Here is a 54,772-nt window from a genome sequence, read left to right on the forward strand (position 1 = left end):
CTTCTTGTCGCGGCCGTGGTCCGCGTCCTGGCCGTGCTCGTCGCCCTTCCAGTCCTTGCGGTCCTCGTCCTTGCGGTCCTCGTCCTTGCGGTCCTCGTCCTTGCGGTTCTCGTCCTTGCCGTTGTGGTCCTTGCCCTTGTCGTCCTTGCGGTCCTCGTCCTTGCGGTTCTCGTCGCTGTACCCGTCAGCAGCGCCGCCGCCCTGGCCGCCGTTCTCGTCCTTGCCGTTGTGGTCCTTGCCGTTCTCGTCCTTGCCGTTGTGGTCCTTGCCGTTGTGGTCCTTGCCGTTGTGGTCCTTGCCGTTGTGGTCCTTGCCGTTGTGGTCCTTGCCGTTCTCGTCCTTGCCGTGCTCGTCCTTGCCGTTGTGGTCCTTGCCGTTCTCGTCCTTGCCGTGCTCGTCCTTGCCGTTGTGGTCCTTGCCGTTCTCGTCCTTGCCCTTGTCGTCCTTGCCGTGCTCGTCGCCGCGGTCGTCGCTCCGGTCGTCGTGCACCGGCTTGAGCTTGACCTTGCCGGTGACCTTGGACCACACGAACGCGTGCTCCTGGCGATCCGGGCAGACCTCGAGGAGCTTGACCTCTTCGCCGGCCTTGACGACGTGCGGCTTGGCGAAAACCTTGCCGTCACGGTCCTTGCCACCGTCGTGGTGCCCATCGGCGAACGCGATCCCCGGCGTGAACACCAGGAGCGACGCGCCGCCCAGCGCGGCGCCCGCAACGACCTTCCCGAGCATCTTCTTAGCCATGACCTGCGTCACTCCATCCCTGTTGTCCTGAGCCCGGCGACAACCGAGCTAAGACCGACGTTAGACCGTTTCATGAACTATCAAGGGAAAGATTCGTGTTTTGACCTTTACTGTTGCTAAGCGGCAAAGGGGTGCTACGCGGCTTTTTTTACGCCGAACGCCGTCTGGGAGCGCGACTCCGGGTTCCGCGTGCACCAGGGTGTTCCGCGCTCGCTGTGTCGGCCTGGTCGGGCCATCCGGTAGCGGCGGCCCTGGAGCCGCTCGTGCCGGTCGCGCACAGTCGGAGGTATCGTCCGCCTCGGGTCACGGACGTCGCCGCTCGAACACATTGAGCCATTGCCATGGAAGCGCTCCCATGCAAGAATCGGCGCACGCGGTTCGGGGAGCCACACCGCGCAGGCAGGGGAGTTGAGGGCATCCGGTCCGCCGGACGACATCCCGCCGCCGACCGGCCGCTTGCCGGTCGTTCACCACACCACCCACCGCCCGTCCGGGTCGGGCACCCCCGATGAATCCCGTTGGCGCCGGCGGCCGTCCGTCCAGGACGCCCACCGGGCCGTCCCGCCGGGCCGTACGCGAGCCCGGTCTCGCCCAAGGAGATCAGTGGCATGAATGTGTGGAGAAGGCTGTCCGGCCCACGCCGGGCCCTCGCGCTCGCCGGCGCGGGCGTCCTGGTCGCCGGTGGGTTGGTGACGATCCCCGTCACCGCGGCGCACGCCGCGACCCAGTGCGACATCGCCTACTCGGCGAACGAGTGGCCCGGTGGCTTCAGCGCGAACATCACCATCAAGAACATCGGTGACCCGGTCAACGGCTGGACGCTCGGGTGGACCTTCCCGAACTCCGGTCAGCGGGTGCAGCAGGGCTGGTCGGCCGAGTTCACCCAGTCCGGCAGCCAGGTCACCGCCCGCAGCCTGTCCTACAACGGCAGCTTCGCCACCGGCGCGTCTACCAGCATCGGGTTCAACGGCGCGTGGAGCGGCAGCAACCCCAAGCCGACCTCGTTCACCCTCAACGGGGTGACCTGCAACGGTGGCACCACGCCGCCGACCACGCCACCGCCGACGACCCCACCGCCGACCACGCCCCCACCGACCACGCCGCCGCCCACCGGCAGCAAGGTGGACAACCCGTACGCCGGGGCCCGGGGATACGTGAACCCCGAGTGGAAGGCCAAGGCGGACGCCGAGCCGGGCGGCAGCAGGATTTCCAACAACCCGACCGCGGTGTGGTTGGACCGGATCGCCGCCATCAACGGCACCCCGGACAGCAGCTCCAACGGCGCCTTCGGAGTGCGTGACCACCTGGAGGAGGCGCTGCGCCAGGGCGCCGGCTACATCCAGTTCGTGATCTACAACCTGCCCGGCCGGGACTGCGCCGCGCTCGCCTCGAACGGTGAACTGGGCCCGGACGACCTGCCCAGGTACAAGGCCGAGTACATCGACCCGATCGCCGCGATCCAGGCCGACCCGAAGTACCGGAACATCCGCATCATCAACATCATCGAGATCGACTCGCTGCCCAACCTGGTGACGAACACCTCCGGGCAGGCCGGCGGCACGGCGATGTGCGACACGGTCAAGGCCAACGGCGCGTACGTCAACGGCGTCGGCTACGCCCTGGCCAAGCTGGGCACGCTCGGCAACGTCTACAACTACATCGACGCCGCGCACCACGGCTGGATCGGCTGGGACACCAACTTCGGCCCGACCGCCGATCTCCTGAAGACCGCCGCGGTCGCCTCCGGCAGCACGGTGGCCAACGTGCACGGGTTCATCGTCAACACGGCGAACTACTCTGCCCTGCGCGAGCCGTACATCAAGATCACTGACAACGTGAACGGCCAGTCGGTGCGGCAGTCGAAGTGGATCGACTGGAACTTCTACGTAGACGAGCTGTCGTTCGCCCAGGCGTTCCGCGACAAGCTGGTCCAGGTCGGCTTCAACTCCGGCATCGGCATGCTGATCGACACCTCCCGCAACGGCTGGGGCGGCACCGCCCGGCCCACCGGACCGGGCGCGACGACCAGTGTGGACACCTACGTCAACGGTGGTCGGATCGACCGCCGGATCCACGCCGGCAACTGGTGCAACCAGGCCGGCGCGGGCCTCGGCGAGCGGCCCCGGCCGGCTCCCGAGCCGGGCATCGACGCGTACGTCTGGGTGAAGCCTCCGGGCGAGTCGGACGGTTCCAGCGAGCTGATCCCGAACGACGAGGGCAAGGGCTTCGACCGGATGTGCGACCCGACCTACACCGGCAACCCCCGCAACGGCAACAGTGCGACGGGTGCCCTGCCGAACGCGCCGATCTCCGGCGCGTGGTTCTCCGCGCAGTTCCAGGAGCTGATGCGCAACGCGTACCCGGCGCTCTGACCGGATCGCTCCCGCACCCACCCGCCGCCGGTGGTAGGTGAGGCACTGCCGGCGGCAGGTTCCCCGGGTCCCCGGTCCGACCGTGACGGTCGGGCCGGGGACCCCCTCGTGCGCCCTGCTCAGGGCACGGTGCGCTCGATCGCCGCCCGACCCTGCTCGGCCAGGTCACGGCGGGCCCTGTCCAGGTTCTCCGGGGTGAGGTCCTGCCCGCGGGCCATCACCAGGTCCTCCGGCTCCCAGGGCTGTTCCGCGCCGGTACGGATGTTGTCCCCGCCGGCGCCGGTGCCCGTTCCGGTCGCCCCGGTGCCGGCGGCGTACGGGTCGCCGAGCAGATCGTCGGTGTCCGGCGCGAGGTCGTCCGGCCGGGTGCGGGGTTCACCGAAGGCCGGGGTGTCCCGGTCCGGGCCGCCCCCGGTCCGCAGCTGCGGGACGGTGCTGTCATCGTCCGCCGCCGCGGCCATCTCCGGGCTCTCCTCCAGCGGGGGTCGGCGGTCGCGATCGGTCATGGTGCTGCCTCCTGTGTCCGACACGTTGCCTGATCCCCCTCGCGTACCCCCTCGGGCGGCGCCCATGCCCCGCGCCCCCGGGTGGGCCGATGTGCGCCGACCACCCGGTGGGCGCGCCGTCGGTCAGCTACCGGGATCCTTCTCGTTCGGCGCGGGTGGCTCGGCCGGGCGCAGCCACTGCCAGAGCAGCATGAGCAGGCCGAAGGCGAGCATCACCAGACCGGCCCACAGGTTGATCCGGACGCCCTCGGCCTTGTCGATCTCGGCCCGGCTGTCGAAGACGCCGATCAAGGTCACGATGACCCCGTACGCCACGAAGAGACCACCGATCACCCGGCGGATGTCGAACAGCCGCGCCGCGGCGGAGCGGCGCTGCTCCTTCTGCGTCTCGTCGATCAGCGGGTCCTGTGCCGGCTGGCCGTCGTTGCTCATCTGCCGACCCCTTTCCTAGAAGACCGGGATGTAGAAGAGGGCGGCCAGCGCGACCGCGATCACGCCGAGCAGCACGGGGGAGCGGTACCAGGCGGCGTCGCCCGCGAGCACATCGCCCTTCAGGTCGACGCCGCCCATGCCGTAGACCAGCCCGCGCAGTTCCTCGTCGCGTTTCGGCGCGGTGAGCGGCGTGATGATCGCGGCGACCACCACCGCCGTGGCGAACGCGAGGCCGGCACCCCAGAAACTCTCCTCCAGGTCGGAGTTGAAGTGGACCACTCCGCCCTTGTAGAGCAGGTAGAGGCTCAGCGACACCAGGGTGCCCAGCAGCAGCGACCAGAAGCCGGCCAGCGCGCTCATCCGCTTCCAGAACATGCCGATGATGAAGGTGGCGAAGAGTGGCGCGTTGAAGACGGAGAAGAGCGCCTGGATGTAGTTCATGATGTTGCTGAACCCGGCCGCGATGAACGCGGTGCCGATGCCGATCACCACGGCCGCGACCGTCGCCCACCGGCCGATCCGCAGGTAGTACTCGTCCGACCGGTCGCGGCGGATGTACGACTGCCAGATGTCGTAGGTGAAGACGGTGTTGAAGCCGCTCACGTTGGCCGCCATGCCCGCCATGAACGAGGCGAGCAGGCCGGTGACCGCCACCCCGAGCACGCCGTTGGGGAGCAGGTCGCGCATCAGCAGCGGGATGGCGTTGTTGTACTGCAGGTCGCCGCTCTCCGCGCCGAGGCCCTTCACCGTCACCAGGGCCACCAGGCCGGGGATGACCGTGACCAGGGGGATTAACAGTTTCGGGTACGCGGCGATGATCGGCGTACGCCGGGCGGCGCTCATGTTCTTCGCCGACAGCGCCCGCTGAACCTCGGCGAAGTTGGTTGTCCAGTAGCCGAACGAGAGCACGAAGCCGAGGCCGAAGACGATGCCGATCCAGTGCGCGCCGAGCGGGTTGGCGGTGGTGCCGGTGTCCTGCCAGGCGTGCAGGCCCGCCTCCCCGAGCTTGGAGTCGCGGACCGCGTCCATCAGCCCGGACACCCCGCCCACCTTGACCAGGCCGATCACGGTGACCGGGATGAGGCCGGCCAGGATGACGAAGAACTGGAGCACCTCGTTGTAGATCGCCCCGGACAGACCGCCGATGGTGATGTACGCCAGCACGATCGCCGCGCCGACCACGATCGCGGTCCAGAGCGGCCAGCCGAGCAGGGCCTGCATCACCAGGGCCAGCGCGTACAGGTTCACTCCGGCGATCAGCACCTGGGCGACGGCGAAGCTGAGCGCGTTCAGCAGGTGGGTGGGGCGGTTGAACCGCAGCCGCAGGTACTCCGGCACGCTGCGGACCTTGGAACCGTAGTAGAAGGGCATCATCACGATGCCCAGGAAAACCATCGCCGGCACCGCGCCGATCCAGTAGTAGTGGACCGTCATCACGCCGTACTGGGCGCCGTTCGCGGCCATCCCGATGATCTCCAGCGCGCCCAGGTTCGCGGAGACGAAGGCGAGACCGGTCACCCAGGCCGGCAGGGACCGGCCGGAGAGGAAGAAGTCCACGCTGGTGCGGATCGCCCGGCGGGCGGCGAAGCCGACCCCGAGGACGGTGACGAAATAGAGGGCCAGGATGAGGTAGTCCAGGACATTCATGTCGAGCCGAAGACCGCCGCCGCCGTCGTCCATCGCCGTCACCCCTCGTCCGCCGCCCGTTCGATCGCGCGCGCCCTATTACCCCGAACGGGCGTTTTCACGCCTGCATGTCGGGTCCGCCGTGTTCGGGCCCGATCGGGCGGTCTCCACCAGGTCGATCCGGCGGGAGAACGGGCGGGACGGCTCCCCGGGCGTGCCAGGGCGCCCCGGCCGGCTGGCCGGGGCGCCCGTGGTCTGTCGCTCAGCGACCCAGCACGCGGTCCAGGAAGTCCCGGTAGCGGCGTACCGCCATGCGCAGTTGCTCGGTGTCCGCCGACCCGGCGTCCTGCCACCCGCCCAGCGCGTTCTTCTGCGCGGCCAGCGCCGACGCGAGCGCCTGGATGGCCTCTTCCACCAGCGACTGCGCCTCGCCGGCCGCGGCCTGCGGATCGTCCACGAAACGCAGCTGCACGTCCCGCCAGCGGTCCTGGAAACGCTGCGCGGTCTCCGCGTCGAGAAGCGTGGCCGGCTCGGCCGCCACGGTCGACCCGGCGGGTCGCGACGTACCGGCCGACTCCAGCGAGGCGCCGGCGCCACTGGGGGCCAGCACCGGGTCGGCATCCGGCGAGACCGCGTCCGGGTCGACCATTCCCGGCGTGGCGCTGCCGTAGGCGGCCGCGTCCGGGTCGCCGCCGGCTGCGGTCAGATCACTGCGCCGCTCGGGTCCACCGTCCGTGCTCCCCGGCGGAGCGACGGTCCGCATGGACGTGTCCGCGTCGGCGCGGGCGTCGTCGGTCTCCGGATCGGTGCCCCGGCGGTGCAGCTCGGCGGTGGGGTCGGCACGCAGACCCTCACGCTCGCCGTCCTCGGCGCCGTCCCCGGGCTGGGCGGTCCGCTCGGCCCGGGGGTCCGGCTGGTCCTCCGGGCGCGGGCTGGCCAGCGCGGACGCCGCCACCGCATCGGCCACCGTGGTGGCGCCGAAGGTGGTCGGCAGCGGCCCCGGCTCATGGAACTCGCGCTCGTCGGTCTTGTCGTCCGAGGCCGACGGGTCGTCGAAGGTGCCCCGGTCGTCCAGGGCGTCCTCGGGCACGTCCGCGCGACCGGCCCGGTCGCCGGCCGGCGGCACCGGCACCGGCGCGGACCGGCCGGCCTCCGGATGGTCGTTGCTCACCTGCGGCTCTTCCTGGCGCATCGGTGGCCTCCTCAGCGGCTCGTGGCGTCGTGCGGGGTGTCCGGGTGACGTTGTTCGGGCGGACGGTGGCCGACCGGCTCCTCACCGAGCAGGTCGGCGAAGAGTGCCCGGTAGTGCACGACCGCCTGGCGCAGCTCCTCGGTGCTGGCTTCGCCCCGGGAGTTGCGCAGGTGGATCTCGTGCGCGTCCCGGTAGTTGGTCAGCGTGCGGGCGTGGTCGACGGAGAGATGGGCGATCTGGTCCGAGAAGTCCCCGGTCGGATAGCCCTGTTCCTCGATGAGCCGGGTGACCAGCTCATCCGCGTCGCCCACGGTCTCGCCGGGCGAGTCGACGAAGCGGACCTGAAGCTCCTCCCAGGCGGCGGCGTACCGCGCCCGGGACTCCGGACTGAGCGGGGTGAGCGTGAGCTCGGCGTGCCGGCGTTCCCGGTCGCGCAGCTCGCGCTCCGCGGCGGACCGGCTGTCCTGCTCCGCCACCACCCGGTCGTACTCCGGCCCGAACCGGCTGCGCAGCCCGCGGCGGCGGCCGAGTGTCCGGACGGCCGCGGCCAGTGCCGCGACGAGCACCAGCACGACGAGCACGACGACGATTATCTGCGTGGGCGACATGGCTCCTCCTTCGTCACCTCGTATTCCCTCGCGGCACTGATCGCCAATCCCGATCCGGGGCACTTTCCTCAACGGTCCGTGTCCGGTGTCGCGGAACGTGTTGCCGTTCGTGCGATGACGAGGCCACAGCACGGGATCCAGCCAAAATTTGACTCATTCCAGAAAGCGCGCTTGGGTGGGGTGATGCCGGTCAGGTCCGACTCTGGAGGAGAGCGATGAGCGACCCACAGGACAGCAAGCCGATCCTCACCACCCGGCAGGGCCACCCCGTGCACAACAACCAGCAGCAGCGGACGGTCGGTTCGCGTGGCCCCGCCACGCTGGAGAACTACCACTTCCTGGAGAAGATCAGCCACTTCGACCGGGAGCGGATCCCGGAGCGGGTCGTGCACGCGCGCGGTTTCGTCGCGCACGGCGAGTTCGCGGCGTACGGGACGATCGGTGACGAACCGGCGGCGAAGTACACCCGCGCCAAGCTGTTCCAGACGAGGGGCAAGAAGACCCCGGTCACCATCCGGTTCTCCACCGTCATCGGGGGCCGGGACTCCTCCGAGGCCGCCCGCGACCCGCGCGGTTTCGCGGTCAAGTTCCGCACCGAGGACGGCAACTGGGACGTGGTGGGCAACAACCTCCAGGTCTTCTTCATCCGCGACGCGATCAAGTTCCCCGACGTGATCCACGCGCTGAAGCCGGACCCGGTGACCTTCCGTCAGGAGCCGAACAGGATCTTCGACTTCATGTCGAACACGCCGGAGTCGATGCACATGCTGACCTGGCTCTTCTCCCCGTACGGCATCCCGAAGAACTACCGCACCATGCGTGGCTCCGGGGTCAACACCTACCGTCTCGTCAACGTGCACGGCGAGGGTGTGCTGGTCAAGTTCCACTGGATGACCCAGCAGGGCGAGCACAACCTGACCCAGGCGGAGGCGGACGCGATCCAGGCCACCGAGCTGGGCCACGCCTCCAAGGACCTCTACGAGGCGATCGAGCGCGGCGAGTACCCGCAGTGGGAGCTCAACGTGCAGATCATGAGCGACGACGAGCACCCGGAGCTGGACTTCGACCCGCTCGACGACACCAAGATCTGGCCGGAGGAGCGGTTCCCCTACCTGTCGGTGGGCATGATGACGCTCAACCGCAACATCACCGACCACCACAACGAGAACGAGCAGATCGCCTTCGGCACCGGTGTGCTGGTCGACGGCATCGACTTCTCCGACGACAAGATGCTCATCGGGCGCACCTTCTCCTACTCGGACACCCAGCGCTACCGGGTCGGCCCGAACTACCTCCAGCTGCCGGTCAACCGGCCGCGCGAGGACGTCCAGGTCAGCACCAACCAGGGCGGCGGCCAGATGTCGTACGGCGTGGACAACCGGGGCGGGAACCCGCACATCAACTTCGAGCCGTCCTCGGTCGCCGGTCTCCAGGAGGCCGACGAGTCCTACCGGGAGTACCGCCCGTTCGTCTCGGGGCAGGTCATGAAGGCCCCGATCGAGCGGCAGAACAACTACTCCCAGGCCGGCCGGCGCTTCCGCGAGATGGCGGACTGGGAGCGCGACGACCTGATCCTCAACCTGACCACGCTGCTGGCCCGGTGCGACAAGCACATCCAGGAGAAGATGGTCTGGCACTTCAGCCAGTGCGACGAGAACTACGGCCGGCGGGTCGCCGAGGGGCTCGGCATCGCCGCCAACGCCTGACCCGTACCCGTACCGCACGACCACGAGCGCCCCGCCGGTACACCGGCGGGGCGCTCGCCGTGCCGGCCCAGCGGATTCCGGAGCGTCCATGTTGGCGCGACAGGCGGTAGTGCAACGCCGCGCGATTACGTATCCTGCCCAAGGCGCCCGCGCCGGTGCCCGGCCTCCTGGTCGGGCGCAGCCGGCCGGCGCGTTGCCCGGCGGTGCCGGCGCCCCTCCTGCCACCCCTGCACGGGCGAGGTCTGATGAGAACCCGCGACTGGCCGATCCGCTCGAAGCTGACCGCGTTGGTCGTCGCGCCGGTGACCGCGCTACTGGCGTTGTGGATCTTCGCCACCACGCTGACCTTCGGTCCCGCGCTGGACCTGCTCTCCGCCCGCACCCTGCTGTACGACCTGGGCCGCCCCGGCGAGACCGTGGTCACCGAGCTGCAACGCGAACGCCGGCTCTCGGTGGTGCAGCTCGCCGGCACCACGGAGCTGCCAGCCCTGGCCGAGCAGCGGCAGCGTACCGATCGGGCGGTCGCCGAGCTGCGCCGCCGGGTCGACGGGGAGGAGCTGCGCGACGCCGCCGACGACCTGCTCGACGCTCGGGTCGACCGGCTGGTCACCGCCCTCGCGGCCCTGCCGGCCGGCCGGGACTTCATCGACGACCGCAAGGTGGACCGGGCCGGCGCCATCGGCCTCTACAGCGGCATGATCTCCTCGGCCTTCCAGGCGTTCGCCGGCATGGCGAACCTGGCCGAGCCCGACCTCAACCGGCAGGTGCTGGCTCTCACCGCGCTGGGTCGCTCGCGGGAGCTGCTCGGCCAGGCCGACGCCCTGCTGGCCGGAGCGCTGGCGGCGGGCCGGTTCGCCGAGGGGGAGCACACCCAGCTCGTGCAGGCCATCGGCAACCAGCGGTGGCTCACCGAGAGCGCGGTGGCCGACCTGCCCGAGGCGGCTCGGGCCGGGTACCAGCGGTTGACCGAGGGCACCGCGTTCACCCGCCTCCGCGCCATGCAGGACACGCTGGTCGTGGCCAACCGGTCCGGCCGGCCACCGGTGGACGCCGCGGCCTGGCAGGCCAGCCACGACGCGGTGCAGCAGCAGCTCCGCGACTTCGAGCTGACCGAGGCCGACGGGCTCACCGACCGCTCGGTGCCGATGGCGGTCCGGATCCTGGTCCGGTTGGCCGCGGCCGGGGTGCTCGGGCTCGTCGCCGTGGTGATCTCGGTGCTCGTGGCGCTGCGGGTCGGCCGCACGCTGGTCCGACGGCTCAGCGGCGTCCGCACCGCCGCGCTGGAGCTGGCCGAACACCGGCTGCCGGACGTGGTTACCCGGCTACGCCGGGGTGAGCAGGTCGACGTCGCCCGGGAGGCGCCCCCACTGAAATACGGCCACGACGAGATCGGCGAGGTCGGGCGAGCCTTCACCGAGGTGCAGCGCACCGCGGTCCAGGCCGCGGTGGACGAGGTCACCCTGCGCCGGGGGCTCAACGAGGTCTTCCTCAACATCGCCCGCCGCAGCCAGAGCCTGGTGCACCGGCAGCTGCACCTGCTGGACCGCATGGAGCGGCGCGCCGAGGACCCGGACGAGCTGGCCGAGCTGTTCCAGGTGGACCACCTGGCCACCCGGCTCCGCCGGCACGCCGAGGACCTGGTCATCCTCGCCGGCTCCGCGCCGGGCCGCGGCTGGCGCAACCCGGTCGCGATGGTCGACCTGATCCGGGGCGCGAGCTCGGAGGTCGAGGCGTACGACCGGGTGGACATCACCGCCGTTCAGCCGGCCGGCGTGCTGGGCCGGGCCGTCGGTGACGTCATCCACCTGCTCGCCGAGCTGATCGAGAACGCCACGGCCTTCTCACCGCCGGACACCCGGGTCACCGTCAGCGGGGAGCAGGTGGCCAACGGGTACGCGCTGGAGATCACCGACCAGGGGCTGGGGATGTCCGCCGCGGCGCTGGAGAGCGCCAACGTCCGGCTCGCCAGCTCGCCCGAGTTCGACCCGGCGCAGAGCGCTCGCCTCGGTCTCTTCGTGGTGGCCCGGCTGGCGGCACGGCACGGGGTGCGGGTGCGGCTGCGCCCGTCCGGGGAGGGCGGGGTGACCGCCGTGGTGCTGGTCCCCACCGACCTGATCACCACCGAGCCGCCGGCCGGCCCCGACCCGGCCGGGCTGGGCGCCGCGTCACCCGGCCCGGACCGGCGGCTGGCCCGGACCGGCCGGCGCGCTGCCGTACCCCGGACCCGGGCCGGCCGCAGCCGGGCACTCACGGCCCCGCTCACCGCCGGCGCCCCGTCCGCCCGACCCACCGGCACACCGGACCCGGCGCCCACGAACGGTTCAGGTGCCAACGGGTCAGGCGACGGCGGGCCACCACCGATCGGGTCGGCCACGGGTCGCGGGTCAGGTGACGGTGCGGGCGACCGGCTGCCGGCCGACGGCGAGGCGGTGGACGAGCTGGACGGGCTGCCCCGCCGGGTGCGGCGGCGTACCCCGGCATCCCGGCCCCGGTCGACCGTCACCGACACCCCGACGCCCCGATCGCCTGAGGAGGTGCGTCGGGTGATGTCGGCTCTCCAGGCCGGGACCGCCCGGGGCCGCGCCACCGTCATCAACCCGGGCGGCCCGGCCGGCCCGGCCACCGCCCCGGCAGGACCCGCCGCCGCCTCGGCCTCTCCAGACCCGACGGCGCCAGGAGACCCCGCAGGCCAGGCCGGCGCGGACCCGGCTGTCAGGCCGGCCGCCGATCCGGTGCCGGCGCGAGTCGCCGACCCGGGGCCTGCCCCGGCCGCCGCGCCCGCCGCGGCCTCCGAACCCCCGACCGCGACTGAGAGGGACGCCTAGTGCCGCATTCGACGAAGCAGAGCACCGGCCTCGACTGGCTGCTCGACGAGTTGGTGGAACGGGTACCGGCGGCCCGGGAGGCGGTGGTGCTCTCCGCCGACGGGCTGCTGCTCGGCTCCTCGGCCGAGCTGGAGCGCTCCGACGCCGAGCACCTCTGCGCCCTCGCCGCCGGCTTCTCCAGCCTGGCCCGGGGCGCGAGCAGGCACGTGGACGGTGGCCCGGTCCGGCAGACCGTGGTGGAGATGGAGTCGGCGTACCTCTTCGTCACCGCCGCCGGGCAGGGCACCTGCCTGGCCGTGGTGAGCGACGCCGACGCGGACATCGGCCTGGTCGCGTACGAGATGGCGATGTTGGTGATCCGGGTCGGGGAGAACCTCACCGCACCGGCCCGATCGTCGGCGGGTGCCGGTGATGCGAGCTGAGCCGCCCGGGCCGCAGCACGAGTGGCTGGACGGCGACGCCGGCCCGGTAGTGCGCCCGTACACCCTCACCGGCGGCCGGGTACGCTCCGCCGTCGATGGGTTCGACCTCGTCGCGTTCGTACTGGCCGGGTCGGATCTCGACCCGGCGGCCGACCCACGGCTGCTCCCGGAGCACCGGCGGCTGGTCGCGCTGGCCCGCCGGCCGGTGTCGGTGGCCGAGCTGGCGGCCGAGCTGGACCTCGCGGTCGGGGTGGTCCGGGTGCTGCTCGGTGACCTCCTCGCCCAGGGACTGGTCGCGGTGCACGAGCCGCCGGCCGCCGGGCACCTTCCCGACAACGACATCCTCAAGGCGGTGGTCAGTGGACTTCGTGCGCTATGACCATGCGGGCTCCGGCACCACCATCCCGCTCGCACTGAAGATCCTCATCGCCGGTGGATTCGGGGCCGGCAAGACGACGCTGGTCAGCGCGCTGAGCGAGGTCCGGCCGTTGCAGACCGAGGAGGTGCTGACCGGGGCCGGAATCGGCACCGACGACATCTCCGGGGTGGAGGGGAAGTCGACCACCACGGTGGCGATGGACTTCGGCCGGATCACCATCAACGACGACCTCCAGGTCTACCTGTTCGGCACCCCGGGGCAGGACCGGTTCTGGTTCCTCTGGGACGAGCTGGCCTTCGGCGCACTCGGCGCGGTGGTGCTCGCCGACACCCGGCGGCTGGCCGACTGCTTCCCCTCCATCGACTACTTCGAGCAGCGCGGCATCCCGTTCGTGGTGGGCGTGAACTGCTTCGACGACTCCCGCCGGTTCAACCTGGAGACCGTACGCCGGGCGCTCGACCTTGACCCGGACGTGCCGATGGTGCTCTGCGACGCGCGGGACCGGCAGTCCGGCAAGCTGGTGTTGATCTCCCTGGTCGAGCACGTGGCCCGGCAGCGCGGAGAGCCGGTGCCGGCCGCCTGAGTCGCCGCCGCCCACGGCCGGCCGGCAGCGGCTGGGGTCCTGGCGGCGCCGATCCGGAGCCGGAAAGCCGGTTAACGAGCCGGCATCGCGGGCAGCCTCTGGTTGGATCAACGCAGGATGCCGGCGGAGGAGTTGGACGTGAGTGGTCAGGTCGAGGTCGTCCACATCGGGTGTTACACCGCGCAGAGCGGCGGGCGGGGCAGCGGCATCGTCGCGGCTCGCCGTGACCCGGCCACCGGGGCGTTGACCCCGCTCGGCACGGTGGCGATCACCCCGTCTCCCTCCTTCCTGGCCCGGCACCCCACCCACCCGGTGCTCTACGCGGTCAACGAGCTGGCAGATGGGGAGGTCAGCGCCTGGCAGGTCGGCCCCGACGGGGCGCTGGATCCGCTCGGCAGCTGGTCGACCGGCGGCGCCGAGCCCTGCCACCTGGCGGTGCTGCCCGACGGCGGCCACCTCGTGGCGGCCAACTACGGCGGAGGCAGCGTCGCGGTCTTCCCGCTCGACGCGCGGGGCGTGCCCGGCGAGCGCACCGACCTGGTGGTGCACGAGGGCCACGGCGCCGACCCGGAGCGCCAGGAGCGGGCGCACTGCCACATGGTCTCGCCGGGCCCGGGCCGAGGGCCGCTGCTCGCGGTCGACCTCGGCACCGACTCGGTCTACCGGTACGACCTGGACGGCGCGAGCGGGCGGCTGGTGCCCCGCGGACCCCGGATCCGTACGGCTCCCGGCACGGGCCCCCGGCACCTGGCCCGCCACCCCGACGGGCGGCGTTGCTGGCTCGTCGGCGAGCTGGACGCCTCGGTCATCGCGTACGAGCTGACCGACGATGGCGCGCTGCACCAACGCGGTCGGGTCGAGGCGAGCGAGCGGGCCGGCCACGTCCAGCCGTCGGAGGTCGCCGTCGCACCGGACGGCCGGTTCCTCTACGTCGCCAACCGCGGGGTGGGCACCATCGCCGTCTTCGACCTGGCCGGCGAGCTGCCCGAGCTGGTGGCCGAAGTGGACACCGGTGGCGAGTGGCCCCGGCACTTCGCGTTGCTCGGCGACCACCTCTATGTCGCCGACGAGCGGGCGGGCATGGTGCGGGTCTTCCGCCGGGACGCCACCACCGGCGTCCCGACGCCGATCGGCGAGCCCGTGCCGGTGCCGAGCCCGACCTGTGTGCTGTCGTGAGACGCGAGAGCGACACCGATTTGACCACACCATGGGGCCGCCTCATCACTCTGCGTCGTTAAACAGCGATCAACTGTTTCTCCTCCGTAACTTTCGTCCGAACGGATGTGGCAGAGAGGGCACCTTGTACGCAAGATGGTCACCGTGTCAGCAGGCCGCCATCGCATGCGTACGAAACTCCATCTAGCAGCCGCCGCCGCTACGGCGACGGTGCTCGTCGTCACGACCGGCGTCTGGTTCGGCTATCGAGAGCTGATCCAGCCCAGCTGTTCGGGGGAGATTCGGCTCGCCGTGGCAGTCGCCTCCGAGCTTGCGCCCGCGGTGGACGCCGCCGCGTCCCAATGGGTCAAGGAGGGCGCCGCGGTAGGCCCCACCTGCATCCGGGTGGACGTCTCAGCGTCCGACCCGGTCGACGTGGCCGCCGTGGTGGCGGCCAAGCACGGTGCCGTTCTGGCCGGCGTCGGGCAGGCCAGCGGCACCGCCGTCACCCCGGACGTCTGGGTGCCGGACTCCTCGACCTGGCTGCTGCGGTTGAAGAAGGACGCCACGGCGTTCGCTCCGACCAACGGCGCCTCCATCGCGCGCAGTCCCGTCGTCGTGGCGATGCCCGAGCCGGTGGCCGGCCGGCTGGGCTGGCCCAAGAAGAAGTTCACCTGGACGGACCTGCTCAAGCAGGTCAACAACCCAGGCACCCCGCTGCGCACCGGGATCGTCGAGCCGACCCGGGACGCGGCCGGCCTGTCCGGCCTGCTGTCGCTGACCGCGGCGGCCAGCGCCGCCGGTGGCGACGCCCAGCGCAACACCGTCGGTGCCCTGCGGGCGCTGGCCACCGGGCGCTCCTCGCTCCGCAACGATCTGCTGGCCCGTTTCCCGACCGCCACGGACCCGACGTCCATCGCCAGCGGTCTCGGCGCGGCGGCGCTGTCCGAAGAGGACGTGATCGCCTACAACAGCAAGGAGCCGCCGGTAAAGCTCGCCGCGCTCTACATGGAGCCGGCGCCGATGCCGCTGGACTACCCGTACGCGGTGCTGCCCGGCATCGAGCCGACCAAGGCCTCGGCGGCCCGGGTGCTGTACGAGCTGCTCACCACCCCCAAGTTCCGCGACCGGCTGGCGGCGCAGTCGCTGCGCGCGCCGGACGGCAACTGGGGCGCCGGCTTCAAGGCGCCGCAGGGCGCGCCGAGCCCGGCCGGCGGCGCGTCGACCGCGCCGCCCACCGGCGGCACCGCCGCGGGTGGCCTGGACCCGGCTGCGATACAGCGGGTCGTCTCCAGCTGGTCGATCGCCACCCAGTCCGGCCGGATGCTGGCCGTCATCGACGTCTCCGGCTCGATGAAGGAAAAGGTGCCCAGCGCCAACAACCGCAGCCGGGAGGAGGTCACCGTGGATGCGGCACGCCGCGGCCTCGGCCTCTTCGACGACTCCTGGTCGATCGGCCTGTGGACCTTCTCCACCAAGCTGGTCGGCAACCGGGACTACCGCCAGCTGATCCCCATCGGCCCGCTCTCCGCCCAGCGGGCCCAGTTGGAAGGCGCGCTCGGCGGCATCAAGCCGTCCGACGGCGGCACCGGCCTCTACGACACCACGCTGGCCGCGTACCAGGCGGTGCAGGAGAACTGGCAACCCGGCCGGGTCAACTCCATCGTGCTGTTCACCGACGGCAAGAACGAGGACAGCAGCGGCATCAGCCAGGCCCAGCTGCTCGCCAAGCTGAAGCAGATCGCTGACCCGGAGCGGCCGGTCCAGGTGGTCATGATCGGTATCGGCGAGAGCGTCAGCAAGGCCGAGCTGGAGTCGATCACGAAGGTGACCGGTGGCGGCAGCTTCGTCACCAAGGACCCGAGCGAGATCGGCAACATCTTCCTCAACGCCATCGCGCTCCGCCCGCCGGCGCCGCGCTGATTCGAGACGCAGACAGGAAGGGGCCCGTCGTACACCGATCCGGTACGGCGGGCTCTTTCTCGGTAGCCCTCGACGGTTGAAGAAAAGTGACGGCAATACGTCGGAAGTAATCGGCGGTCATAGTTGTCAGGGCAGGATGGCGACGTGTTCCGGCATTGCCGGTCCGCCTCCGGTCCGATCCGTCGGCCGGGGCCGTCCTGATCAGAGTGGGAGGGCCGGTGACCGCGGCGACACTGTCGACCCCCGCGAGCAGGTCGGGGAAACCTGCCGGCCGTCCAGCCGGGCTGGTGACGCGCGCCGACGAACGGTCGTACATCCGGATCCTGGTGGTGCTGGACACCACCGTCCTCATCATCGCGCTGCTCGTCGGCTACGTCGCCCGGTTCGGTGACGACGAGCCGAGCGGCTCGGAGATCCCGTACGTGCTGGTGGCGCCGGGGCTGGTGCTGGCCTGGCTGGTCTCGCTCAAGGCGCTCGGCTGCTACGACGACCGGGTGATCGGTTACGGGGCGGACGAGTACCGGCGGGTCAGCTCGGCCAGCCTGCGGCTGGCCGGCGCGATCGCCATCGCCGGGTACATCGCCGACGTCGGCGTCTCCCGAGGCTTCCTCGGCATCTCCTTCGCGGTGGGCACCTTGGGGTTGGAAGTCGCCCGCTTCGCCGCCCGCAAGCGTCTGCACCGGGCCCGCTCACGTGGCGCGGGCTGGTCCCGCAAGGTGCTGGTGGTCGGCGACACCGCGCACGTGCTGGAGCTGGTGCACACGTTGCGCCGGGAGCCGTACGCCGGCTACCACGTGGTCGGCGCGTGCATCCCGGACGCGCTGCTGGCGCCGGTGGCGCAGCGGTTGGGCGACGTGCCGGTGGTGGGATCGTTCCGCGGCATCCCGGAGGCCGCCACCGCGATCGGCGCGGACACGGTCGCGGTCACCGCCTCCGGCGAGCTGACCGCCGCCCGGTTGCGCCGGCTCGGTTGGCAGCTGGAGGGGACCGGCGTCGACCTGGTCGTGGCGCCCGCGCTGACGGACGTGGCCGGCCCACGGATCCACACCCGCCCGGTCGCCGGGCTGCCGCTGATCCACGTCGAGGCGCCCGAGTTCCGCGGCGCACGGAAGCTGGTCAAGGGCTTCGTCGACCGGTCCGCCTCGTCGCTGGCGCTCGCGTTGCTGCTGCCGCTGATCGCGTTCATCGCGTTGGCCATCAAGCTGGACAGCCGGGGCCCGGTGCTGTTCCGGCAGGTCCGGGTCGGTCGGGGCGGGCAGGAGTTCGGGGTGTTCAAGTTCCGGACCATGGTGGTGAACGCCGACGTGCTGCTCGCCGAGCTGGCCGCCCGCAACGAGACCGACGGCCTGATGTTCAAGATGCGCGACGACCCCCGGGTCACCCGGGTCGGCCGGCTGCTGCGCAAGTGGTCGCTCGACGAATTACCGCAGCTGGTCAACGTGCTGCTGGGCCAGATGAGCCTGGTTGGGCCACGCCCACCACTGCCCTCGGAGGTGGCCCGCTACGACGGCGACGTGGCCCGGCGGCTGCTGGTCAAGCCCGGCATGACCGGTCTGTGGCAGGTCAGCGGCCGGTCCGACCTGAGCTGGGAGGACGGCATCCGGCTCGACCTCTACTACGTGGAGAACTGGTCCCTCGCCGCCGACCTCACCATCCTCTGGAAGACCTTCGGTGCGGTGGTGAACAGCCGCGGTGCGTACTGACGGTCACGGCTGCGGCCCGGTCCAGTCCAGGCAGACCACCACCGCGTCATCGACCAGGTCACCGGAGACGAACGCGCGCAGGTCACCGATCAGCGACCGGACGGCGTCCAACGGCTCCATCGGGCCGGTCCGCCGCAGGAACCGGTCCAGCGCCGTCTCGCCGTAGCGCGTGTGCTGCCCGGTGGCCTCCACCACCCCGTCGCTGACCACGAAGATCCGGTCGCCGCGCTCCAGCGGGAACCGCTGCTCCTGGTAGTCGGTCGCCTCGAACATGCCGAGCGGGAACTGCGCCTCCAGCGGCTGCTCGGTGACCTTTCCCTCGCGCAGCAGGACCAGGCGGGGCGAGCCGGCGTCGACCACCGTCAGCACCCCGGAGCGCAGGTCCAGCTCCATCAGCAGCGAGGAGAGGTGCCGTTCACCCCGGTACTCGTCGTAGAGCGCCTGGTCGGCGAGGGCGGCCTGATCGGCCAGGCCGAGCCCGGCCCGGCGGGCGTTGCGGAGCGCGTGGGTGGCCAGCGAGGTGAGCAGGGAGGCAGCGACACCCTCACCGGTGCCGTTGATGGTGGACAACCAGAGACTCTCCCCGTCGTCGGACCAGTCGAAGCTGTCGCCGCGCACCGTGTACGCCGGCTCCAGCTGCCCGGCCAGACTGAATGAGGGCCGGATCCGGCTGCGACCCGGCAGCAGGTCCCACTGCATCTCAGCGGCCAGGGTGAGCCGCTGGCTGCGCCGCGCCGCCCGGTAGACGTCGGTGCCGGCGGACACGGCGGCCAGCTCGTGGGCGAGCGCGGTGGCGATGTCGGCCAGCTCGCCGACAAGGGTCGGGTCGTCCGGGACCGGCGCCAGTCGCAGCACCCCCCGGCGCTCGCCGCGCATGCTGACCGGGAGCCAGGCCGTGCCGTCGGCGAGCACCGGCGACTGGTGGTCGAAGGCGCGCCAGGCGGGGTGCCCGGGACCCGTCACGGGGTCACCCTCGGTGAGAGGCAACAGCTCCGAGAGCCGGTAGTCGACCTGGAACAGCTCCGTCTCGGTGATCCCGTACGACCCGGCAAGAACGTCGCCGACGCCGCCGACGAGACGATCGACGGGTGTCTCGTTCAGGGTACGTCGTGCCCGATTGACCGGTTCGCTCATCACCACTCCCTTGATCAAAGCTCGACCACCAGTGGGTTCGGAGTAGTCTCGGGCCACCATGGCCGAACTGCACGGTCCGCCGGACCCCGAGACGAGTATGGCTGCCGCGTTGGACTCGGCGGCGGCTGCCCTGTTGACCGTGTGGGAGTCGGCTCGGGAGGGGACCGCCAACCGGGTGTCCGGAGCGCAGCTACGGGCTGTGATGGTCGTGGAGCAGTACGACGGGATCAACCTGCGTCGGCTCGCCTCCCGGCTCGGCATGCTGCTCAGCTCCGCCAGTCGGCTCTGTGACCGGCTGGTCGCCGCCGGAATGCTGGAGCGTGAGCCGGGCCGTTTCGACCGGCGGGAGATCTCCCTGCACCTCACCCCGGAGGCCCGCCGGCTCCTCGCCGAGCTGCGAGCCGACCGCCAGGCGCAACTCGCCGTCGTGCTGGCCGGGATGAGCCCCGCGGGTCGCACCGCACTGCTGGAGGGGATGCGGGAATTCGACGAGACGGCCCGCCGGCAGCAGGCGCAGACGTCGGGGCCGAGCGGGCCGGACGACCTGGACCCGCCGACCGGGCGGGCAGGCGACTGGTCGGAGGACGCGGACCCGCCGGGCCGGGCGGTGTGGACGGGCGCGTCGGCTGGACCCGAACGGACGGTGTGCCCGCCCCGGGAGTCGCCGACCGGGGAACCTCCGGTGGCGCGGACCGCCTGATCCGGCCGGTCGGGCCGAGCGCCCCGCCCACGTCGAGCCGCTGGGCGCCGGGGCTGCTGTCGGTCACGCCGACGCGCACACGGCCAGCACCGCTACGTCGTCGTGGGCCTGCCCGCCCGGGGACCCTTGCCTGAGGGCAAGAACCACCGAGCCTCCGCGACGGACGCCCGTCAGCCGGAGCGGGCCAGCCAACCGGCGGGACGAGCGACGATCTGGCGTACCACCGAGCCGGCCGCGCCCACCGCGGCGGCCTCCGCGCCGAGTGTCGCCGGTCGGACCGTGACCGGTGACCAGGCGGCGGTGAGCACCCGGCCGGCGATCTCGGCGAGCACCGGGGGGCACAGCCAGGGCGCCAGTGGGGCGTACCCGCCGCCGAGCACGACGGTGTCCAGGTCCAGCAGGTTGACCACGCCGGCCACCGCGACACCGAGCGCCGTCCCGGCGTCACGCAGCGCCCGCAGCGCGTCGGCGTCGCCGGCCTCGGCCAACTCGGCCAGTCGAGCCGTCGCGGTGTCCGCCGGAAGTTCCGCCCGGGCCAGCCCGGCAGCGGCCACGATCGCCTCCTGGCCGGCGTACTGCTCCAGGCAGCCCTGCCCGCCGCAGCGGCACGGACGGCCCTGCGGGTGGACCGGGAGGTGCCCGATCTCACCGCTCCAACCGCGCACGCCGCGGAACAGCGCTCCGTTCAACACGATTCCGGCGCCGATGCCGACCTCGCCGGAGATGTGCAGGAAGCTGGCCGGGCCGGGCGGCCGGGAGTGCAGTTCGCCGAGCGCGGCGAGGTTGGCCTCGTTGTCCACCACCAGCGCCGGCACGCCGGGCACCTGCTCGGTCAACGGCGGGTGCTCGGCGAGCAGCGCCGGCACCGGCACGTCATGCCAACCGAGGTTCGGCGCGAGCCGGACCAGCCCGGCGCCGTCCACCAGGCCCGGCACGGCGAGCGCGGCCCCGGCCAGGCTGAGACCCTGCCGGGCGGCGTCGGTGCGGGCCTGCCCGGCCATCGCGACCAGTCGGGCGAGTGCCTCGGCGGGGGCGACCGGGCGCAGGTCGGCCCGGTGCACGGTGCGGTGCCGGACCTGGCCGGACAGATCCACCACGCAGACCGCGAGGTAGTCGACGTTGATCTCCAGGCCGAGCCCGGCCGGCCCCTGGTCGGCCAGCACCAGACCCCGGGCCGGGCGGCCGGCGCCGGCCCGGGGCGCCGGGTCGGCCTCGTCGACCAGCCGGCCGGCGAGCAGGTCCTCGACCACCGCGGAAACGGTGGCCCGGGTCAGGCCGGTCGCCGTGGCGAGGTCGGCCCGGGATGGTGGACGGTCGGCGGCGGCGATCCGGCCGAGCACCAGGGCGAGGTTGAGCTCGCGCAGGCTGCCCTGACGGACCGCGCCGGCCGGAGCGTTGGTGGGGCTCACCCCTTGACAGTGCCACAGGCCGCGCAAATAATTCAATCGTTGAACAAATAGTGGACGACACACCCCGGAGGCCCCTCATGGCACCCCGTCCCACCCCCGCCGACAAGTTCTCCTTCGGGCTCTGGACCGTGGGCTGGCAGGCCCGCGACCCGTTCGGTGACGCGACCCGCCCGGAGCTGGACCCGGTCGAGGCCGTCAACCGGCTCGCCGAGCTGGGCGCGTACGGGATCACCTTCCACGACGACGACCTGGTCCCGTTCGGGGTCGACGCCGCCACCCGCGACCAGCACATCGCCCGGTTCCGCAAGGCCCTCGACGAGACCGGCCTGGTGGTGCCGATGGTCACCACCAACCTCTTCAACCACCCCGTGTTCAAGGACGGCGGCTTCACCAGCAACGACCGCGACGTCCGGCGTTACGCGCTGCGCAAGGTGCTGCGCAACGTCGACCTGGCCGCCGAGCTGGGTGCGAGCACCTTCGTGATGTGGGGCGGCCGGGAGGGCTCGGAGTACGACGTCGCCAAGGACGTCCGCGCCGCGCTGGACCGCTACCGCGAAGCGGTCGACCTGCTCACCCAGTACGTCATCGACCGGGGCTACAACCTGCGCTTCGCGCTGGAGCCCAAGCCCAACGAGCCGCGCGGCGACATCCTGCTACCTACCGTCGGGCACGCGCTCGCCTTCATCTCCCAGCTGGCCCACCCGGAGCTGGTCGGCCTCAACCCCGAGGTCGGGCACGAGCAGATGGCCGGGCTCAACTACGCCCACGGCATCGCCCAGGCGCTCTGGCAGGGCAAGCTGTTCCACCTGGACCTCAACGGCCAGCGCGGCGTCAAGTACGACCAGGACCTGGTCTTCGGCCATGGTGACCTGATGAACGCGTTCGCCCTGGTGGACCTTCTGGAGAACGGCGGCCCGAACGGCGGGCCGACCTACGACGGCCCCCGGCACTTCGACTACAAGCCCTCCCGCACCGAGGACATGGCCGGGGTGTGGGCGTCGGCGGCCGCCAACATGAGCACCTACCTGCTGCTCAAGGAGCGGGCCGCTGCGTTCCGCGCCGACCCGGAGGTGGCCGAGGCGCTGGCCGCCAGCAAGGTCGCCGAGCTGAGCACGCCGACGCTGAGGCCGGGCGAGGGGTACGACGACCTGCTCGCCGACCGGTCCGCCTTCGAGGAGTTCGACGTCGACGCGGTGGCCGCCCGGGGCTTCGGCTTCGTCCGGCTCAACCAGCTCGCCGTCGAGCACCTGCTCGGCGCCCGCTGAGGCCCGCCATGCTGCTGGTCGCGGGCGTCGACTCGTCCACCCAGTCCTGCAAGGTGGTGATCCGGGACGCGGAGACCGGTGCCCTGCTCCGGCAGGGCCGGGCGCCGCACCCGGACGGCACCGAGGTCGACCCGGAAGCCTGGTGGCAGGCGCTACGCAGCGCCGCCGACCAGGCCGGCGGGTTCGCCGACGTGGCGGCGGTCTCCGTCGCCGGCCAGCAGCACGGCATGGTCTGCCTCGACGAGGACGGCCGGGTGGTCCGGCCGGCGCTGCTGTGGAACGACACCCGCTCCGCCGACGCCGCCGCCGATCTGGTCGAGGAGGCGGGCGGCGGCGCGGCGGGGCGCCGGTTCTGGGCCGAGGCCACCGGCAGTGTTCCGGTGGCCAGTTTCACCATCACCAAGCTGCGCTGGCTGGCCCGGCACGAGCCGGAGCTGGCGGCCCGGGTGGCCGCCGTCTGCCTGCCGCACGACTGGCTGACCTGGCAGCTGGCCGGCGCGCCGGGGCTGGCCGCGCTGCGGACCGACCGGGGTGACGCCAGCGGCACCGGCTACTGGTCGCCGGCGACCGGCGACTACCGGCTGGACCTGCTGGAGCGGGCCTTCGGTCGGCGGCTGACGGTGCCCGAGGTGCTCGGTCCGGCCGAGTCGGCCGGCAGGCTACCGGCCGGGGAGCTGGGTGGGCCGGGCGGCGCGCTGCTCGGCGCGGGCACCGGGGACAACGCCGCCGCCGCGCTCGGTGTCGGTGCCGGTCCGGGTGACGTGGTCGTCTCGATCGGCACCTCCGGCACGGTGTTCAGCGTCGCCGACGTGGCGGCGGCCGACGACGGCGGCGCGGTGGCCGGCTTCGCCGACGCGGCCGGCCGGTTCCTGCCGCTGGTCTGCACGCTCAACGCAGCCCGGGTGCTGGACGCCGCCGCCGCGATGCTGGGTGTCGGCCTGGACGAGCTGGCCGAGCTGGCGCTCTCCGCGCCGGCCGGGGCGGACGGGCTGGTGATGGTGCCGTACCTGGAGGGGGAGCGGACGCCGAACCGCCCGTTGGCCACCGGCGCGGTGCACGGGCTGACCCTGCGCACCTCGACCCCCGCGCACCTGGCGCGCGCCGCCGTGGAGGGCATGCTCTGCGCGCTCGCCGACGGCCTGGACGCGTTGACCGCGCAGGGCGCCACCGTCCGCCGGGTCATCCTGGTCGGTGGTGGGGCCCGGTCGGCCGCGGTACGTCGGATCGCGCCGCAGGTCTTCGGCTGCCCGGTGGTCGTCCCGCCGGCCGGGGAGTACGTCGCCGACGGCGCCGCCCGGCAGGCCGCCTGGGTCGCTCTCGGCGGTGACGCGCCACCGCGGTGGACGGTCGAGGGCACCGAGGAGTACGCCGCCGAGCCCGTCCCCGCCGTCCGTGACCAGTACGCCGCCGCCCGGGGGTTGGTCCTGGACCGGCGCTGACCGATCGGATCGACGCGGGTGGTGCCGGTGGGAAGCTGACCGGCACCACCCGCGTGACGACCTCCTCAGCGGAGTCTGGTTGGCTGCCGGTCATGACCGTGACCAGTGCCGGGTCCCGCCGGGCCCGTGGTGGCGGCCCGGCGCACCGGTTGTACAGCGTCGTGGTGTTCGTGCTGCTCGCCTCGCTGGACAACGTGGCCATCGGGCTGGTCCCGCCGCTGTACGGGCCGATCGCCGAGGCGTTCGCCGTGTCGGGGCGGCTGCTCGGCCTGGTCACCGCGGTCAGCTTCCTGGTCAGCGCGGTGGCCGCGGTCGGCTGGGCGTACGTCGGCGACCGGACCAACCGCAAGCCGCTGCTCATGGTGGGCACGCTGCTCTGGGCGGCGGGCACCGGCGGGAGTGCGCTCGCCGGCGGGTACCTGACGTTCCTGGCCGCGCAGCTGGTCGCGGCGGTCGGTCTCGGCGCGGTCGGCTCGGTCGGCTTCTCGGTGGTCACCGACCTCATCTCGCCGACGCGGCGAGGGCTGGTGATGAGCTTCTGGGGCCTCTCCCAGGGGGTCGGCACGCTGGCCGGCACGCTGGTCGGCGGGCTGCTCGGGGCGACCGACTGGCGGCGGCCGTTCCTGGTGCTGACCGGGGTGGGCCTGGCCGCCACGCTGGCCTACCTGTTCACCTACGACATCCGGCGCGGCCAGAGCGAGCCGGAGCTGGCTCCCGCGCTGCACGAGGGGGCCGAGTACGACTATCGGATCAGCCGCGCCGACCTGCCGCGGATCCTGGCCCGGCGGACCAACCGGTGGCTGATCCTGCAGGGCCTGACCGCGCAGGCGGCCTTCGGTTCGCTGGTCTGGCTCCCGGTGCTCTTCGCGGAGCGCGCCGAGGCGCAGGGCTACTCGGAGTCGACCGCGGTGGTGGTGGGCAGTGTCTTCGCCACGCTGTTTCAGCTCGGCGGGGTGCTCTCCATCGTCGGCGGGCTGATCGGCGACGCGGTGCAGCGGCGTAACCCGGGGGGCCGGGCATTCGTCGCCGCGGTCGGCATCCTCGCCGCGCTGCCGTTCTACCTGGTGCTGTTCTTCGTGCCGGTGAGCATCGACGTGCCGGACGACGGCAGCACCGGCGCGGTGATCGGCGCGATCCTGTCCAGCGTGTTCACCGAGCCGTCGGTCGGGCTGAGCCTGCTGACCGCGGTGGTGGCGCTCGCGTTGACCTCGGCCAACTCGCCGAACTGGTTCGCGCTGATCGCCGACGTGAACCCGCCGGAGCACCGGGGCACCGTGTACAGCCTGGGCAACCTGGTCAACGGGGTCGGCCGGGCGGCCGGCAACGGGCTGGTCGGCGTGGCCTTTCAGGGCCTGCGCGCGGCGTTCCCGCCACCGCTGAACTTCGCCGTCGGGCTGGCCGCGTTCCAACTCTTCTTCATCCCCACCGGCGTCATGTACTGGCTCGCCTCGCGGACCTCACCGGCCGACATCGAGAACGTGCACGACCTGCTGCACACCCGCGCCGACCGACTCTGACCGCGCCGCCCTCCGCCGGTGGACCGCCCTGTATCCGGGTTGTGGTGGCCTCCCGCCGGATCGAGGCCACCACATCCCGGAAGCAGCCCGATTCTCGATGTGCCGGTGCGCGGAGTGAATCGTCTGCGACATCAGCTCCAAAGCACCCCGGCCCGTCCCGCCGACCCGTTCAGGAGCAGGGGCGGCGGGACGGGCCGGACAGGCTGGGATCAGCCGCGTACCCAGACCGTCACGTCGGTCGGCACGGCGCCGTCGTCGTGCAGCGGTGCGCTGGAAGCGAGCAGTTCCGCGCCGGCCGGAACCGGCACCGGAGTGGCGCCGAAGTTGGTCAGCACGGTCAGCTCGCCGTTGCGGAAGGTCAGCACCTCGTCGCCGGAGGACAGCCACTCCAGCGTGCCGTGGCCCAGCCCGTGGACGCGGCGCAGCCGCAACGCCGTGCGGTACAGCTCGTACGTCGAGCCGGGCACGTCGCGCTGCCGGTCCAGCGCGTACTCCGCCCACAGCGGCGGCTGCGGCAGCCAACTGGCGTCGGACGGCCCGAAACCGTACGACGGCGCGTCAGCCTCCCACGGGATCGGCACCCGGCAGCCGTCCCGGCCGCGCTGGGTGTGCCCGCTGCGCGCCCAGGTCGGATCCTGACGGGCCTCGTCCGGCAGTGTGGTGTGCTCGGGCAGGCCCAGCTCCTCACCCTGATAGAGGTAGGCCGAGCCGGGCAGGGCGAGCATCAGCAGGGTGGCCGCCCGGGCCCGGCGCAGGCCGAGCGCGGCGTCCGGCTGCGGGTCGCCGATGCCGATGCCGTTGGGCCGGACGGTGCCGATCGGCAGGCCCAGTCGGGATGCGTGCCGCACCACGTCGTGGTTGGACAGCACCCAGGTGGTCGGCGCGCCGACCGAGTCGGTCGCCTCCAACGAGCGGGTGATCACCGCGTACTGGGCCGGCGCGGTCCAGGCGGCGAGCAGGTACTCGAAGTTGAACGCCTGATGCATCTCGTCCGGACGGACGTAGCGGGCCAGCCGCTCGGCCGGCTCCACCCACGCCTCGGCGACCAGCACCCGCTCGCCGGGGTAGCTGTCCAGGAGCTGCCGCCACTGACGGTAGATCTCGTGGACGCCCTCCTGGTCCCACATCGGCGGGCGCGGCTTGTCCACCTCGTTGCCGGACAGGATCTCCTGCGGCTCCTGCCAGTCGGCCAGGTCGGCCTGCTTGACCAGGCCGTGTGCCACGTCGACCCGGAAGCCGTCCACCCCGCGGTCCAGCCAGAACCGCAGCACGTCCAGGAACTCCGTGTGCACCTCCGGGTTGTCCCAGTTGAGGTCCGGCTGTCCCGTGTCGAACAGGTGCAGGTACCACTGGCCGGGCTGGCCGTCCGGGTCGACCGTCCGGGTCCAGGCCGGGCCGCCGAAGACGCTCTGCCAGTCGTTCGGCGGCTGGTCACCGGTCGGGTCCAGGCCTTCGCGGAAGATGTACCGGGACCGCTCCGGGCTGCCGGGCGCGGAGGAGAGCGCGGCCTGGAACCAACGGTGCGCCGAGGAGGTGTGGTTCGGGACCAGGTCGACGATCACCCGCAGGCCGCGGGAACGGGCCTCGGTGATCAGCTTGTCCGCGTCGGCGAGGGTGCCGAACAGCGGGTCGACGTCCCGGTAGTCGGCCACGTCGTAGCCGGCGTCGGCCTGCGGCGACGGGTAGAACGGGGAGAGCCACACCGCGTCCACGCCCAGCTCGACCAGATGGTCGAGGCGGGCGGTGATGCCGGGCAGGTCGCCGACGCCGTCCCCGTCTGAGTCGGCGAACGAGCGGGGGTAGATCTGGTAGATGGCGGCTTCGGTCCACCAGCCGGTGACCGGGTGACCGGAGGGGGTCTGCTGCGTCGGATCGGTGTTCAGGGTCGTCTCCCGTGTCGAACTGTGGGTGGACTGCCGGGTGCTGCTGCCGGCCGCGTCGCCGCCAGCCGCCGGGCCGGCGGCGGATGGTTGGAGTTCAGTGTGCCCGGGGCGGTGCGGTCGAGTCCCGGACGACCAGCCGAGTGGGCAGGATCACCGGGCTGTCGCGACCGGGGGTCCGTTGACCGACGATCGGGCCCAGGCTCCGGGCCCCGAGCGGGTCGAGCAGCATCCGGGCGGCCAGCCGGCCCTGCTCGGCGGCGGGCTGGGCGATGGTGCTGAGCCCGAGCACACCGGCCAGGTCGTGGTCGTCGATGCCGATCACGCTGACGTCCTGCGGTACGCGCAGACCAGCGTCGCGCAGCGCGGTCATCGCGCCCATCGCCATCTCGTCGCAGGCGGCGACGATCGCCGTCGGCGGCTCGCCCCGGGCCAGCAGCTCGGCGGTGGCCTGGGTGCCGCCGTCGATGGTGAACGTCGACTCGACGTCCAGGCTCGGGTCGGGTTGCATTCCGGCGGCCCGCAGCTCCTGCTGATAGCCCCGGCGCCGGTCCAGGTGGGTGGTGAAGGCCAGCTCGTCGTCGGGGTCGCCGGAGATGTGCGCGATCCGGCGGTGGCCGAGGTCGAGGAGGTGCCGGGTGGCGGTACGGGCGGCAGCCACGTCGTCGATCCGCACGCACGGCCAGTTGGGCACCCTGGTCCCCGAGCTGATGGTCACGCCGGGCAGGTCCAGGGAGGCCAGCGCGGTCAGGTCGGCCGGGCGCAGCGGCGTGGCGACCAGCATGATGGCGTCCACCCGCTTGTGCAGGTTGGCGGTGCGCAGCACCCGCTGGCGGACCTGCTCCCGGCCACCCAGGTTGTAGAGCAGCAGGTCGTAGCCGGACTCGTGGAGGTACTCCTCGACCGCCTCCACGACCGTGCTGAAGAACCATCGGGTGATCCGGGGGACCACCACCGCGACCGTGCCGGTGCGGCCACCGGCGAGCCGGGACGCGCTCGGCGAGACCTCGTAGTCGAGCTGCTCGGCGGCGGCGAGGACGCGGCGCCGGGTGGCGGCGGAGACCGTCGGCAGCCCGCGCAGTGCCCGCGAGACGGTGGCCGTGGACACTCCGGCCAGCCGGGCGACATCATCAATCTTCGTCACGGTTCCCCCGCGCTCGGTACCCGGCGCCCGCCGCCGCCCGAGGGGCCAGGCGGCGGCGGGCAAGCGGGTCAACCCTTGACGCTGCCGGCGAGCAGGCCTCGCACGAAGTAGCGCTGCAGGGACAGGAACACGATGAGCGGTACGACGATCGACACGAACGCCCCGGCGGTCAGCCGCTGCCACTCATTGCCCCGGGTGCCGGCCATCTCCGCCAGCCGGACGGTGAGCGGGGCGGTCTCGTCGCCGCCGCCAGCGAAGATCAGCGCGACCAGCAGGTCGTTCCAGACCCAGAGGAACTGGAAGATGCCGATCGCGGCCAGCGCCGGGGTGATCAGCGGCAGCACGATGGTGCGGAAGATCTTCGGGTGGCCGGCGCCGTCGACCCGGGCCGCCTCCATCAGGTCTCCGGGTAGCTGCGAGATGAAGTTGTGCAGCAGGTAGACGGCGAACGGGAGCGCGAAGCAGGTGTGCGCGAACCACACCTGGGCGAACTTCTGTTCGTCGACCAGGTCCCAGGCCGGCATCAGGGTGATGCCGGCGACGGTGACACCGGTGGAGAAGAACTTCAGCAGCGGCACCAGCGCCATCTGCAGGGGCACGATCTGCAACGCGAAGATCGCGATGTAGGCCCAGTCCCGACCGCGGAAGTTGATCCAGGCCAACGCGTACGCCGCCAGGGAGGCGAAGGCGAGCGGGAAGAGTACCGACGGGATGGTGATCGCCAGCGAGTTGATGAAGTAGCTGGCCAGCTGCCCGGACGACGATGACCGGCCGAACAGGACCTGCTGGTAGTTCTCCAGGGTGAACTGCGGGTTGGTGAAGGCGGTCCACCAGCCGGTGGTCTTGATCTCGTCCTCGGGCCGGAGCGAGGAGATGAACAGGCCGAAGGTCGGGATGGTCCAGACCACCGCGATGACGATCGAGATGAGGGTCGCGGTGCGGCTGTTCAGCCGCTTGCGGACCCGCCCGGCGGTGGTCTTCGGTCCGTCGGTCTGCTGGGTGCCGACGGCGATTGTGGGCGTGGCAGTGGTCATCTCAGCCCTCCCGCTGCTGACGGAGGTTGCGGATCTGGTAGATCACGATCGGGATGACCAGGATGAAGAGGAAGACCGCGAGCGCGGAGCCCTGCCCGTTCTCGCCGTACCGGAACGCCTGGTTGTACATCTCGTTGGCGATCACGCTGGTGTCGTAGTTGCCGTTGGTTGCGGTTCGGACGATGTCGAAGACCTTGAGCGTGGCGATCGAGAGGGTCACCACCACCACGATCAGCGCCGGTCGGATGGTCGGCATGGTGATCTGCCAGAACATCTGCCACGGGCTGACTCCGTCGAGCCGGGCGGCCTCCACGATGTCGCCGGGGATGGCCTTGATCGCGGCGGAGAGCACCACCATGGCGAAGCCGGCCTGGATCCAGATCATGATGACGATCAGCAGCAGCGTGTTCAGCGGCGACTCGAGCAGCCACTGCTTGGGTTCGCCGCCGAGGCTGACCACGATGTGGTTGAGCAGGCCGATCTGGTCGCCGTCGCCGCGGTAGGCGTAGACGAACTTCCAGATGATGCTCGCGCCGACGAACGAGATCGCCATCGGCAGGAAGATCAGCGACTTGGCGACGGCCTCGAACCGGGCCTTGTCCACCAGCACGGCGTAGATCAGGCCGAAGCCGGTCGCCACCAGCGGGACCAGGATCACCCAGATCAGGCTGTTGGTCAGCACCCGGATGATCGAGCTGTCGGAGAACATCCAGCTGTAGTTGGCCAGGCCCACCCACTCGTTGCTGTCCTTGTCCATCAGGGAGAGCAACGTGGTGCGGATGGCTGGCACGACCAGCCCGATGGTGAGCAGCAGCACCGTCGGCAGCATGAAGAAGAGCGCGAAGAGCCCTTCCCGTTGCTTCGGGCGCCGGGGGAGCGGGGCGCCGCTGGCGGACGCGGCGACGAGCTGCGTCTCCCGACGGCGGGCGAACCAGGCCGGCACCACGTCGAGGAGCAGGAGCAGACCGCCCACCACCGCGACGAAAGCGATCAGCCCGTACATCAGCATGAGGAACTTCGGCTGTTCCTCTGCGAAGTCGAACTCCATCGACCCTCCCAGGTCCAGATCCGCCGGTGGGCGGGCCCGGGGGTGCGGACCGGCCCACCGCTCAGATCACTTCCAGCTGCTCTCGATGCCCTGGAGCACCGACGCGGTGTCCTTGCCGTTGATCCACTCGACCATGCCCTTCCAGAACGTCCCCGCGCCGACCGCGGCCGGCATCAGGTCGGATCCGTCGAAGCGGAACGTGCCGGTCTTGTCCTGCAGGATCTGGACGGAGAGCTTGTCGATCGGGCTGGCGACGTTGGCGATGTCCAGCTTGTTGTTCGCCGTGACCCAGTTGCCGAGCTTCGCGCGGCTGTTGACGTACTCGCTGGAGGCGAGGTAGGTCTGCACCGCCTGCACCTCGGGACGGTCGGCGTACGCGACGACGAACTCGCCCGCGCCCAGCACCGGCTTGCCCTTGGCCGCGTCGATGGCCGGGAAGTAGAAGGCGAACGCGTCGCCGTCCTCGGCCACCTTCGTGCCCTCGGGGAACTGGTTGGCGTAGAACGACGCCTGCCGGTGCATGGCGCACCTGCCGGTGGTGACGGGCAGGCCGGCCTCACCGAAGGCGGTGGTGCCGATGCTCTTCACACCGCCGAAGCCGCCGTTCATGTACTTCTCGTTCTTGAGGATGGTGCCGGCGCGGTTGACCGCGTCGACGATCCTCGGGTCGTTGAACGGGATGGCGTGGGTGGTCCACTGGTCGTAGACCTCGGGGCCCTGGGTGCGCAGGACCACGTCCTCGATCCAGTCGGTGGCCGGCCAGCCGGTGGCGTCACCGGACTCGATGCCGGCGCACCACGGCTTGACGCCGGTCGCAGCGATCGTGTCGCTGAGCTTGATCATGTCGTCCCAGCTGGTCGGAACCGTCCAGCCCTTCTCCTTGAAGAGCTTCGGCGAGTACCAGACGAAGGACTTCACGTTCGCGCCGAGCGGCACGCCGTAGAGGGTGCCGTTGACGGTGCCGTACTTCAGCCAGTCGGCTGGCAGGTTCTGCTCGGCCATCGTCTTGGTGTCGGCCCCGAGGGACTTCAGCTTGCCGGCGTCGGCGAACCGCTTGACCAGGCCCGGCTGAGGCACGAACGCCAGGTCGGGCGCGTTGCCGCCGTCGACCCGGACCGGGAGCTGCGCCTCGAACTCGGCGTTGCCCTCATAGTCGATCTCGATGCCGGTGCAGTCGGTGAACTGCGACCACGACCGCTCCAGCAGGTCGGCCTCGGCGTCACGGATGGACGCGTAGATGGAGACCTTCTTGCCGTCGTGTCCGTCGTACTTCTCGTATGCGGCACACTCCGCGGAGCCCGCGTTGTCGCTCTTCTTGTCGTCGCCGGTACCGCAGGCGGTGGCGCTGAGCGCCAGCCCCAGTACGCCGGCGATCGCGAAGGCCTGGCGTGGTCTGGTAAAGACCGCCATGCCGTCCTCCTTTCTAGCCGGCGCGGTCGTGCTCAATGGCCCGGCGCCGGTCCCGATGGGCGTGCACACATGTAAGCGCTTGCATCGGGTCCGGTCCAGCCCCTGGCAGACACGAGCGAGTAACAATCCGGAAACCTCCAGGCCGCCCCGTGGGCGCGCTCCCGGGCCGGGTCTCCGACTCTTTCGAAGAATGACGATATCTGTCAGGCTGAACCCTCCACATCGAAGGTTTTCGACATAGGAGGAGCTGTATGCGTAAGCGGTGGATCAGCCTGCTCGTGGCGGGCCTGCTCGTCGGGGGAGTCCTGGCTCCGGCGAGCCCGGCGCTGGCCGCGCCGACCTTCAAGGTGCCGTTCCCCTGCGGCCAGTCCTGGTCCGGGCAGACCCGGTCGAACCACAGCCCGGCGTACGCCGTCGACTTCAACCGCACCGACGACCTCGGCGACCCGGTGGTGGCCAGCGCCCCGGGCACCGTCGACCGGGTGACCGACCTCGGCGGCACCAGCTACGGCAGGTACGTCCGGATCAACCACGGTGGCGGTTACAGCACGTACTACGCCCACCTCAACGGCTTCAACGTGTCGGTCGGCCAGACGGTCGGCTACGGCAAGGTGCTCGGCTGGGTCGGCAGCACCGGCGGCTCCACCGGGCCGCACCTGCACTACGAGCAGCGCCTCAACGGTGGCGACGTCCAGGTCCGGTTCAACGGCGCCCTCGCCCTGTACTGGGGCACCAAGAGCTACACCAGCGACAACGGGTGCAGTTCGGGCACCGGCAACGGCACGGTCGACACCAGCGGCACCCCGCTGACCGTCCGCTCCGGCCCCGGCACCGGCTACGCCTCCGTCGGCACGGTCGCCGACGGCACCAGGGTGACCATCACCTGCCAGACCAGCGGCACGACGGTCACCGGCACCTACGGCACCAGCTCGATCTGGGACCGGATCGGCGCCGGCCGCTTCATTGCCGACGCGTACGTGTACACCGGTCACGACGGCTACATCCCGGGCGTGCCCCGCTGCTGAACGGTTCGACGACCAGGGTTCCCGGCGGGCGGCGCCGTCGGGGACCCGTCGGTCAGGAGTTCAGCCGCCAGATCGACAGGTTCAGTGCGGCGGCGAAGGTGACCCAGGCCCAGTAGGGCAGCAGCAGCGCCGCCGCGACCCGGGAGACCCGGGCGAACAACGCCACGGTGAGCCCGATCGCCAGCCACATCGCCACGATCTCGGCGAACGCCAGCCCGTACTGCCCCGCGCCGAAGAACAGCGGGGTCCAGATCGCGTTGAGCACCAGTTGGGCGGTCCACGCCCAGAGCGCCGGCCCGAAGCCGACCTGACGCCAGGCCAGCCAGCCGGCCACCGCGATCAGCGCGTAGAGCACCGTCCAGACCGGGCCGAACAGCCACGAGGGCGGTGCCCAGCCGGGCTGCCGCAGGCTGGCGTACTCGTCGGTGGTGCCCTGCACCCCCAACCCGCCGATCGCAGCCGCGACGAAGACCGCGACCGCGAAACAGGCGAGCGCCCAGCGGGATCGTCGGCCGGAGGTCGGTGGCACGTCCTGAGATACCTCCACGGTCGAGATATTTCCGCCTGGTCGGCGGTCAAACCGCTGGCGCGGAACCCACGCCGAGACCGGTCACCGCCCGACCTGGACCCGCGCCCGCGCTCCTGTGGACAGCACGGCGCCGGGGTCGCCACGTCCGGTGCTCCCGTCGGGAGGACGGAACTCCGGTCGCGGCGACCCCGGCGGGTCCCGGTATTGCGCCTACGGACGTCAATTATTGAAGATGCTGACACCACCCGGGCCGACCAGCAGCCCGACGACGATGAGGACGATGCCCCACAGGATCTGCCGGCGGAACAGCGCGAGAATGCCGGCGACGACGAGTACGACTGCGAGAATCCAGAGAATCAGCTCCATGACCTCTGACTACCCGAGCGTCCGATCGGGGAAACCTGGTCGCTGTCGGGTTGATCGCCGACATGGAAGACGCTGTAGGCCTGCTTGATCACCGGGTGCGCGACGTTACGTACCCGCACCCCACCGGGCGTGGTGCCGCGCTCGGTGCCAGCGTGCGCGTGCCCGTGCAGGGCCAGCGCGGTGGGCGCCGAGTCGATCGCCTGCCCGAGCTGGTACGAGCCGAGGAACGGGTAGATCTCCAGCGGCTCGCCGGCCAGCGTGTCCGGCACCGGTGAGTAGTGGGTGAGCGCGACCAGCATGTCGCAGTCGAGCGAGCGCAGCGCCGTACCGAGGCGCTCCGCGCTGTCGGTGGTGGTGTGGACGAACGCCTTCATCTCCGGTTCGCCGAAGTCGCTCGCGCACCGGCCGGCGAACCCGCCGCCGAAGCCCTTGACGCCGGCGATGCCGAGCCGGCCGCCCGCGCAGTCCAGCACCACGCCGTCGCCCTCCAGCACGGTGATGCCCGCGTCCTCGAGCACCTTGACCACCTGCGGCACCTGGTCACACTGGTGGTCGTGGTTGCCCAGCACGGTCACCACCGGCACGGCCAGCCCGCCGAACTCCTGCGCCACGCAGCGCGCCTCCGCCTCGGTGCCGTGGCGGGTCAGGTCGCCGGCCAGCAGGAGCACGTCAGCGCAGTCCGGCAGTTCCTCCAACGCCGGGCGGAACCGGCCGACCACGTCCTCGTCCAGATGCACGTCACCCACGGCGGCGATCCGGATCACCATGAAGCCTCCCTCAGGGCAGTTGCTCGATCTGCGTGGGCGCCTGGGCGCGGATCACCCCGATGTCGCTGGTGATCGGCACGTCCGGGAAACGCTCGGCCACCCGGCGCAGGATCTCCTCGCGCCGGTGCGGGCTCTCCACCTCGCCGTAGAGCATGAGGGCGCGTTCCCGTCGCACCACGGTGATTCCCTGTTCGGCGACGGCGGGGTCCTCGGCGAGCAGCCGGTGGATCTCGGCCTCGACGTACTCGTCGGGTGGTCCGGCGCCGCTGTCGCGATGGTGGGTCACGGTGTCCCCTCTCCTGCCTGGGTGCCGGTTTCCGGCACCACCTCCAGCCGGTCCAGCAGCACCAGGAACGCCTCGGCGTACGGCGAGTGCTGCGTCTCCTTGCGTACCCGTTCCCAGTCGATCTGCTCCCGCAACGACCGGGCCAGCGGCAGGCCGCGGGCGAAGTCGCAGTAGTGCTGGGAGAAGCTGAGCAGCTTGTGCACCATCAGCTGGGTGGCGGACAGGACCGGCATGTGAATCGCGTCCACCGGCCGGACGACCGTGTCGGCGAATGTCTCCTCGGTCACCGGCGTCTCGATCGGTCGGTGGATCAGATCGACCATCCGCCCGTCGTCGAAGACCTTCACCAGCCAGTCCTCCGGCGGACGCTCGGCGACGAAGCCGGCGGCCACCAGGGCCTCCAGGGCCTGCTCGACGTCGACCTCCCGGATCAGGAAGTCGACGTCGTGATCACTGGAGTGGCCGCCGTGGGCGTAGACGGCGAAGCTGCCGCCCAGCGCGAACGGGATCTCGGACTGCTTGAGCACGGCGGCGACCTTCTTCAGGGTGTGCACCAGACTCTCGTCCCCGCGCTCAGCCATCTGGTTCTCCCGTCGGTCGTGTTGGTGGACAGGCGGTTGGATTCGAACTCCCGTACCCGGCATTCCGGTCGCCCACACCTGGTCGGGTCGCGGGTGGGTGCGAACAGGGATCAAGCACCACAAACTGCGCGGGTCGGAGCACGGGTCGGATAGCCTGTCGAGGGTGGCCACATCATCGGGGATGCGACGCGGCAGGACCCGGTTGCGCACCGTGGCCCTGATCGGCATCGACGGCTCGGGCAAGACCACCCAGGCGCACCGGCTGGCCGACGCGTTGACCGCCGCCGGCCGCCCGGCCACATACCGCCGCAACGCCAGCGGGCGTCGCTGGCTCGGCCGGCTCGCCCACCGGCTCGGCCGTCCCGACGCCCAGCGACTCGTCGGGCGCGACGGCGTGCTGGCGGTGGAATCCGTGCTGCGCTGGCTCGCCATCGCCGCCGCCCTGCTCAGCTGCCTGCTCACCGGCCGGACGGCGGTGATGGACCGCTACTCGGCCTGCCAGTACGCCAGCATCCGCGCGCATGGCGGGCACCGCTGGGAGCGGTTGGCCCGGGCCGGCTACCGGCTCTTCCCGACGCCGCAGGTCACCTTCCTGCTCGCCGTCGACCCGGCTGAGGCGTACCGGCGAATCGAGCAGCGGGGCACCGACCACGAGACGATGGGCTGGCTGACCGCGGCCGACACCGCCTACCGCGCCCTGCCCGAGTACCCGACCTTCGTCCTCGTGGACGCGGGCCGCTCGGCCGAGGAGGTGAGCGAGCAGATTCAGGCGCACCTGGCGACCTGGCTGCCGCCGTCCGTCCGTCCCGACCCGGGTCGTCCGCCCGCCGGACCGCCGCCGTCCGAAGTGCCGGAGCCAGCGGCGCCGCAGCCGTCCGTGATGCCGCCGCCGGTGTCGACGCCGTCCGTCGGCGCGACGGCCGCCGTGCCGGCGGTGGGGGAGCGGACCAGCCGTGGGGCTGACGGGCCGCTGGTGGCTCAGGCCCGCCCGTAGACCGGGACCGCGGCGCCGCTGGTCGGCGCGGACTCCGCCGACGCGAGGAAGTGGACCACCGGGGCGATCTCGGCCGGGGCCACCCAGCGGGAGTGGTCGGCGTCGGGCTGAGCGGCACGGTTCGCCGGGGTGTCGATGACGCTGGGCAGCACGGTGTTGCAGCGCACGTTGCGGGACCGGTACTCGACCGCGACCGCGTTGGCGAAGGCGAGCACCGCGGCCTTGGCGGTGACATAGCCGGCCGCGCCGGGGAACGGGGCGACCGCCGCGCGGGCCGAGACGCAGACCACGGCACCGCCACCGGCCGCCACCAGGTGCGGCAGCGCGGCCTGGGTGACCAGGTAGGTCGGCCGCAGGTTGGCGGTGAGCATCCGCTCGAACTCCTCGACCGGCGTCTCGTGCACCAGCCCGCCGCTGGCGTAACCGCCGACCAGGTTGACCACCGCCCGCAGCGGCGCCGCCGGTTCGCCGGCGGCGGCCTCGACCGCCCGCGCCGCGCCGGCCGGATCGGTGAGGTCCGCGACAAGCCGGACCAGCCCGTCCGCCGCCGGCTCCGACCGGGGCCGGGCTCCCCGCTCCGGTACGACCACCCGCCAGCCGGCCGTCAGGAACGCGGCGGTGACCGCCCCGCCCAGCCCGCCCGTGCCCCCGGTGACCAGCACACTGCGCTCCGCCATGCGCCACACGCTAGCGCCGCCCCCGCCTCTCCATCGCCCCGACCCGCTCCGCCGGGTCCACGCCGTCCGGTCGGGTCGCGTCGAGGCGTCGGCGGGGGAGCCCTGCCCGGTGTGGCTGGTCGGGGACGCCGTACGGTCTGGCCAGACCCGGATGTCGCACGCCCGGAGCCGTCCGACAGGTTGCCCCGGCCCGGCGGGGGAGGTGGCACCGTCTCGGCGGTGGCACGCTTGGCCTGACGGGCTCGCCCGATCGGCGGTACTTTGCCCATCACGTGGAGTCATGGTTGACGCTCACGCCTCGTGAAAGTAAGTTTCATCCGTGGCGAAGAGTCCGAAGATTTCTGCGAGTCACGAGCCCGGTGGGCTGATCGTCCACATCAGCGGGCTGCTGCCGTCGCTGTCGCCCGCTGAGCAGCGGGTCGCCCGGCTGGTCGTCGCCGACCCGGCTGCCGCCGCCCGCCGGACGATCACCGATCTCGCCACCGCAGCCGAGACATCCGAGGCGACGGTCATCCGGTTCTGCCGGTCGGTGGGCATGGACGGTTATCCGCAGCTGCGCATCCGGCTCGCCGCCGAGGCCGCCCGGCGGGTCGAACCGCCGGACGCCCGGGTGGTCGGCGGTGACATCCCGCCCGGCGCCGACCTCGCCCAGATCATCGCCACCATCGCGTTCAACGACGCCCGCGCGGTGGAGGAGACTGCCGAGCAGCTCGACCCGGCCACCTGTGAGCAGGTGGTCGAGGCGATCGCCAACGCCGGCCGGATCGACATCTACGGCGCCGGCGCCAGCGGGTTCGTCGCCTCGGACTTTCAGCAGAAGCTGCACCGCATCGGGCGGATCGCCTTCTATTTCCCGGACGTGCACACCGCGCTGACCTCGGCCGCGCTGCTCGGCCGGGGCGACGTGGCGGTCGGCATCTCGCACACCGGCACCACGTCCGACGTGATCGAGGTGCTGGAGCAGGCCAGGACCCGGGGCGCCGTCACCGTGGCGCTGACCAACTTCCCCCGCTCACCGATCACCGACGTGGCCGACTTCGTGCTGACCACCGCGGCCCGGGAGACCACCTACCGCTCCGGCGCGACGGCCAGCCGGCTGGCCCAGCTCACCGTGGTCGACTGCCTCTTCGTCGGGGTGGCCGCCCGCAACCGGTCCCGGGCGCGCAAGGCCCTCGAGGCGACCGCCGAGGCCGTCCTGTCGCACCGGGTTGGTGCGAACCGGAGGCGAGGATGACGGCCGGTGCGGTGGAGCCGGACGAGGACATGCCAGCACCGCCCGCCCGCCCGACTGTCCGGGTGGGCGCCCCCACCGAGCGGCGTAACCCGCTCAGCGTCGACCTCGACCTGATGTCGACCCGGGACGTGCTCACCGTGATCAACGAGGCTGACCGGCGGGTGCCGGCGGCGGTCGCCGCGGTGCTCGACGAGATCGCCGCCACGGTCGACCTGGCGGTCCAGGCGCTGCGCGGCGGCCACCGGGTGCACTACTTCGGGGCCGGCACGTCGGGCCGGTTGGGCGTGCTCGACGCGGCCGAGCTGGCTCCCACCTTCAACTCGCCCCGGCACTGGTTCTGCGCCCACCTCGCCGGCGGGCCGGACGCCATGTGGCGGGCCGTGGAGGACGCCGAGGACGACGACCGGGGCGGCGCGGTCGAAGCGGCCGGATGTGTCCGCGCCGGTGACCTGGTGGTCGGTCTCGCCGCCAGCGGACGCACGCCGTACGTCCTCGGGGCGCTCGCCGCGTCCCGCGCCAAGGGTGCCTCGACGGTGCTGCTCTGCGCCAATCCGGAGGCGGAGGCGGCCCGCTCGGTCGACGTGTTCATCGGGGTGGACACCGGACCGGAGGTCGTCACCGGGTCGACCCGGATGAAGGCGGGCACCGCGCAGAAGTTGGTGCTCAACACGTTCTCGACCGCCGTCATGGTGCGACTGGGTCGGGTCTACTCGAACCTCATGATCGACATGGTGGCCACCAACGCGAAACTCCGCGGGCGGATGATCTCGATTCTGGTCGAGGCCACCGGCTGCTCGGAGGAGGTCTCCCGGCGAGCCCTCAACGAGGCCGACGGTGATCTGAAGACCGCCCTGGTCTCGCTCGTCTCCGGTGCCGAGGTCACGGCCGCGCGCGCCGCGCTGGCCCGCTCCGCCGACCAGGTCCGCGGCGCCCTCGCACTGCTCGCCACCTGACTCCGCCCGCCCGTGTCGCCGCCGGGAAGCGAACGGGGCTCCGGATTGTTCATCGGGGCGGGGGGTAATAACACCCCCGTGGATGAACCGACCGGTCCACCGGTGCGTATCTGGCAGTGACCAGGATCGCAGCGCGGTGGTGACCCGGGTCGCTGTGCCCCCGCGGCGGGCGGTGTTGCCATGGTGCGGGCGTTCGGCGATTCGCCGACCCGCCAACCCGTACGTGGTGCCCAGCGGCGAGCCACCCGGCGGGTGCTGACAGCAAACATGGACCGTGCTCTCAGCTACTACTCAGGCATTCGTGACACTTTCGACTCACGACATGGAATCCCCGACACGTCTCATCTGTTGTGTAGGTGTCAGCACCGGTGGGCACAGCGGAAGTTACCGGGGGGCTGACAGACGTGGGGATGGCAAGGAACCGGGCAACCGGCGCGAGCGAGGGGACCGTGGGCAACGTGGACAAGAACATCGGCATGCGAACCGATCAGGTCGCCGAGGAGCGCGACCTCGTCGGCGTCTACCTGCACGAGATCTCCCGGACGCCACTGCTGGACGCCGCCCGGGAGGTCGAGCTCTCCAAGACGATCGAGGCCGGCCTGTACGCCGTGCACCTGCTCAGTGAGGACCGCGTCCCCGATGGCGTCGACCGGGCCGACCTGGAGCGGCTGGTCGTCGAGGGGGAGCACGCGAAGGACCTCTTCATCCGTGCCAACCTGCGACTGGTCGTGTCGATCGCCCGCCGTTACGTGCGCTCGGGCATGCCCATGCTGGATCTGATCCAGGAGGGCAACACCGGTCTGGTCCGGGCGGTTGAGAAGTTCGACTACGAGCGTGGCTACAAGTTCTCCACCTACGCCACCTGGTGGATCCGCCAGGCCATCAGCCGGGCGATCGCCCAGCAGGAGCGCACCGTCCGACTGCCGGTGCACCTGGTGGAGGACGTCAACCGGATGCGCAACGTGGCGCGGCAGCTCACCCGTGAGCTGGGCAGCGACCCGGAGCCGGAGCAGATCGCGGCGTCGCTCGGCGTTACCGTCGAGCGGGTCAACGAGCTGCGCCGCTGGTCGCAGGACACCGTCTCGCTGGACACGCCGGTCGGCGACGACGGCGACACCAAGCTCGGCGACCTGGTCGCCGACAGCGACGCCCCGTCGCCGGAGGACATCGTCCTCTCCGGGCTGGAGCGGCAGCGCATCGAGGGGCTGCTCAACCACCTCGACGACCGGTCGGCCGGCATCATGCGGGCCCGCTACGGGCTGGAGGACGGCCGCGAGCACTCGCTCACCGAGGTCGCGTCCCGGTTCTCGCTGTCCCGCGAGCGGATCCGGCAGCTGGAGATCCAGGCCCTCGGCCGGCTTCGTGAGCTGGCCCGTGCGGAGGGGCTGCAGGCAGCCTGACCTGGTAGTGCTGACGGCGAACGGCCGGCGTCCGATAGGGGGACGCCGGCCGTTCGCCGTACCCGGTCGTGGCTAGCGGACCCGCCCGTAGCCCTGGATGGACATCATGTTCATGCCCCGCTTGAGCACGTTACGGCCGGCGCTCGGTGCGTCGATCACCTGACCGTCGCCCACGTAGAGGGCGACGTGCCCGAGCCCGCTGTAGAAGACCAGGTCGCCCGGGCGCAGGTCACCCCGACCGATGTGGGCGACCGCCCCCCACTGCATCCGGGTGTTGTGCGGCAGCGACTTCCCGGCCGCCCGCCAGGCGGCCGAGGTCAGCCCGGAGCAGTCGTAGCCGTTCGGCCCGTCGGCCGCCCAGACGTACGGCTTGCCCAGTGCCCCGAAGGCGTAGCGGACCGCGGTGCCGGCCGCACCGGAGACGGCGGGTGCGTTTCCGGCCTCGGCCGGCGCCTTGGGCGCGGGTCGCTCGGTGGGCGCCCCGTACGCCTGCCGGCGCAGCTCGTACAGCTTGGCCAGGTCCCTCTCGATCTGCTTCTTCCCCGCCGCCAGCTGGCGGGCCTGCGCGGCCTGCCGGATCAGCGTGGCGTCCAGGCGGCGCTTCTCGTCGAGGAGCCGTTTCTGGTTGGCAGTGAAGCCGGAGATGCGTTCCTGGCGTTGACGGGTGAGTTGGTCGAGAGCGCCGAGCCTGTCCAGGAGCGCGGCCGAGCCGCCGGGACGCAGCAGCGCGTCCGCGGTCCGCAGTTCGCCGCTCTTGTACGCGGTGTTGGCCAGCTCGGCGACGTCGGCCCGGCTCTGCTCGGTCTGCTGTTCGAGCGGGCCGATGCGGGCCTGTAATCGGGCCGCCGCGGTCTTGTTGGTTTTGATCTCCTCGTTGAGCTTGTTGTACGACTCGACGACCCGCTCCAACTCGGCCGAGGACGTCTCGATCCGGCGGGTCAGGTCGGCGGGGGACGGCTCGGCGTAAGCCACCGCCGTCGGGGCGATCAACGCGGCCGACATGCCGGCCAGCGCCATGGTGCGCAGCAGGTTTCTCAGGGATGACAAGAGCAGAAGGCCCCTCTCCCACGGCCGCCGGCGGGGCTGCTGATGCCCTCGGCGACACCGGCCGGGGCCATCCGGGCGGACGGCACTGGGCCGGACCGGCTCGCCCAAACTAACCCGGGACGGCTGTCGTCCGCAGTTGAAGTAGGGGCGAATGTTGGCGTTGTGGCGGGTAGTGCCGCTGCGCCCGGTGAAATTCATCGTGGCTGCTGGCGCTGTACGGGTCGATCTCTGCGCCCCTTTTTTCGGTAGATGACGGGTTTCCGGCTTTCGTCGTTCCGGGCGCATGCCGTCGGATACCTGCGCTCCATAACCGATAAAACCTGAAATGGATGCTGTTTCTCGACGATGTCCACCGGTCGGGCGAGCTGTCGGAAGCCGGTAAATGGCCCGGCGGGCTGGCGGTACCCCAACACAATGAACACCGGAGCCGGGAATCCCGTCGACAGGCAGCGATGCCCGTGACCTGCGGGCCAGCCCGGCGAGCCGCCCCACGGGAGGAACCGTGAATCGTGAAGGCGCTACAACGCGACCGCAGCGAACGGTGCCCGGAGCCCGGTCCACCCTGCTGTACGCGCGGCCCGGCATCATCGTGACCGTCGACCGGTTCACCGTCGGCCGGACGAGTTACCGGGTCGCCGACCTGACCCACCTGCGGACCACCCGGGGTCCACACGACCGGATCGCCGTCCGGGCGGTCGCGATCACCGCCGCCATGCTCGGCGGCGTCGGGCTGCTGCTCGGCTTCACCGGCGGCCTGCAACGGTTGACCGCGGGGGCGTACCTCATTCTCGGGGCGGTGTTTCTGCTGCCGGCGGCGCTGGCCCTGGTCGGCGATCGCTGGCGGCCACCCCCGCACGAGCTGTGGGGATGGCACCGGGGCGCGGAGGTGCTGCTGTTCAGCGCCGACGACGAGCGGCAGTTCGGCCAGGTCACCCGGGCGCTGCTGCGAGCCCGGGAAGTGAACAGGTACGGCGGTTGGGTGGACCCGCTCGCCTCGGCCGACCCGTGGCGGCCCAGCCGCTGACCGGCGCCGGCCCGGCCCGCGCCGGCCCGGGGCCGTGGCGCCGACGATCGGCCGCTCAGCTGGCGACCGGCTCCGGCGTGCGCTCCGTGGGGCGGGCCAGCCACCCGGTGACTCGCCGCTCGGCGTAGAACGAGACGAACGGCACAGTGCCGGCCAGCATCACCAGCAGCATCCGCTTCAGCGGCCAGTTGGCCCGGCGGCTCAGGTCGAACGCGGCCAGCAGGTAGACCATGTAGAGGAAGCCGTGCGCCTGCCCCACCGTCTCCACCACGACCGGGTTGTCGAACGCGTACTTCAGCGGCATGCCGATCACGACCAGCAGGATCAGCGCCACGCCCACGATCCAGGCGATCACGCGGTACCGGGTAAGGGCTGCGCCCACCTTCGTCCGTCCTTCCGAGCCCCGGCTCAGCCGGGATAGTCACCGGGCCGGGCGCCCGGATTGGCGTTCAACCATGACAGGTAGTCGTTGTAGGCGGCCAGGTCCCTGTCCTCGACAGGCTCGCTGGCCGCGGGGACCCGGGCGACCCGCACCGGTCGGCGTACCGCCGGTCGGGACCCGGCGGCCACGGCCGGCGGCGCCCCGGCGGTCGGCGCGTCGGCGGGGTCGGCCGGCGGCTCGGCGGCCGCCGCCGCCTTCCGGCGGGCCAGCCGCACCTCACGCCACCACACGTAGACCACGAAGCCGGCGAAGACCGGCCACTCGACCGCGTACCCCCAGCTGATGCTGTTGCCGGCGGCGGCCCGGCTGACCTGCCACCAGCCCAGCCCCAGGAAGCCCACGACCAGCACGACCATGGCCACGTGACGCGCGATCCACGCCGGGGTCCAGAGCCACCTCATGGCGTCGAGGGTACCGGGGACCGGGCCGGTCTCCGACACCGTGTCGTAGTTGTCGCACGGCCGGGATGGTTTGGCGTCACCCGGTGTGGGCATCCGTCTAGACGCCAGCCCAAACGAGACCAGGGGGGCGATGATGACCGGATCGGTACGCGAGGACGGCTTTCCGTCCAGTGGCAGCACGGACATGAGCCCGGAGCAGCGGGTGCCCGAGTGGGGCGGCGACGAGCTGGCCGACCCGGCGGGGGCCGGTGCGGATTTCGACGGCGATGTGCTCGGCGTCGACCCGACGGAGCTGAGCGACGAGGATCTGATCCGCGAGGTGCACAGCCTGCACCGCACCCGGCTGGACACCCTGCGGCACGCGGCGGATTCCGCGCTCGCCAACCACCTGCGGCGCACGGCGGAGCTCGAGACCGAGTACCTGGCCCGCCACCCGGGCCGGGAGGTCGACCCGAGCCGCCTGCGGGACGCCTGATGCCGGCGCGCGCTGTGCGTGGCATGTCCGCGCCGCCCGAGGTGGTCTTCAACACCGCCACCGACCCGGCCCGGGCCTCGGCGTGGCTGCCCGAGCCGTTGCGTGGCGACGGCAGCCCCGCAACGGAGATCAGCAACGAGGAGCTGCGGGCCCGCTGGGGCGGCGACGACGCCGGCTGGTCCGCGGAGATCCGGGTGGAGCCGGCGGACTCCGGCGGGGCCCGGATCCAGCTCGACCTGGCCGACGGCTCGGGTGGGGAGGCACCGGACCAGCTGGCCGACGAGGCGCTGAGCAACCTGGCACGCGAGGTCGCCGACAACCTCCAGGCCGGCTGAGACCGTCACCGGCCACTGCTTCCGTACGAGCCACGACACGTGAGGAGACCGGGTGACCGGCATTGGCCTGCGACAGAAGGCGACCCGGCTGCGCCGGGCGTACGCACCGCACGAGCACCGCCCGCTCGGCGGCTACCTGGCGGCGATGGGCACCTACGCCGGGGTGACCGGTGCCATCGCCGGGCTGGTCAAGGTCACCGGACGACCGGTGCCCGAGCGGCCCGCCACGGCCGACGTGGTGCTGCTCTCCATCGCCACGCACAAGCTCAGCCGGCTGCTGTCCAAGGACGCGGTGACCAGCCCGCTGCGGGCTCCGTTCACCCGGTACGACAGCCCGATCGGCAGCGGCGAGGTGATGGAGCAGGTCCGCGACTCGGGCAGCTCCACCCGGCACGCCATCGGGGAGCTGTTGAGCTGCCCGTTCTGTCTGGCGGTCTGGGTGGCCACCGGGCTGACCGGCGGCCTGGTCCTCGCGCCCCGGCTGACCCGGCTGGTGGCCACCGCGCTGACCGCGGTCGCCGCGTCGGACTTCCTCCAGATGGCGTACGCGAGCGCGCAGCAGGCCGCCGAGGGCGGGCACCACGAGGACTGACCCGGAGAGGCGAACGTTGTGGGGGGCCGGCAGCGCCGCCCCCCACCGACGCGTCAGCGCTGCATGCCGGACCAGCCGTGCGGCGACTCCGGCTCCCGCTCGTCCTCGTCCTCCCCGGTGATGATGTCCCGGTCCACCGCGGTGCGGTCGTGTTCGTTGGCGAAGTCCGGCTCAGGCGTGGTGTCCCTGCCCTTCGGCGGTTGACCCAGCGCCGGCACCTTCTCGTCGTGGTCCTCGTGGTGCGTCATCTCGGTGTCCCTTCTGAGGTCGTCGGCGAGGCGGGCGGTGCGGCGCGTTCACCCGACGGAGCCGCCCAGCAGGTCGCTGACCTCGTCCACCGCGTACTCGCCCTCGGGCAGCGAGTCGATCCGGGCGAGCAGGTCCGCCGGGAGGTCGGCGGCCACCGCCCGGCGGTAGATCTCCCCCTGGGTGACCCGCTCCTGACCCCGGTAGATGTCGTTGAGCAGGTCGTCGAGGGCCCGGGTGTCCGGCTCGCCGGCCACGGATGCGTCGTCGGTCACGCCGATCAGCTACCCGGGCCGGAATCGGTCAAACGTCGCGCCGGAGTGGCCGACCTCGGGCGGGTGTACAGACAGCGCCGCCCCCGGCCGGGTGGCCGGGGGCGGCGCTGGTGTCGGTGTGCAGGTCGCCTCTCGGCGAGTGGCGCTGCGCGGCTCCAGCCGGACGGTATTCCGCGAAGGCTGTTTAGGTGAGGCCCGGGGACACTGGACACACCGACACCTCAGTCAACGGACCGACCCCCGAAGCTGTTCCGCCCACTGCCGTGTCCGCCGTCACAGCCGCTCGGCAGGTCAGGCCGGGGTCGGCAGAGTGGCCCGGCGTGCCCGGACGGCGGTGGCCAGGTGGTCGAGCACCTCGGCGGTGTCGTCCCAGCCGAGGCAGGCGTCGGTCACCGAGCGGCCGTACACCAGCTCCCGGGTCGGGTCGAGGTCCTGTCGGCCGGACAGCAGGAACGACTCCAGCATCACGCCGGTGATCCCGCGCTGGCCGCCGGCCAGCTGCGCTGCCACGTCCGCTGCCACCAGCGGCTGGTTGCGGTGGTCCTTGCCGCTGTTGGCGTGACTGGCGTCGATCACCAGGCGCTCCGGCAGCCCGGCCGCGCGGAGCAGATCGAGCGCACCGGCCACCGACTCCGCGTCGTAGTTGGGCCGGCCACCCCCGCCGCGCAGCACCAGGTGCCCGTCGGTGTTACCCCGCGTGTGCATGATCGCCGGGGTGCCGGAGAAGTCGATGCCGGGGAAGACGTGCGGCACGCCGGCGGCCCGGATCGCGTCCACGGCGGTGCCGATGCTGCCGTCGGGGCGGTTCTTCATGCCGATCGGCATGGACAGACCGGAGGCGAGCTGCCGGTGCACCTGGCTCTCCACGGTGCGGGCACCGATCGCGCCCCAGGCCACCGTGTCCGCGATGTACTGCGGCGTGATCGGGTCGAGGAACTCGCAGCCCACCGGCAGCCCGAGGCGCAGGACGTCGAGCAGCAGCGCCCGGGCCCGCCGCAGGCCGGTGTTGACATCCCCGCTGCCGTCCAGCCCCGGGTCGTTGATCAGGCCCTTCCAGCCCACCGTGGAGCGCGGCTTCTCGAAGTAGACCCGCATGACGATCAGCAGGTCGTCGGCGAGCCGGTCGGCGGCGGTACGCAGCCGCTGCGCGTAGTCGAGGGCGGCGGCCGGGTCGTGCACCGAGCAGGGGCCGACGACCACCAGCAGGCGGTCTTCCTCGCGGTCCAGCACCCGACCAACCGCGCGTCGGCCGGTCAGCACGGCCGAGGCGAGCGGGGCGTCCAGGGGCAACTCGTGGTGCAGCAGCGCGGGCGTGGTCAGCGGCACGACACGGTCGATCCGCTGATCGCTGACCCGATCGGTCTCCGGGGTCGTCACGGTGGGCATCCTCTCGCCGACCGTGCCCGGGGCCGGTGCCCGGGACGAGCCGGCTGCTCGTACGCAAAAGGGCAGGAACGACAGCTCCTGCCCAGCCGGCTCGGTCCGTGGTGACGTCAGATCATGGTGAAGTCACCGGCGTGCGAGCCGGCTGCCTAAACCATCGATACGAACGCGTCACGAGGTCAGCGTACCCGACGGGCGACCCGACCCGCACAACCAAGCGGCGGAACGCCGCGTGCCGGGACCGGGGTCGGGGTAACAGGGGTGCCATGACCGACGAGCAGAGCGATCAGGACCGGGTGGAGTCCCGCGCGCACCTCCTGCCCGAGGAGGCGGCGGTGGGCAGCGACGATCCGGGGGCGCAGGCCGACGCCATCCTCACCGAGTCCGACATCCGCGAGGAGGATCAGAACGCGGCGCCGGACACGGTGCTGGAGCACCGCACCTCGGATCAGACGGTGGTCGCGTCTGAGCCACCGGACTGAACGGTCGCTCCGCGCCCACGCCGCGATCCCCGGTAGGTCTGCTCCCGCAGCCAGGCCAGCGGCCCGGTCGCCCGCAGCCCCGGTGGCAGGTTGCGCACCGGGTCGAAGGCGAGCGCGGCGTCCTCCCGAGCGCTGAGCTGCGCACCGATGCTGACCTGCCCGATCGGCCGCCACGGTCCCACGGCGGACGCGACCGCGAGCACCAGGCGCGGCGCGTCCGCCCGGGTCGCGGCGGCCGCCGCGGCCAGGCTCCGGCCGAGGTCGACCGAGTCGGGGTCGGCCAACGCGGCCAGCCAGAGCCGTCGCCGACCGGCCTGGTAGCACATGATCGTGCTGTACGTCCCGGCGAAGCGGCGTCGGGGCAGCGGCAGGTTCCGCAGCACCGGGGCCGCGCCGCTGGAGCTGACCAGCAGGTCGAACGGGCGACCCGGGCAGTGCACGCGCACCGCGAGGCCCAGCACGTCCGGCCAGCCGCCTGGTGTGGGCACCCCCTTGGAGAGCCGGACGGTGGCCGGGTAGCGGCCCGGGTCGTCGAGCAGGCCGACGCCGGTGGGCGGGCCTGACGTACCCCAGAAGTGCACCTCGCCCGCGAACGAGCGACCGGCCGGATGCACCAGCCGGCCGCGGCGCAGCCGGGTCAGTGCGGCGGTGGCGCGTACGACGGCGGAGGCGGCCCGGCCGGCGGTGCGGGACGGGGGCGGGGCGACGGACGGCGCGGGCATTCCCCACCGGTACCCCGAACGGCCGGCTCGATGCCGGCGGGTCGGCTCGCCGACCGACCGCACGTCACCTTTCCGCCCACGAGATCGGATAGCGTCGTGCCATGCCCGACAGCGGTTACCCCTGGCCCATCGAGACGTCCCGACTGGACAACGGCTTGCGCGTGGTGGTGAGCGAGGACCGCACCGCCCCGGCGGTGGCCGTCAACCTCTGGTACGACGTCGGCTCCCGGCACGAGCCGGCCGGGCAGACCGGCTTCGCCCACCTCTTCGAGCACCTGATGTTCGAGGGCTCGGTGAACGTGGCGAAGACCGAGCACATGAAGCTGATCCAGGGCTCCGGCGGTTCGCTCAACGCCACCACCAACCCGGACCGGACCAACTACTTCGAGACGGTCCCGGCCGAGCACCTGGAGCTGGCGCTCTGGCTGGAGGCCGACCGGATGGGCGGCCTGGTCCCCGCGCTCACCCAGGAGACCCTGGACAACCAGCGTGACGTGGTGAAGAACGAGCGCCGGCAACGCTACGAGAACGTCCCGTACGGCGACGCCTGGCTGCGGATGCTGCCGCTGCTCTACCCGCCAGGTCACCCGTACCACCACGCGACGATCGGCTCGATGGCCGATCTCAACGCCGCTGACCTCGCCACCTTCCAGGCGTTCCACCAGACGTACTACGCGCCGAACAACGCCGTGCTGACCGTGGTCGGCGACGCCGCGGCCACCGAGGTGTTCGCGTTGGCCGACAAGTACTTCGGCGCGCTGCCCGCGCGCGACGACATCCCGCCGGCTCCGGACGGCCGGAGCGTCCCGGCGACCGGGCAACCGGCCGTGGAGAAGGTGACGGGCGACGTACCGGCCCCCCGGGTGTACGTCGCGCACCGCGGCCACCCGTTCGGCAGCCCGGGGTACGACGTGCTCACCGTGCTCGCCACCGTGCTCGGCAGTGGTCGGGGCAGCCGGCTCTACCAGCGGCTCGCCGACGGTGAGCGGATCGCCCAGCCGGACCTGGTCGGCGCGTACGGGGTGGACCTGGCGCACGCCCCGGCGCCGCTGATCGCCACCGCGACCGCCCGCCCCGGCGTGAGCGCCGAGCGGCTGGCCGAGGGGCTGGCCGAGGTCGTCGACGAGCTGGCCACCGTGCCGGTGACCGCGGCCGAGTTGGACCGCGCCAAGGCGTTGCTGAGCACCGCGTGGTGGCGTCAAATGTCGACAGTGGACGGTCGCGCGGACACGCTCGGCCGGTACGCCACCCAGTTCGGTGACCCGGCCCGGGCCGCTGACCGGCTGCCCGCCTGGCTCGCGGTGACCGCCGAGCAGATCGCCGAGGCCGCCGCCGACGTGCTCGGCGCCGCCGACCGGGTGACCCTGACCTACCTGCCCGAGGAGACCCCATGACGCTGATCACCGACCGTCCCGGCCCGGGCGCCGCCCGCCCGTACCGGTTCCCGCCGGTGGTCCGCCGCGCCGTGGCCGGTGGTCAGGTGGTCGCCGCGCACCTGCCCGGGCAGAACCTCGCCGTCGCGCTGCTGCTGCTCGACGCCGGCGCCGGTCGGGAGCCGACCGGCAAGGAGGGGCTGGGCGGGGTGCTGGCCAAGGCGTTGGAGGAGGGCACCGCACAGCGGGACGCGACCGCGTACGCGCTGGCCATCGAGGCGCTCGGCACCGAGCTGGTGACCGGGCTGGACTGGGACTCGTTCCAGGTCAGCGTCCAGGTGCCGGTCGACCGGTTGACCGCTGCGGTGCGGCTGCTCGCCGAGGCCGTGCGGACGCCCCGGCTGGACCCGGCCGACGTCCGGCGGGTCCGCGACGACGAGGCCAACGCGCTGCGGATGGACTGGGCGAACCCGGGCCCGCGCGCCGACGCCGCGTTGCGCGCGGACCTGTTCGGCGCGGAGAACCGGTGGGGGCGCCCGATGTACGGCGACCCGGAGTCGGTGGCCGGGCTGGACGTGGAGGACGTGACCGTCTTCCACTCCGAGTGGTTCCTGCGGCCGGGCACCCTGGTCGTCGCCGGTGACCTGGACCGGATCGACCTGGACGCGCTGGCTGCCGCGGTGTTCGCCGGCACCGGCGGGGGGCCGGCCGACCGGGGTGGCCCGATCGAGGTTCCGGTGCGTACCGGGCGGCGGATCATCCTGGTGGACCGGCCGGGCTCGGTGCAGTCCACGCTGCGACTGGGCCACCCGTCGCCGCACCGGGCGCATCCCGACCACGTGCCGATGTCGCTCGCCGGCACGGTGCTCGGCGGGGCGTTCACCTCCCGGCTCAACCACCTGATCCGCGAGGTGCACGGCTACACGTACGGCATTCGGGGCGACTTCGCCTCGTCCCGCCGGTTCGGCCGGTTCGCGGTCAGCTCCGGGGTGCAGACCGCGGTGACCGCGCCGGCCCTGGTCGAGGCGGTGGGGGAGATCACCCGTACCCAGATCGCAGGGGTGACCGAGGACGAGCTGGCGGTGGCGCGTTCCTGGCGGGCCGGGCAGCTCTCGGTCGAGTTGCAGAGCCCGCGGGCGATCGCCTCCGCGCTGACCACGCTCGTGGTGCACGACCTGCCGGACGACTACCACGCCCGGCTGCGCGAGGAGTTGCTCGCCGCCGACGTGGACCAGGTCTCCGCGGCTGCCGCGACCCACCTGCACCCGGACGGGTTGACCCTGGTCATCGAGGGCGACGCTGCCATCATCCGCGACGACCTCACCGCCGCCGCCCTCGCCGAAATGATCACTCCCGGCTGACCCTCGTCTCCTGGTTGATCATGAAGTTGTTGTCACCCGGCACGGCGTGTCGTGACAACAACTTCATGATCACCGGGGAGTGGCGAGGTGAGGGCGGGGTGTGATGCGGGACCCGGGGGGTGGGAAAGGGCTCCCGGTTGTGGGGGCCGGCTGGGTAGCCTCGCGGGCATGAGGATCGGCATTGTGGGGGCCACCGGCCAGGTCGGTGGCGTGATGCGGCGGGTGCTGGCGGAGCGGGAGTTCCCGGCGGAGCAGGTGCGGTTGTTCGCCTCGGCGCGGTCCGCCGGGCGTACGCTGCCGTGGCGCGACGGGGAGGTGACCGTCGAGGACGCGGCGACCGCCGACTACTCCGGGCTGGACGTCGTGCTCTTCTCGGCCGGTAAGGGCACCTCGGGCGAGCTGGCCCCCCGGGTCGCCGAGGCCGGCGCCGTGGTGATCGACAACTCCTCGGCGTTCCGGATGGACCCGCTGGTGCCGCTGGTCGTCGCCGAGGTCAACCCGCACGCCGCCGCCGATCGCCCGAAGGGCATCATCGCCAACCCCAACTGCACCACGATGGCCGCGATGCCGGTGCTGCGCCCGCTGCACGCCGAGGCGGGCCTGGTCGGCCTGGTCGTCTCGACCTACCAGGCGGTCTCCGGCGCCGGGCTGGCCGGCGTCGCCGAGCTGGACGAGCAGGTCCGCAAGGTCGCCGAGCACGCCTCGGCACTCGCCTTCGACGGGTCGGCCGTGGAGTTTCCCGCGCCACGCTCGTTCGCCGAGCCGATCGCCTTCAACGTGCTCCCGCTGGCCGGTTCGATCGTCGACGACGGCTCGTCCGAGACCGACGAGGAGCAGAAGCTCCGCAACGAGAGCCGCAAGATCCTGGAGATCCCCGACCTGAAGGTCTCCGGCACCTGCGTCCGGGTGCCGGTCTTCACGGGCCACTCGCTCCAGATCAACGCCCGGTTCGCCCGGCCGCTCACCCCGCAGCGGGCCCACGAACTGCTCGCGGACGCGCCCGGGGTCGCGCTGACCGCCGTGCCGACGCCGTTGCAGGCGGCCGGGCAGGACCCGACCTACGTGGGACGGATCCGCGCCGACGAGACCGTCGAGTACGGCCTGGCGCTGTTCTGCTCCAACGACAACCTGCGCAAGGGTGCCGCGCTCAACGCCGTGCAGATCGCCGAGCTGGTCGCCGCCGAGCGCCGCTGACCGTCTTCGTCACTCCGGGCCCCCGCCGGCTGCCGGCGGGGGCCTCGGTCTGCCCGGGCCGCGGCTCGCCGGGCGCGGGAGTCGGCCCGTCGTGCTTGGATGAACGAAGCCGACCTGCCACCTGGAGGATGCCGTGCCGGATGACCGTACCCAGCAGGCGATGACCGACCTGGTCGCCGGCCGCTCGATGGGCGTGCTCGCCACGATCAAGCGGGACGGGCGGCCACAGCTGTCCACTGTGATCTACTCCTTCGACCGCGACGCGGGCCTGATCCGGGTGTCCGTCACCGACGGTCGGGCCAAGACCGCCAACCTGCGCCGGGACCCGCGGGCCAGCTTCCACGTCGGCAGCGACGACGGCTGGGCGTACGCGGTGGTCGAGGGGCGCGCCGAGTTGACGGCACCGGCCACCGAATCGGGCGACGCGACCGTCGAGGAGCTGGTGGGGCTCTACCGGTCGCTACGCGGCGAACACCCGGACTGGGACGACTACCGCCGCGCCATGGTCGCCGAGCAGCGGCTGGTGCTGCGCCTGCACGTCGAGCGCATCTACGGCATGCCGCCCCAGAGCTGACGGGCCGTCCACTCCCGGTCAGCCCGGGCCGATCACGGTCACCCCGGGCCAGCGCTGCGCGGCGCACTGACCAGGCGTACCGGGGACCGCTGCCGGGACGGCCGCCCGCGTTATCCCGCCCCGAGCGGCGGGTAGACGGGCCGTGCCGACACCGAGAGGGGAGCACCATGACAACGGTCGGAGAGTTCATGACGACCCGGTTGGTGACGATGGACGGCGACGACACACTCATCGCGGCCGCGCAGGAGATGCGGGACAGCGCGATCGGTGACGTGGTGGTGACCGACGGCGACAGTGTGGTCGGCATCGTCACGGACCGGGACATCACGGTCCGAGGTGTCGCGGAGAACATGGACCCGGGCTCGACCCGGCTGAACCAGATCACCACCCGTGATGTGGTCACGGTGAGCCAGTACGACGACGCGGTTGCCGCCGCGGACCTGATGCGCACCTACGCCGTACGCCGGCTACCGGTGATCGACGACGGGCGCCTGGTCGGCCTCGTCTCGATGGGCGACCTCGCGGTGGAGCGCGAACCGCAGTCGGTGCTGGCTGACATCAGCGCCGACGACCCGAACAACTGACCGTCCGCCGCGGGCACGCCGGCTCTCCCCTCGCGGGAGGGCCGGCGTCGCGCTGCGCGGAGCACGTCACGGGGTCAGGTCGGCTCGACCCGGACCTGCACGTCGGTGGCGGCGCGAGCCGCGGCGACCGTGGCGGCCTCGGCGTCGACCTCCCGCCGGACCCGGGCGGGCAGCGCCGAGAACGGGCTGACGCTCAGCTCCAGCCGCCCCTTGCCGGCCTGCCGTGCCCTCCAGGTGCCGGCGATCTCGCCGTCCACCAGCAGGGCGCCCGGATTGCCGATCACCCGCCACAGCTGCCGCTGGTGCTCGCGGGCGGGCACCAGCAGGTCGCGGTCGCGGCCGGCGAGGAACGGGTCACCGGGTGGCAGCAGCCGCACCAGACGGGGCGCCGACGCGCCGGTCAACGCGTCGAGCGCGTCGGCCGGCAGCCAGGCGGCCCGGCCGTCGACCCGCACCTCCACCAGGCCGGCCGGCCAGACCCGGCGCAGCTCGGCGGCGGCGGAGCCGAGAAAGCCGGCCGCGTTGGCCAGGGTGGCCGGGCCGAGCAGCCGCAGGTAGGTCCTGACCAGGCCAGCGGTGTGCGCCGCGTCGGCGGGCGGGCCGGGCCAGTCGGGCAGCGGGGCGAGCCGGGCGGCCCGACCGGAGACCACCAGGCGCACCCCGCCGGCGAGCCCGGCCTGCTGGAACACCGACCCCGAGATGTGCCGTGCCTGGCACGCCCGGCAGTCGTAGGTCAGCTCGGCGGGCACCCGGTCGGAGACCGCCCGGCTGACCACGCCGCGCTCCATCTCGGTGGTGACCACCGCCTGGAACGCCTCGGCCGTGGCCCGGAACGCGGCCAGCCCGAGCCGGGCCCCCGCACCGATCTGCCCCGGGATCCGGCGGGTGGCGTCGGCGTCACTGAGCGGCCAGAGCGCCGCGGCCAGGGTCGGCAGCTCGGCACGCCGGTGCAGGTGCGGTGCGCCGCGCATCGACCACACCAGCTTGAGCCGGTCGTCCGGCTCGGTCGCGCCGCGCGCCGCCAGCGCCTGCCGGGCCGTGCCGTACGGCGTGTCCTGCACGCCCAGGGACAGCACCGCCAGATCGCCCGGCCGCCGGCCGCCGGAGCGGTCGAGCTGCTGGGCGGCCACCCGGTACGCGAGGACCTGCCGCCGGTCGACCTGTGCCGCCTGCCCCGTCATGTGCCCCTCCGTCACGGACGTCCCGTCGCTCCCACACTTGTGCCCGGCACGCTACCGGGCCGGCCCGACACCCCCCGGCCGCTCACCCGATCCGGGCGAGGTTGACCGGAGAACCG

Annotated in this window: 54 protein-coding genes and 1 pseudogene (1 of these 55 cut by a window edge); 28 read left to right on the forward strand and 27 right to left on the reverse strand. The window is 72.1% G+C overall.

Features of this window, described 5'->3' with window-relative positions; genetic code table 11:
• Positions 1–741 carry the 5' portion of a hypothetical protein gene (locus KBX63_RS07395; protein WP_210909785.1) on the reverse strand. It extends 522 nt beyond the left edge of the window, so only the first 741 of its 1,263 coding nucleotides appear in the window; its start codon is at positions 739–741; its stop codon lies beyond the left edge, outside the window.
• Between the two features lie 608 nt (positions 742–1,349).
• Here KBX63_RS07395 and KBX63_RS07400 point away from each other — a divergent pair.
• Positions 1,350–3,113: a glycoside hydrolase family 6 protein gene (locus tag KBX63_RS07400; protein WP_210909787.1), complete on the forward strand. Its 1,764-nt coding sequence runs from the start codon at positions 1,350–1,352 to the stop codon at positions 3,111–3,113.
• A gap of 119 nt (positions 3,114–3,232) precedes the next feature.
• Here the strand turns inward: KBX63_RS07400 and KBX63_RS07405 are convergent, their stop codons facing one another.
• From KBX63_RS07405 to KBX63_RS07425, 5 genes are all read right to left on the reverse strand, one after another.
• Complete coding sequence (locus KBX63_RS07405) at positions 3,233–3,619, reverse strand: hypothetical protein (protein ID WP_210909800.1); 387 nt, start codon at positions 3,617–3,619, stop codon at positions 3,233–3,235.
• Positions 3,620–3,742: 123 nt separating this feature from the next.
• On the reverse strand, positions 3,743–4,051 hold the full coding sequence (locus tag KBX63_RS07410) for a hypothetical protein (protein WP_210909829.1): 309 nt from the start codon (positions 4,049–4,051) through the stop codon (positions 3,743–3,745).
• 15 nt (positions 4,052–4,066) lie between these two features.
• Complete coding sequence (locus KBX63_RS07415) at positions 4,067–5,731, reverse strand: sodium:solute symporter family protein (protein WP_210909831.1); 1,665 nt, start codon at positions 5,729–5,731, stop codon at positions 4,067–4,069.
• 208 nt (positions 5,732–5,939) lie between these two features.
• Entirely contained in the window at positions 5,940–6,869 is a 930-nt protein-coding gene (locus KBX63_RS07420) for a hypothetical protein (RefSeq protein WP_210909832.1), read from the reverse strand.
• Positions 6,870–6,880: 11 nt separating this feature from the next.
• A complete protein-coding gene (locus KBX63_RS07425) occupies positions 6,881–7,477 on the reverse strand; it encodes a hypothetical protein (protein ID WP_210909834.1) in 597 nt (198 codons plus the stop codon).
• 215 nt (positions 7,478–7,692) lie between these two features.
• Between KBX63_RS07425 and KBX63_RS07430 the strand changes: the two genes are divergently transcribed.
• From KBX63_RS07430 to KBX63_RS07465, 8 genes are all read left to right on the forward strand, one after another.
• Positions 7,693–9,183 carry a catalase gene (locus KBX63_RS07430; RefSeq protein ID WP_210909836.1) on the forward strand — a complete coding sequence of 497 codons (1,491 nt, stop codon included), beginning with the start codon at positions 7,693–7,695 and terminating at the stop codon, positions 9,181–9,183.
• 245 nt (positions 9,184–9,428) lie between these two features.
• Entirely contained in the window at positions 9,429–12,008 is a 2,580-nt protein-coding gene (locus KBX63_RS07435) for a nitrate- and nitrite sensing domain-containing protein (RefSeq protein WP_210909838.1), read from the forward strand.
• Complete coding sequence (locus KBX63_RS07440) at positions 12,008–12,430, forward strand: roadblock/LC7 domain-containing protein (RefSeq protein WP_210909840.1); 423 nt, start codon at positions 12,008–12,010, stop codon at positions 12,428–12,430. The genes KBX63_RS07435 and KBX63_RS07440 overlap by 1 nt, the downstream gene beginning before the upstream one ends.
• Complete coding sequence (locus KBX63_RS07445) at positions 12,420–12,809, forward strand: DUF742 domain-containing protein (RefSeq protein WP_210909842.1); 390 nt, start codon at positions 12,420–12,422, stop codon at positions 12,807–12,809. Before KBX63_RS07440 ends, KBX63_RS07445 begins: the two co-directional genes overlap by 11 nt.
• Positions 12,790–13,392: an ATP/GTP-binding protein gene (locus KBX63_RS07450; protein ID WP_089019271.1), complete on the forward strand. Its 603-nt coding sequence runs from the start codon at positions 12,790–12,792 to the stop codon at positions 13,390–13,392. The genes KBX63_RS07445 and KBX63_RS07450 overlap by 20 nt, the downstream gene beginning before the upstream one ends.
• 117 nt (positions 13,393–13,509) lie before the next feature.
• A complete protein-coding gene (locus KBX63_RS07455; protein ID WP_247661919.1) occupies positions 13,510–14,568 on the forward strand; it encodes a lactonase family protein in 1,059 nt (352 codons plus the stop codon).
• Positions 14,569–14,712: 144 nt separating this feature from the next.
• On the forward strand, positions 14,713–16,470 hold the full coding sequence (locus KBX63_RS07460; RefSeq protein WP_210909846.1) for a substrate-binding domain-containing protein: 1,758 nt from the start codon (positions 14,713–14,715) through the stop codon (positions 16,468–16,470).
• Positions 16,471–16,688: 218 nt separating this feature from the next.
• Positions 16,689–18,173, forward strand: coding sequence for a sugar transferase (locus KBX63_RS07465; RefSeq protein ID WP_210909853.1), 1,485 nt, complete (start codon positions 16,689–16,691; stop codon positions 18,171–18,173).
• Between the two features lie 3 nt (positions 18,174–18,176).
• On the opposite strand, the gene KBX63_RS07470 is transcribed toward KBX63_RS07465, so the two are convergent.
• On the reverse strand, positions 18,177–19,307 hold the full coding sequence (locus KBX63_RS07470; RefSeq protein ID WP_210909855.1) for a PP2C family protein-serine/threonine phosphatase: 1,131 nt from the start codon (positions 19,305–19,307) through the stop codon (positions 18,177–18,179).
• Positions 19,308–19,365: 58 nt separating this feature from the next.
• Between KBX63_RS07470 and KBX63_RS07475 the strand changes: the two genes are divergently transcribed.
• Complete coding sequence (locus tag KBX63_RS07475; protein ID WP_247661849.1) at positions 19,366–20,007, forward strand: MarR family winged helix-turn-helix transcriptional regulator; 642 nt, start codon at positions 19,366–19,368, stop codon at positions 20,005–20,007.
• Between the two features lie 170 nt (positions 20,008–20,177).
• Here the strand turns inward: KBX63_RS07475 and KBX63_RS07480 are convergent, their stop codons facing one another.
• Positions 20,178–21,416, reverse strand: coding sequence for an ROK family transcriptional regulator (locus KBX63_RS07480; RefSeq protein WP_210909863.1), 1,239 nt, complete (start codon positions 21,414–21,416; stop codon positions 20,178–20,180).
• 77 nt (positions 21,417–21,493) lie between these two features.
• On the opposite strand from KBX63_RS07480, the gene xylA reads away from it, so the two are divergent.
• From xylA to KBX63_RS07495, 3 genes are all read left to right on the forward strand, one after another.
• Entirely contained in the window at positions 21,494–22,681 is a 1,188-nt protein-coding gene (gene xylA / locus KBX63_RS07485) for a xylose isomerase (protein WP_210909870.1), read from the forward strand.
• An 8-nt stretch (positions 22,682–22,689) separates the two neighbouring features.
• A complete protein-coding gene (xylB, locus tag KBX63_RS07490; RefSeq protein ID WP_210909873.1) occupies positions 22,690–24,120 on the forward strand; it encodes a xylulokinase in 1,431 nt (476 codons plus the stop codon).
• 92 nt (positions 24,121–24,212) lie between these two features.
• Positions 24,213–25,637 carry an MFS transporter gene (locus KBX63_RS07495; RefSeq protein ID WP_210909880.1) on the forward strand — a complete coding sequence of 475 codons (1,425 nt, stop codon included), beginning with the start codon at positions 24,213–24,215 and terminating at the stop codon, positions 25,635–25,637.
• A gap of 209 nt (positions 25,638–25,846) precedes the next feature.
• Here KBX63_RS07495 and KBX63_RS07500 read toward each other — a convergent pair whose 3' ends face one another.
• From KBX63_RS07500 to KBX63_RS07520, 5 genes are all read right to left on the reverse strand, one after another.
• Complete coding sequence (locus KBX63_RS07500; protein ID WP_210910182.1) at positions 25,847–27,520, reverse strand: glycoside hydrolase family 13 protein; 1,674 nt, start codon at positions 27,518–27,520, stop codon at positions 25,847–25,849.
• Positions 27,521–27,614: 94 nt separating this feature from the next.
• The gene (locus KBX63_RS07505; protein ID WP_210909882.1) at positions 27,615–28,661 is read right to left on the reverse strand and encodes a LacI family DNA-binding transcriptional regulator; all 1,047 of its coding nucleotides are present in this window, start codon (positions 28,659–28,661) and stop codon (positions 27,615–27,617) included.
• Between the two features lie 68 nt (positions 28,662–28,729).
• Complete coding sequence (locus tag KBX63_RS07510; protein WP_210909883.1) at positions 28,730–29,695, reverse strand: carbohydrate ABC transporter permease; 966 nt, start codon at positions 29,693–29,695, stop codon at positions 28,730–28,732.
• A 1-nt stretch (position 29,696) separates the two neighbouring features.
• On the reverse strand, positions 29,697–30,743 hold the full coding sequence (locus tag KBX63_RS07515) for a carbohydrate ABC transporter permease (RefSeq protein WP_210909885.1): 1,047 nt from the start codon (positions 30,741–30,743) through the stop codon (positions 29,697–29,699).
• Between the two features lie 66 nt (positions 30,744–30,809).
• Positions 30,810–32,153 carry an ABC transporter substrate-binding protein gene (locus tag KBX63_RS07520; protein WP_210909887.1) on the reverse strand — a complete coding sequence of 448 codons (1,344 nt, stop codon included), beginning with the start codon at positions 32,151–32,153 and terminating at the stop codon, positions 30,810–30,812.
• Between the two features lie 251 nt (positions 32,154–32,404).
• On the opposite strand from KBX63_RS07520, the gene KBX63_RS07525 reads away from it, so the two are divergent.
• The gene (locus tag KBX63_RS07525; protein WP_210909889.1) at positions 32,405–33,178 is read left to right on the forward strand and encodes a M23 family metallopeptidase; all 774 of its coding nucleotides are present in this window, start codon (positions 32,405–32,407) and stop codon (positions 33,176–33,178) included.
• A 52-nt stretch (positions 33,179–33,230) separates the two neighbouring features.
• On the opposite strand, the gene KBX63_RS07530 is transcribed toward KBX63_RS07525, so the two are convergent.
• From KBX63_RS07530 to KBX63_RS07550, 5 genes are all read right to left on the reverse strand, one after another.
• On the reverse strand, positions 33,231–33,725 hold the full coding sequence (locus KBX63_RS07530) for a TspO/MBR family protein (RefSeq protein ID WP_210909891.1): 495 nt from the start codon (positions 33,723–33,725) through the stop codon (positions 33,231–33,233).
• A gap of 201 nt (positions 33,726–33,926) precedes the next feature.
• Positions 33,927–34,073, reverse strand: coding sequence for a GPGG-motif small membrane protein (locus KBX63_RS07535; RefSeq protein WP_165949678.1), 147 nt, complete (start codon positions 34,071–34,073; stop codon positions 33,927–33,929).
• Positions 34,064–34,840 (reverse strand): metallophosphoesterase, encoded by a 777-nt coding sequence (locus tag KBX63_RS07540; RefSeq protein WP_210909893.1) that lies wholly within the window; start codon positions 34,838–34,840, stop codon positions 34,064–34,066. Before KBX63_RS07540 ends, KBX63_RS07535 begins: the two co-directional genes overlap by 10 nt.
• Positions 34,841–34,850: 10 nt before the next feature.
• Positions 34,851–35,126: a hypothetical protein gene (locus KBX63_RS07545; protein WP_210909895.1), complete on the reverse strand. Its 276-nt coding sequence runs from the start codon at positions 35,124–35,126 to the stop codon at positions 34,851–34,853.
• Entirely contained in the window at positions 35,123–35,935 is an 813-nt protein-coding gene (locus tag KBX63_RS07550; RefSeq protein ID WP_307871642.1) for a nucleotidyltransferase family protein, read from the reverse strand. The genes KBX63_RS07545 and KBX63_RS07550 overlap by 4 nt, the downstream gene beginning before the upstream one ends.
• On the opposite strand from KBX63_RS07550, the pseudogene KBX63_RS07555 reads away from it, so the two are divergent.
• Positions 35,889–36,542 (forward strand): annotated as a pseudogene (locus tag KBX63_RS07555) (dTMP kinase); the annotation flags it as partial. The gene KBX63_RS07550 and the pseudogene KBX63_RS07555 sit on opposite strands and share 47 nt — an antisense overlap.
• Positions 36,543–36,685: 143 nt before the next feature.
• On the opposite strand, the gene KBX63_RS07560 reads toward KBX63_RS07555, so the two are convergent.
• Complete coding sequence (locus KBX63_RS07560; protein WP_210909905.1) at positions 36,686–37,378, reverse strand: SDR family NAD(P)-dependent oxidoreductase; 693 nt, start codon at positions 37,376–37,378, stop codon at positions 36,686–36,688.
• A gap of 319 nt (positions 37,379–37,697) precedes the next feature.
• On the opposite strand from KBX63_RS07560, the gene KBX63_RS07565 reads away from it, so the two are divergent.
• From KBX63_RS07565 to KBX63_RS07575, 3 genes are all read left to right on the forward strand, one after another.
• On the forward strand, positions 37,698–38,612 hold the full coding sequence (locus KBX63_RS07565; protein WP_210909907.1) for a MurR/RpiR family transcriptional regulator: 915 nt from the start codon (positions 37,698–37,700) through the stop codon (positions 38,610–38,612).
• Complete coding sequence (murQ, locus tag KBX63_RS07570) at positions 38,609–39,565, forward strand: N-acetylmuramic acid 6-phosphate etherase (protein WP_210909915.1); 957 nt, start codon at positions 38,609–38,611, stop codon at positions 39,563–39,565. The genes KBX63_RS07565 and murQ overlap by 4 nt, the downstream gene beginning before the upstream one ends.
• A 410-nt stretch (positions 39,566–39,975) precedes the next feature.
• Positions 39,976–40,965 carry an RNA polymerase sigma factor RpoD/SigA gene (locus KBX63_RS07575; protein ID WP_210909917.1) on the forward strand — a complete coding sequence of 330 codons (990 nt, stop codon included), beginning with the start codon at positions 39,976–39,978 and terminating at the stop codon, positions 40,963–40,965.
• A gap of 72 nt (positions 40,966–41,037) precedes the next feature.
• Here KBX63_RS07575 and KBX63_RS07580 read toward each other — a convergent pair whose 3' ends face one another.
• Positions 41,038–42,012: an NlpC/P60 family protein gene (locus tag KBX63_RS07580; protein ID WP_210909919.1), complete on the reverse strand. Its 975-nt coding sequence runs from the start codon at positions 42,010–42,012 to the stop codon at positions 41,038–41,040.
• 541 nt (positions 42,013–42,553) lie between these two features.
• On the opposite strand from KBX63_RS07580, the gene KBX63_RS07585 reads away from it, so the two are divergent.
• The gene (locus KBX63_RS07585; protein ID WP_307871643.1) at positions 42,554–43,036 is read left to right on the forward strand and encodes a DUF6232 family protein; all 483 of its coding nucleotides are present in this window, start codon (positions 42,554–42,556) and stop codon (positions 43,034–43,036) included.
• 55 nt (positions 43,037–43,091) lie between these two features.
• On the opposite strand, the gene KBX63_RS07590 is transcribed toward KBX63_RS07585, so the two are convergent.
• Both KBX63_RS07590 and KBX63_RS07595 read right to left on the reverse strand, forming a co-directional pair.
• Positions 43,092–43,418 (reverse strand): DUF3817 domain-containing protein, encoded by a 327-nt coding sequence (locus tag KBX63_RS07590; protein ID WP_210909923.1) that lies wholly within the window; start codon positions 43,416–43,418, stop codon positions 43,092–43,094.
• Positions 43,419–43,444: 26 nt separating this feature from the next.
• Positions 43,445–43,879 (reverse strand): hypothetical protein, encoded by a 435-nt coding sequence (locus KBX63_RS07595; RefSeq protein ID WP_210909925.1) that lies wholly within the window; start codon positions 43,877–43,879, stop codon positions 43,445–43,447.
• Between the two features lie 130 nt (positions 43,880–44,009).
• On the opposite strand from KBX63_RS07595, the gene KBX63_RS07600 reads away from it, so the two are divergent.
• The 3 genes from KBX63_RS07600 to KBX63_RS07610 are packed head-to-tail and all read left to right on the forward strand — an operon-like array spanning position 44,010 to position 45,281.
• Complete coding sequence (locus tag KBX63_RS07600; protein ID WP_210909932.1) at positions 44,010–44,354, forward strand: DUF6158 family protein; 345 nt, start codon at positions 44,010–44,012, stop codon at positions 44,352–44,354.
• Complete coding sequence (locus tag KBX63_RS07605) at positions 44,354–44,689, forward strand: SRPBCC family protein (protein WP_210909934.1); 336 nt, start codon at positions 44,354–44,356, stop codon at positions 44,687–44,689. The genes KBX63_RS07600 and KBX63_RS07605 overlap by 1 nt, the downstream gene beginning before the upstream one ends.
• A gap of 52 nt (positions 44,690–44,741) precedes the next feature.
• On the forward strand, positions 44,742–45,281 hold the full coding sequence (locus KBX63_RS07610) for a DUF1360 domain-containing protein (protein WP_210909936.1): 540 nt from the start codon (positions 44,742–44,744) through the stop codon (positions 45,279–45,281).
• Positions 45,282–45,334: 53 nt separating this feature from the next.
• Here the strand turns inward: KBX63_RS07610 and KBX63_RS07615 are convergent, their stop codons facing one another.
• From KBX63_RS07615 to KBX63_RS07625, 3 genes are all read right to left on the reverse strand, one after another.
• Entirely contained in the window at positions 45,335–45,529 is a 195-nt protein-coding gene (locus KBX63_RS07615; protein ID WP_007464327.1) for a hypothetical protein, read from the reverse strand.
• Positions 45,530–45,577: 48 nt separating this feature from the next.
• Positions 45,578–45,811 carry a hypothetical protein gene (locus tag KBX63_RS07620; RefSeq protein WP_247661928.1) on the reverse strand — a complete coding sequence of 78 codons (234 nt, stop codon included), beginning with the start codon at positions 45,809–45,811 and terminating at the stop codon, positions 45,578–45,580.
• 282 nt (positions 45,812–46,093) lie between these two features.
• A complete protein-coding gene (locus KBX63_RS07625; RefSeq protein WP_210909940.1) occupies positions 46,094–47,188 on the reverse strand; it encodes a 3-deoxy-7-phosphoheptulonate synthase in 1,095 nt (364 codons plus the stop codon).
• Positions 47,189–47,451: 263 nt separating this feature from the next.
• Between KBX63_RS07625 and KBX63_RS07630 the strand changes: the two genes are divergently transcribed.
• On the forward strand, positions 47,452–47,667 hold the full coding sequence (locus KBX63_RS07630) for a hypothetical protein (RefSeq protein ID WP_210909942.1): 216 nt from the start codon (positions 47,452–47,454) through the stop codon (positions 47,665–47,667).
• Here the strand turns inward: KBX63_RS07630 and KBX63_RS07635 are convergent.
• Positions 47,634–48,389 (reverse strand): phosphodiesterase, encoded by a 756-nt coding sequence (locus KBX63_RS07635; RefSeq protein ID WP_210909943.1) that lies wholly within the window; start codon positions 48,387–48,389, stop codon positions 47,634–47,636. The genes KBX63_RS07630 and KBX63_RS07635 overlap by 34 nt on opposite strands.
• 101 nt (positions 48,390–48,490) lie before the next feature.
• On the opposite strand from KBX63_RS07635, the gene KBX63_RS07640 reads away from it, so the two are divergent.
• From KBX63_RS07640 to KBX63_RS07660, 5 genes are all read left to right on the forward strand, one after another.
• Positions 48,491–49,783, forward strand: a complete 1,293-nt coding sequence (locus KBX63_RS07640) for a pitrilysin family protein (protein WP_210909945.1) — start codon at positions 48,491–48,493, stop codon at positions 49,781–49,783.
• The gene (locus KBX63_RS07645) at positions 49,780–51,123 is read left to right on the forward strand and encodes a pitrilysin family protein (protein WP_210909947.1); all 1,344 of its coding nucleotides are present in this window, start codon (positions 49,780–49,782) and stop codon (positions 51,121–51,123) included. Before KBX63_RS07640 ends, KBX63_RS07645 begins: the two co-directional genes overlap by 4 nt.
• 168 nt (positions 51,124–51,291) lie before the next feature.
• Positions 51,292–52,317, forward strand: coding sequence for an aspartate-semialdehyde dehydrogenase (locus tag KBX63_RS07650; protein ID WP_210909955.1), 1,026 nt, complete (start codon positions 51,292–51,294; stop codon positions 52,315–52,317).
• Between the two features lie 160 nt (positions 52,318–52,477).
• A complete protein-coding gene (locus KBX63_RS07655) occupies positions 52,478–52,891 on the forward strand; it encodes a PPOX class F420-dependent oxidoreductase (RefSeq protein WP_210910186.1) in 414 nt (137 codons plus the stop codon).
• Positions 52,892–53,058: 167 nt separating this feature from the next.
• Positions 53,059–53,475: a CBS domain-containing protein gene (locus KBX63_RS07660; RefSeq protein WP_210909957.1), complete on the forward strand. Its 417-nt coding sequence runs from the start codon at positions 53,059–53,061 to the stop codon at positions 53,473–53,475.
• 74 nt (positions 53,476–53,549) lie between these two features.
• Here KBX63_RS07660 and KBX63_RS07665 read toward each other — a convergent pair whose 3' ends face one another.
• Positions 53,550–54,656 (reverse strand): DNA glycosylase AlkZ-like family protein, encoded by a 1,107-nt coding sequence (locus tag KBX63_RS07665; protein ID WP_210909959.1) that lies wholly within the window; start codon positions 54,654–54,656, stop codon positions 53,550–53,552.
• Positions 54,657–54,772 lie beyond the last annotated feature (116 nt).

The organism is Micromonospora sp. U21, assembly GCF_018070045.1.
GTDB lineage: Bacteria > Actinomycetota > Actinomycetes > Mycobacteriales > Micromonosporaceae > Micromonospora.

What these genes read in the sequence shown, in the direction of transcription:
- KBX63_RS07650 (WP_210909955.1), top strand. Translation starts at nt 51,292, where the DNA reads ATGAGGATCGGCATTGTGGGGGCCACCGGCCAGGTCGGTGGCGTGATG.
- KBX63_RS07525 (WP_210909889.1), top strand. Translation starts at nt 32,405, where the DNA reads ATGCGTAAGCGGTGGATCAGCCTGCTCGTGGCGGGCCTGCTCGTCGGG.
- KBX63_RS07665 (WP_210909959.1), bottom strand. Translation starts at nt 54,656, where the DNA reads ATGACGGGGCAGGCGGCACAGGTCGACCGGCGGCAGGTCCTCGCGTAC.
- xylB (WP_210909873.1), top strand. Translation starts at nt 22,690, where the DNA reads ATGCTGCTGGTCGCGGGCGTCGACTCGTCCACCCAGTCCTGCAAGGTG.
- murQ (WP_210909915.1), top strand. Translation starts at nt 38,609, where the DNA reads ATGACGGCCGGTGCGGTGGAGCCGGACGAGGACATGCCAGCACCGCCC.
- KBX63_RS07595 (WP_210909925.1), bottom strand. Translation starts at nt 43,879, where the DNA reads ATGAGGTGGCTCTGGACCCCGGCGTGGATCGCGCGTCACGTGGCCATG.
- KBX63_RS07560 (WP_210909905.1), bottom strand. Translation starts at nt 37,378, where the DNA reads ATGGCGGAGCGCAGTGTGCTGGTCACCGGGGGCACGGGCGGGCTGGGC.
- KBX63_RS07540 (WP_210909893.1), bottom strand. Translation starts at nt 34,840, where the DNA reads ATGGTGATCCGGATCGCCGCCGTGGGTGACGTGCATCTGGACGAGGAC.
- KBX63_RS07630 (WP_210909942.1), top strand. Translation starts at nt 47,452, where the DNA reads ATGACCGACGAGCAGAGCGATCAGGACCGGGTGGAGTCCCGCGCGCAC.
- KBX63_RS07415 (WP_210909831.1), bottom strand. Translation starts at nt 5,731, where the DNA reads ATGGACGACGGCGGCGGCGGTCTTCGGCTCGACATGAATGTCCTGGAC.
- KBX63_RS07575 (WP_210909917.1), top strand. Translation starts at nt 39,976, where the DNA reads ATGGCAAGGAACCGGGCAACCGGCGCGAGCGAGGGGACCGTGGGCAAC.
- xylA (WP_210909870.1), top strand. Translation starts at nt 21,494, where the DNA reads ATGGCACCCCGTCCCACCCCCGCCGACAAGTTCTCCTTCGGGCTCTGG.
- KBX63_RS07405 (WP_210909800.1), bottom strand. Translation starts at nt 3,619, where the DNA reads ATGACCGATCGCGACCGCCGACCCCCGCTGGAGGAGAGCCCGGAGATG.
- KBX63_RS07550 (WP_307871642.1), bottom strand. Translation starts at nt 35,935, where the DNA reads ATGCCGATCAGGGCCACGGTGCGCAACCGGGTCCTGCCGCGTCGCATC.
- KBX63_RS07400 (WP_210909787.1), top strand. Translation starts at nt 1,350, where the DNA reads ATGAATGTGTGGAGAAGGCTGTCCGGCCCACGCCGGGCCCTCGCGCTC.
- KBX63_RS07535 (WP_165949678.1), bottom strand. Translation starts at nt 34,073, where the DNA reads ATGGAGCTGATTCTCTGGATTCTCGCAGTCGTACTCGTCGTCGCCGGC.
- KBX63_RS07435 (WP_210909838.1), top strand. Translation starts at nt 9,429, where the DNA reads ATGAGAACCCGCGACTGGCCGATCCGCTCGAAGCTGACCGCGTTGGTC.
- KBX63_RS07515 (WP_210909885.1), bottom strand. Translation starts at nt 30,743, where the DNA reads ATGGAGTTCGACTTCGCAGAGGAACAGCCGAAGTTCCTCATGCTGATG.
- KBX63_RS07600 (WP_210909932.1), top strand. Translation starts at nt 44,010, where the DNA reads ATGATGACCGGATCGGTACGCGAGGACGGCTTTCCGTCCAGTGGCAGC.
- KBX63_RS07645 (WP_210909947.1), top strand. Translation starts at nt 49,780, where the DNA reads ATGACGCTGATCACCGACCGTCCCGGCCCGGGCGCCGCCCGCCCGTAC.
- KBX63_RS07635 (WP_210909943.1), bottom strand. Translation starts at nt 48,389, where the DNA reads ATGCCCGCGCCGTCCGTCGCCCCGCCCCCGTCCCGCACCGCCGGCCGG.
- KBX63_RS07655 (WP_210910186.1), top strand. Translation starts at nt 52,478, where the DNA reads ATGACCGACCTGGTCGCCGGCCGCTCGATGGGCGTGCTCGCCACGATC.
- KBX63_RS07475 (WP_247661849.1), top strand. Translation starts at nt 19,366, where the DNA reads ATGGCCGAACTGCACGGTCCGCCGGACCCCGAGACGAGTATGGCTGCC.
- KBX63_RS07410 (WP_210909829.1), bottom strand. Translation starts at nt 4,051, where the DNA reads ATGAGCAACGACGGCCAGCCGGCACAGGACCCGCTGATCGACGAGACG.
- KBX63_RS07520 (WP_210909887.1), bottom strand. Translation starts at nt 32,153, where the DNA reads ATGGCGGTCTTTACCAGACCACGCCAGGCCTTCGCGATCGCCGGCGTA.
- KBX63_RS07625 (WP_210909940.1), bottom strand. Translation starts at nt 47,188, where the DNA reads ATGCCCACCGTGACGACCCCGGAGACCGATCGGGTCAGCGATCAGCGG.
- KBX63_RS07430 (WP_210909836.1), top strand. Translation starts at nt 7,693, where the DNA reads ATGAGCGACCCACAGGACAGCAAGCCGATCCTCACCACCCGGCAGGGC.
- KBX63_RS07425 (WP_210909834.1), bottom strand. Translation starts at nt 7,477, where the DNA reads ATGTCGCCCACGCAGATAATCGTCGTCGTGCTCGTCGTGCTGGTGCTC.
- KBX63_RS07615 (WP_007464327.1), bottom strand. Translation starts at nt 45,529, where the DNA reads ATGACGCACCACGAGGACCACGACGAGAAGGTGCCGGCGCTGGGTCAA.
- KBX63_RS07420 (WP_210909832.1), bottom strand. Translation starts at nt 6,869, where the DNA reads ATGCGCCAGGAAGAGCCGCAGGTGAGCAACGACCATCCGGAGGCCGGC.
- KBX63_RS07510 (WP_210909883.1), bottom strand. Translation starts at nt 29,695, where the DNA reads ATGACCACTGCCACGCCCACAATCGCCGTCGGCACCCAGCAGACCGAC.
- KBX63_RS07455 (WP_247661919.1), top strand. Translation starts at nt 13,510, where the DNA reads ATGCCGGCGGAGGAGTTGGACGTGAGTGGTCAGGTCGAGGTCGTCCAC.
- KBX63_RS07605 (WP_210909934.1), top strand. Translation starts at nt 44,354, where the DNA reads ATGCCGGCGCGCGCTGTGCGTGGCATGTCCGCGCCGCCCGAGGTGGTC.
- KBX63_RS07660 (WP_210909957.1), top strand. Translation starts at nt 53,059, where the DNA reads ATGACAACGGTCGGAGAGTTCATGACGACCCGGTTGGTGACGATGGAC.
- KBX63_RS07470 (WP_210909855.1), bottom strand. Translation starts at nt 19,307, where the DNA reads ATGAGCGAACCGGTCAATCGGGCACGACGTACCCTGAACGAGACACCC.
- KBX63_RS07445 (WP_210909842.1), top strand. Translation starts at nt 12,420, where the DNA reads ATGCGAGCTGAGCCGCCCGGGCCGCAGCACGAGTGGCTGGACGGCGAC.
- KBX63_RS07640 (WP_210909945.1), top strand. Translation starts at nt 48,491, where the DNA reads ATGCCCGACAGCGGTTACCCCTGGCCCATCGAGACGTCCCGACTGGAC.
- KBX63_RS07495 (WP_210909880.1), top strand. Translation starts at nt 24,213, where the DNA reads ATGACCGTGACCAGTGCCGGGTCCCGCCGGGCCCGTGGTGGCGGCCCG.